Annotated in this window: 32 protein-coding genes and 1 riboswitch; of the genes, 24 read left to right on the top strand and 8 right to left on the bottom strand. The window is 61.8% G+C overall.

Going from position 1 to position 44,646, the window contains the following annotated elements; translation table 11 throughout:
- The coding region (putA, locus tag APH35_RS22075; RefSeq protein WP_060515518.1) for a trifunctional transcriptional regulator/proline dehydrogenase/L-glutamate gamma-semialdehyde dehydrogenase at positions 1 to 3,890 on the bottom strand (3,890 nt) is incomplete at its 3' end.
- Positions 3,891 to 4,247: 357 nt separating this feature from the next.
- Between putA and putP the strand changes: the two genes are divergently transcribed.
- The 9 genes from putP (at position 4,248) to APH35_RS22030 (ending at position 14,917) form a co-directional block, all read left to right on the top strand.
- Positions 4,248 to 5,726, top strand: a complete 1,479-nt coding sequence (putP, locus tag APH35_RS22070) for a sodium/proline symporter PutP (RefSeq protein WP_060494400.1) — start codon at positions 4,248 to 4,250, stop codon at positions 5,724 to 5,726.
- Between the two features lie 106 nt (positions 5,727 to 5,832).
- Positions 5,833 to 6,669, top strand: coding sequence for a 23S rRNA (adenine(2030)-N(6))-methyltransferase RlmJ (locus APH35_RS22065; protein ID WP_060515517.1), 837 nt, complete (start codon positions 5,833 to 5,835; stop codon positions 6,667 to 6,669).
- 107 nt (positions 6,670 to 6,776) lie between these two features.
- The gene (locus tag APH35_RS22060; RefSeq protein ID WP_012274504.1) at positions 6,777 to 8,534 is read left to right on the top strand and encodes a carbamoyltransferase family protein; all 1,758 of its coding nucleotides are present in this window, start codon (positions 6,777 to 6,779) and stop codon (positions 8,532 to 8,534) included.
- Entirely contained in the window at positions 8,518 to 9,648 is a 1,131-nt protein-coding gene (locus APH35_RS22055) for a glycosyltransferase (protein WP_060515516.1), read from the top strand. Before APH35_RS22060 ends, APH35_RS22055 begins: the two co-directional genes overlap by 17 nt.
- Positions 9,648 to 10,544 (top strand): antimicrobial resistance protein Mig-14, encoded by an 897-nt coding sequence (locus tag APH35_RS22050; protein ID WP_060515515.1) that lies wholly within the window; start codon positions 9,648 to 9,650, stop codon positions 10,542 to 10,544. Before APH35_RS22055 ends, APH35_RS22050 begins: the two co-directional genes overlap by 1 nt.
- Complete coding sequence (locus tag APH35_RS22045; protein ID WP_060515514.1) at positions 10,541 to 11,944, top strand: PIG-L deacetylase family protein; 1,404 nt, start codon at positions 10,541 to 10,543, stop codon at positions 11,942 to 11,944. The genes APH35_RS22050 and APH35_RS22045 overlap by 4 nt, the downstream gene beginning before the upstream one ends.
- A gap of 48 nt (positions 11,945 to 11,992) precedes the next feature.
- The gene (locus APH35_RS22040) at positions 11,993 to 12,949 is read left to right on the top strand and encodes a glycosyltransferase family protein (protein ID WP_060515513.1); all 957 of its coding nucleotides are present in this window, start codon (positions 11,993 to 11,995) and stop codon (positions 12,947 to 12,949) included.
- A gap of 65 nt (positions 12,950 to 13,014) precedes the next feature.
- Positions 13,015 to 13,788, top strand: a complete 774-nt coding sequence (locus tag APH35_RS22035; protein ID WP_012274499.1) for a glycosyltransferase family 2 protein — start codon at positions 13,015 to 13,017, stop codon at positions 13,786 to 13,788.
- A gap of 37 nt (positions 13,789 to 13,825) precedes the next feature.
- Positions 13,826 to 14,917, top strand: a complete 1,092-nt coding sequence (locus APH35_RS22030; RefSeq protein WP_060515512.1) for a glycosyltransferase — start codon at positions 13,826 to 13,828, stop codon at positions 14,915 to 14,917.
- A gap of 3 nt (positions 14,918 to 14,920) precedes the next feature.
- On the opposite strand, the gene APH35_RS22025 is transcribed toward APH35_RS22030, so the two are convergent.
- Positions 14,921 to 15,526 carry a hypothetical protein gene (locus tag APH35_RS22025; protein ID WP_060515511.1) on the bottom strand — a complete coding sequence of 202 codons (606 nt, stop codon included), beginning with the start codon at positions 15,524 to 15,526 and terminating at the stop codon, positions 14,921 to 14,923.
- Positions 15,527 to 15,626: 100 nt separating this feature from the next.
- Here APH35_RS22025 and APH35_RS22020 point away from each other — a divergent pair, with 100 nt between their 5' ends.
- The 3 genes from APH35_RS22020 to hldE all read left to right on the top strand — a co-directional run bounded on the left by APH35_RS22020 (position 15,627) and on the right by hldE (position 20,178).
- Positions 15,627 to 16,802, top strand: coding sequence for an O-antigen ligase family protein (locus APH35_RS22020; RefSeq protein WP_060515510.1), 1,176 nt, complete (start codon positions 15,627 to 15,629; stop codon positions 16,800 to 16,802).
- Positions 16,803 to 16,817: 15 nt separating this feature from the next.
- Positions 16,818 to 18,626, top strand: a complete 1,809-nt coding sequence (gene msbA, locus APH35_RS22015; RefSeq protein WP_012274495.1) for a lipid A export permease/ATP-binding protein MsbA — start codon at positions 16,818 to 16,820, stop codon at positions 18,624 to 18,626.
- A 130-nt stretch (positions 18,627 to 18,756) separates the two neighbouring features.
- Positions 18,757 to 20,178 (top strand): bifunctional D-glycero-beta-D-manno-heptose-7-phosphate kinase/D-glycero-beta-D-manno-heptose 1-phosphate adenylyltransferase HldE, encoded by a 1,422-nt coding sequence (gene hldE, locus APH35_RS22010; RefSeq protein WP_012274494.1) that lies wholly within the window; start codon positions 18,757 to 18,759, stop codon positions 20,176 to 20,178.
- Positions 20,179 to 20,208: 30 nt separating this feature from the next.
- On the opposite strand, the gene APH35_RS22005 is transcribed toward hldE, so the two are convergent.
- From APH35_RS22005 to APH35_RS21990, 4 genes are all read right to left on the bottom strand, one after another.
- On the bottom strand, positions 20,209 to 21,177 hold the full coding sequence (locus APH35_RS22005; RefSeq protein ID WP_012274493.1) for a hypothetical protein: 969 nt from the start codon (positions 21,175 to 21,177) through the stop codon (positions 20,209 to 20,211).
- A gap of 52 nt (positions 21,178 to 21,229) precedes the next feature.
- The gene (locus tag APH35_RS22000) at positions 21,230 to 22,042 is read right to left on the bottom strand and encodes an aldo/keto reductase (protein ID WP_012274492.1); all 813 of its coding nucleotides are present in this window, start codon (positions 22,040 to 22,042) and stop codon (positions 21,230 to 21,232) included.
- Positions 22,039 to 23,214, bottom strand: coding sequence for an NAD(P)/FAD-dependent oxidoreductase (locus APH35_RS21995; RefSeq protein ID WP_060515509.1), 1,176 nt, complete (start codon positions 23,212 to 23,214; stop codon positions 22,039 to 22,041). Before APH35_RS21995 ends, APH35_RS22000 begins: the two co-directional genes overlap by 4 nt.
- A 78-nt stretch (positions 23,215 to 23,292) precedes the next feature.
- A complete protein-coding gene (locus APH35_RS21990; RefSeq protein WP_012274490.1) occupies positions 23,293 to 23,625 on the bottom strand; it encodes a DMT family transporter in 333 nt (110 codons plus the stop codon).
- An 87-nt stretch (positions 23,626 to 23,712) separates the two neighbouring features.
- Here APH35_RS21990 and APH35_RS21985 point away from each other — a divergent pair, with 87 nt between their 5' ends.
- The 6 genes from APH35_RS21985 to APH35_RS21965 all read left to right on the top strand — a co-directional run bounded on the left by APH35_RS21985 (position 23,713) and on the right by APH35_RS21965 (position 35,982).
- Positions 23,713 to 24,603, top strand: a complete 891-nt coding sequence (locus APH35_RS21985) for a LysR family transcriptional regulator (RefSeq protein ID WP_041166801.1) — start codon at positions 23,713 to 23,715, stop codon at positions 24,601 to 24,603.
- An 11-nt stretch (positions 24,604 to 24,614) separates the two neighbouring features.
- Complete coding sequence (gene waaA / locus APH35_RS21980) at positions 24,615 to 25,886, top strand: lipid IV(A) 3-deoxy-D-manno-octulosonic acid transferase (protein WP_060515508.1); 1,272 nt, start codon at positions 24,615 to 24,617, stop codon at positions 25,884 to 25,886.
- A 239-nt stretch (positions 25,887 to 26,125) separates the two neighbouring features.
- Positions 26,126 to 28,273 (top strand): type I secretion system permease/ATPase, encoded by a 2,148-nt coding sequence (locus APH35_RS21975; RefSeq protein ID WP_060515519.1) that lies wholly within the window; start codon positions 26,126 to 26,128, stop codon positions 28,271 to 28,273.
- Complete coding sequence (locus APH35_RS21970) at positions 28,270 to 29,688, top strand: HlyD family type I secretion periplasmic adaptor subunit (RefSeq protein WP_060515507.1); 1,419 nt, start codon at positions 28,270 to 28,272, stop codon at positions 29,686 to 29,688. Before APH35_RS21975 ends, APH35_RS21970 begins: the two co-directional genes overlap by 4 nt.
- Before the next feature lie 211 nt (positions 29,689 to 29,899).
- Positions 29,900 to 30,568 (top strand): hypothetical protein, encoded by a 669-nt coding sequence (locus tag APH35_RS28875; RefSeq protein WP_156341236.1) that lies wholly within the window; start codon positions 29,900 to 29,902, stop codon positions 30,566 to 30,568.
- Positions 30,565 to 35,982, top strand: a complete 5,418-nt coding sequence (locus APH35_RS21965) for a S8 family serine peptidase (protein WP_060515506.1) — start codon at positions 30,565 to 30,567, stop codon at positions 35,980 to 35,982. Before APH35_RS28875 ends, APH35_RS21965 begins: the two co-directional genes overlap by 4 nt.
- A 139-nt stretch (positions 35,983 to 36,121) precedes the next feature.
- Here APH35_RS21965 and APH35_RS21960 read toward each other — a convergent pair whose 3' ends face one another.
- Complete coding sequence (locus APH35_RS21960; RefSeq protein ID WP_012274487.1) at positions 36,122 to 37,558, bottom strand: TolC family outer membrane protein; 1,437 nt, start codon at positions 37,556 to 37,558, stop codon at positions 36,122 to 36,124.
- Between the two features lie 160 nt (positions 37,559 to 37,718).
- Positions 37,719 to 37,825, top strand: a riboswitch (TPP riboswitch).
- 155 nt (positions 37,826 to 37,980) lie between these two features.
- Between APH35_RS21960 and thiC the strand changes: the two genes are divergently transcribed.
- On the top strand, positions 37,981 to 39,861 hold the full coding sequence (thiC, locus tag APH35_RS21955; RefSeq protein WP_060515505.1) for a phosphomethylpyrimidine synthase ThiC: 1,881 nt from the start codon (positions 37,981 to 37,983) through the stop codon (positions 39,859 to 39,861).
- A gap of 165 nt (positions 39,862 to 40,026) precedes the next feature.
- Positions 40,027 to 41,310: a putative hydroxymethylpyrimidine transporter CytX gene (cytX, locus tag APH35_RS21950; RefSeq protein ID WP_012274485.1), complete on the top strand. Its 1,284-nt coding sequence runs from the start codon at positions 40,027 to 40,029 to the stop codon at positions 41,308 to 41,310.
- Here the strand turns inward: cytX and APH35_RS21945 are convergent.
- Entirely contained in the window at positions 41,279 to 42,025 is a 747-nt protein-coding gene (locus tag APH35_RS21945) for an RsiV family protein (protein ID WP_012274484.1), read from the bottom strand. The genes cytX and APH35_RS21945 overlap by 32 nt on opposite strands.
- Positions 42,026 to 42,210: 185 nt before the next feature.
- Here APH35_RS21945 and APH35_RS21940 point away from each other — a divergent pair, with 185 nt between their 5' ends.
- The 4 genes from APH35_RS21940 to APH35_RS21925 form a co-directional block, all read left to right on the top strand.
- Complete coding sequence (locus APH35_RS21940; protein ID WP_012274483.1) at positions 42,211 to 42,828, top strand: NUDIX domain-containing protein; 618 nt, start codon at positions 42,211 to 42,213, stop codon at positions 42,826 to 42,828.
- Positions 42,819 to 43,271 carry a DUF1249 domain-containing protein gene (locus APH35_RS21935; protein ID WP_041166609.1) on the top strand — a complete coding sequence of 151 codons (453 nt, stop codon included), beginning with the start codon at positions 42,819 to 42,821 and terminating at the stop codon, positions 43,269 to 43,271. Before APH35_RS21940 ends, APH35_RS21935 begins: the two co-directional genes overlap by 10 nt.
- Before the next feature lie 85 nt (positions 43,272 to 43,356).
- A complete protein-coding gene (gene cpdA, locus APH35_RS21930) occupies positions 43,357 to 44,157 on the top strand; it encodes a 3',5'-cyclic-AMP phosphodiesterase (protein WP_012274481.1) in 801 nt (266 codons plus the stop codon).
- A gap of 110 nt (positions 44,158 to 44,267) precedes the next feature.
- Positions 44,268 to 44,646: YqiA/YcfP family alpha/beta fold hydrolase (locus APH35_RS21925; protein ID WP_305728971.1), on the top strand; the 379-nt coding region annotated here is incomplete at its 3' end.

The raw sequence follows: 44,646 nt of genomic DNA, 5'->3' as shown, positions 1-44,646 counted from the left end.
TCAATCACCAACCGCTCCAGCGCAATCTGGTGATCCCCGCTGGACAGCCCGTGCACACCGACGATCGCCCCGGCGCGCTTGGCCACCTGCTGGCACACGCTGCGCAGCTGGTCCGAGTCGCCATGGTGGATCACGGCGTCGAACGCCACGTCATCCTTGTTCCAGTCCGCCACCAGCTTGACCTTGGCCTGCAGCTCACGCGGCAGGCGGGCACGCAGGGCCTTGCCCGGTTCGCTGTCAGCCCACACCGCCGAGCTGCCAACGGCCAGTACCGCAGCCAGTTGCGCCAGCAGGTCGGCTTCGTTGTCCGCCAGGCACAGCACGTGCTCGCGCGGCAGGATGGTGTAGCTGTTGCGCTCGCCGGTCGGGCCTGGCAGCAGGCGGGCGATACCGCTTTGCGACTGGCTGGCGAACTGGTCGCACAGCGCAGCCAGGTCAGCCAGCTGGTTGCTCTCGGCCCAGGCCTTCAGACCATGCAGCGGCTTGATCAGCTGTTCGTGCAGGGTGCGGTCTGGCTTGCCTTCGCCGTCCTGCTGCTGGAAGTGGCGGCCAATCGCGTCGGCCGGGCGGGTCGACAGCAGGCGGTACAGGTACAGCGGGCCGCCTGCTTTCGGGCCGGTGCCGGACAGGCCTTCACCGCCGAACGGCTGCACGCCCACCACCGCACCGACAATATTGCGGTTTACGTACATGTTGCCGGCATTGGCGGTTTCCACCACCTTGGCGATGGTCTCGTCGATGCGGGTGTGCACGCCGAGGGTCAGGCCATAGCCAGAGTTGTTGATCTGCTCGATCAGCTGGTCCAGGTTGCGGCGGTTGTAGCGCACCACGTGCAGTACCGGGCCGAAGATTTCACGCTTGAGCTCGTCGAAGCTGTCCAGCTCGATCAGGGTTGGCATGACGAAGGTGCCGCGCTTGATCTCGGCAGCATCGGCAATGGCAACCTGATAGACCGAGCGGCCTTTTTCACGCATGCCCTGGATGTGCTTCTCGATGCCGGCCTTGGCTTCGGCGTCGATCACCGGGCCAATGTCCACGGCCAGGCGGTCCGGGCAGCCCAGGCGGCTTTCGGCCATGGCGCCCTTGAGCATTTCGATCACGCGGTCGGCGGAGTCTTCCTGCAGGCACAGTACGCGCAGGGCCGAGCAACGCTGGCCAGCGCTGTCGAAGGCCGAGGAAACCACGTCGATCACCACCTGCTCGGTCAGTGCCGAGGAGTCGACGATCATCGCGTTCTGGCCACCGGTTTCGGCGATCAGCGGGATCGGGCGGCCCTGGTTGTCCAGGCGACCGGCGACGTTGCGCTGCAGCAGGCGGGCGACTTCGGTGGAGCCGGTGAACATCACGCCTTTGACGCGCTCGTCACCGACCAGGCCAGCACCGACGGTTTCACCGCGGCCTGGCAGCAACTGCAGCACGCCCTCGGGGATGCCGGCTTCCAGCAGCAGGCGCACGGCCTGGGCGGCGATCAGCGGGGTTTGCTCGGCGGGCTTGGCCAGTACCGGGTTGCCGGCAGCCAGGGCTGCGGCCACCTGGCCGGTGAAGATCGCCAGCGGGAAGTTCCATGGGCTGATGCACACCACCGGGCCCAGCGGGCGGTGGGCGTCGTTGCTGAAGTCGTTGCGTGCCTGCACCGCGTAGTAGCGCAGGAAGTCCACGGCTTCACGCACCTCTGCGATGGCGTTGGCGAAGGTTTTGCCGGCTTCGCGGATGAGCAGGCCCATCAGCGGTTGGATCTCGGCCTCCATCAGGTCGGCGGTGCGCTCCAGAATGGCGGCACGTTCGGCGGGTGGGGTGGCCTGCCAGATCGGTGCGGCGTTCAGTGCACACTGGATGGCGTTGTCGACATCGGCGACGGTGGCCTCCTGCACATGGCCCACCACATCGCGAAGGTCGGCCGGGTTCAGCACCGGCACGGCAGCGCTATCGCTGGCGGCGCAGGCCAGCAGCGGGGCGGCTTTCCAGTCGTTGTGAGCGGTGGCCAGCATGGCGCAGGACAGCGACGCCAGGCGGTGTTCGTTGGCCATGTCGATGCCGGCCGAGTTGGCCCGCTCGTTGCCATACAAGTCGCGCGGCAGCGGGATGCGTGGGTGCGGCAGGCCGATGCTGCCTTCCTGGGTGCCCATGCGCTCGATGCTGGCGACCGGGTCGGCGACCAGTTCCTGGATGGAGATGGAGTGGTCGGCGATGCGGTTGACGAACGAGGTGTTGGCGCCGTTTTCCAGCAGGCGGCGTACCAGGTAGGCCAGCAGTGTTTCGTGGGTGCCGACCGGCGCATAGACGCGGCACGGGCGGTTCAGCTTGCCATCGGCAATCTTGCCGACCACTTGCTCATACAGCGGCTCACCCATGCCGTGCAGGCACTGGAACTCGTACTGCCCCGGGTAATAGTTCTGCCCGGCGATGTGGTAGATGGCCGACAGGGTGTGGGCGTTGTGGGTGGCGAACTGCGGGTAGATGGCTTCTGGTACGGCCAGCAGCTTGCGGGCGCAGGCAACGTAGGACACGTCGGTGTACACCTTGCGGGTGTACACCGGGTAGCCTTCCAGGCCTTCGACCTGGGCACGCTTGATCTCGCTGTCCCAGTAGGCGCCTTTAACCAGGCGGATCATCAGGCGGTGGCGGCTGCGCTTGGCCAGGTCGATGACGTAGTCGATCACGTACGGGCAGCGCTTCTGGTAGGCCTGGATGACGAAACCGATGCCGTTCCAGCCCGCCAGCGAAGGTTCGAAGCACAGGCGCTCGAGCAGGTCGAGCGACAGCTCCAGGCGGTCGGCCTCTTCAGCGTCGATGTTCAGGCCGATGTCGTACTGCTTGGCCAGCAGGGTCAGCGACAGCAGGCGCGGGTACAGCTCTTCCATCACGCGCTCGTACTGGGCACGGCTGTAGCGTGGGTGCAGTGCCGACAGCTTGATCGAGATACCTGGGCCTTCATAGATGCCGCGGCCATGGGAGGCCTTGCCAATCGAGTGGATGGCCTGCTCGTAGGACGCCAGGTACTTCTGCGCGTCGTGTTCGGTCAGCGCGGCTTCGCCGAGCATGTCGTAGGAATAGCGGAAACCCTTGGCCTCGAAGCGGCTGGCGTTGGCCAGGGCTTCGGCGATGGTTTCACCGGTGACGAACTGCTCGCCCATCAGGCGCATGGCCATGTCGACGCCCTTGCGGATCATCGGCTCGCCGCTCTTGCCGATGATGCGGGTGAGCGAGGAGGTGAGGCCGGATTCGTTATGGGTGCTGACCAGCTTGCCGGTCAGCAGCAGGCCCCAGGTAGCGGCGTTGACGAACAGCGACGGGCTGTTGCCCAGGTGCGGCTGCCAGTTGCCGGTGCTGATCTTGTCGCGGATCAGCGCGTCGCGGGTGCCCTTGTCAGGGATGCGCAGCAGCGCTTCGGCCAGGCACATCAGTGCCACGCCTTCCTGGGACGACAGCGAGAACTCCTGCAACAGGCCCTGGACGATGCCGGCACGGCCGCCAGCGCTCTTCTGGTTGCGCAGTTTTTCGGCGATGCCGGCTGCCAGCTTGTTGGTGGCTTCGGCCAATGGCGCGCTCAGGCGTGCCTGCTCCAGCAGCATCGGCACCACTTCCTGCTCGGGGCGGCGGTAGGCGGCAGTGATCGCCGAGCGCAGTACCGACTGCGGCAGGATGCTCTCGGCGAATTCGAGGAAGCACTGGTGGCTGTGGTCGGCCTGGACTTCACCGGCATCATCGGCCAGGTTGCTGACATGACCGTTGAGTTCGGTCAGGGTGGCACCACCCTCGAGCTTCTCCAGATAGTTGAAGATCGCTTGCTTGATCAACCAGTGCGGCGTGCGGTCAATGGACTGCGCAGCTGCTTTGAGTCGCTCACGGGTCGGGTCGTCGAGTTTGACCCCAAGGGTGGTCGTCGCCATTTCTTATCCTCGTTATTGCCACGGCTGTGGCCTAAGCTGGCGCCAAGAGTAGCTGTAGGACAATTCGGGTGCAACCAGGTGCAACCCGAATTTTTTCTGAAGAAGGTGCAACTCGTCCGGCAGGCATTTCCACACCTTGAAAAGGGGTGCTTTCGGTGCGTTTTATTCTGAAAAACCGCCTTTTTGCTCCCAAAAGGAGCAAAAAGGCTGCTGTTACGAAAAATGCTCGGCAAGGTGCAACTTGCAAATGAAAAATGGTTGCACCTGCTTTGCGTTGTTGCATAGGATTCGCCGCCTGGGTGCAACCGCCATGGCTGCGGTTGTGCATGAGATAAAAACAAACGCCAGGGCACACGCATGGGCAATCCACTAACGATCACTTTCGTGGTCTACATCGCGGCAATGGTGCTGATCGGCTTCGCCGCCTATCGCGCCACCAACAACCTTTCCGATTACATTCTGGGCGGTCGCAGCCTGGGTAGCGTGGTTACCGCGCTGTCTGCCGGCGCATCCGACATGAGCGGCTGGCTGCTGATGGGCCTGCCGGGCGCCATCTACTTCTCGGGCCTGTCCGAGGCCTGGATCGCCATCGGCCTGACCGTTGGTGCCTACCTGAACTGGCTGTTCGTGGCCGGCCGTCTGCGTGTGCAGACCGAACACAACGGTGACGCACTGACTCTGCCGGACTACTTCTCCAGCCGTTTCGAAGACCAAAGCGGCCTGCTGCGGATCATTTCGGCGATCGTCATCCTGGTGTTCTTCACCATCTACTGCGCTTCCGGCATCGTTGCCGGTGCCCGTTTGTTCGAAAGCACCTTCGGCATGTCGTACGAGACAGCCCTGTGGGCCGGCGCCGCGGCGACCATCGCCTACACCTTCGTGGGTGGCTTCCTGGCGGTAAGCTGGACCGACACCGTGCAGGCTTCGCTGATGATCTTCGCGCTGATCCTGACCCCGGTGATCGTGCTGATCTCCACGGGTGGCTTCGACACCACCTTCGCTGCCATCGAGGCGGTCAACCCGGCCAACTTCGACATGTTCAAGGGCGCTACCTTCATTGGCATCATCTCGCTGATGGGTTGGGGCCTGGGCTATTTCGGTCAGCCGCACATCCTGGCGCGTTTCATGGCCGCCGATTCGGTGAAATCGATTGCCAAAGCCCGTCGCATCTCCATGACCTGGATGATTCTGTGCCTGGCCGGTACCTGTGCCGTGGGCTTCTTCGGTATCGCCTACTTCTCGGCCAACCCTGATCTGGCGGGCCCGGTGACCGAAAACCACGAGCGCGTGTTCATCGAGCTGGCGAAGATCCTGTTCAACCCATGGATTGCCGGTGTATTGCTGTCGGCCATTCTGGCGGCGGTGATGAGCACCCTGAGCTGCCAACTGCTGGTGTGCTCCAGTGCCCTGACCGAAGACTTCTACAAGTCGTTCCTGCGCAAGAACGCTTCGCAGCTCGAGCTGGTGTGGGTCGGCCGTCTGATGGTGCTGGCCGTAGCCCTGATCGCCATTGCCATGGCTGCCAACCCGGAAAACCGCGTGCTGGGCCTGGTGGCCTACGCCTGGGCCGGCTTCGGCGCTGCATTCGGCCCGGTGGTGCTGATTTCGGTACTGTGGAAAGGCATGACCCGCAACGGCGCACTGGCCGGTATCGTGGTGGGCGCAGTGACCGTGATCGTGTGGAAGCAGATCGATACCTGGGGCCTGTACGAAATCATCCCAGGCTTCCTGCTGGCGAGCATCGCCATCGTGCTGGTGAGCAAGATGGGCAGCCCTTCGAAGGCGATGGTGCAGCGCTTCGAGACTGCCGATGCGGCGTACCACGCTGACAAGTAACAGCCGTTGAATTGGCGGCGCCTGCTCAGCGGGCGCCGCCAATCAGCAGCCAGGCCTGACTCCGCCTGCAAGGCAAGGTAAACTTGCCCTCCCCGCAGGAGTTGCCATGAACTATCGTCACGCCTTCCACGCCGGCAACCACGCCGACGTCCTCAAACACATCGTGCTGACCCGCCTCATCGCCCTGATGTCGCGCAAGGAGCAGCCGTTCGCCTACATCGATACCCACGCAGGCCTTGGCCTGTACGACCTGCAAGGCGACCAGGCAACTCGCACCGGCGAGTACCTGGAAGGCGTCGCTCGTCTGTGGAACCGCGATGACCTGCCGGCCATGGCCGACGACTACCTGCGCGTCATCAGGCGCCTGAACGCCGACGGCGAGCTGCGCTACTACCCAGGTTCGCCCGAACTGGCCCGCCGCCTGATGCGCCAGCAGGACCGTGCCCTGCTCAACGAGAAGCACCCCGAAGACGGCCCGCTGCTCAAAGAGAACATGAAGAAAGACCCGCGCGTGGTCGTGCATCTGGGCGAAGGCTGGCATGTGCCGCGTGCCTTGCTGCCTGTGCAGGAAAAGCGCGCGATCATGCTGATCGACCCGCCGTTCGAACAGGCCGATGAGCTCAAGCGTTGCACCAATGCCATGAAAGAGGCGATTGGCCGCATGCGTCAGACGGTTGTGGCCATCTGGTACCCGATCAATGACCAGCGCTCGCTGACCCGCTATTACCAGGACCTGACCAGCACCGGCGCGCCGAAATTGCTGCGGGTCGAGCTATACGTGCACCACCAGGACAGCCCGCAGGGCCTTAATGGTTCGGGCCTGGCCATCGCCAACCCGCCGTGGGGCCTGGAAGAAGAGCTCAAGGAGTTGTTGCCTTGGCTGGCCAAAGAGCTGGCGCAGACGGACGGTAGCTACCGCATGGATTGGCTGATCGCCGAATAATACAGGTTGCCGCGTTGCGCACATGTTTGCGTTATAATTCCGCCCTTTAGCCGCCACCCGCCCAAGAGGCAGCTGGCGCATTTTTACCGAATGAAGAGGCTAATCCCTTGGCATTGACGATTCTTGGCCTGTCCGGCGCCCTTAGCCATGACCCTTCCGCGGCCCTGTACATTGACGGCAAGCTGATTGCCGCCGCCGAAGAAGAGCGCTTCGTGCGTGACAAGCATGCGAAGAACCGCATGCCCTACGAGTCGGCGAAGTTCTGCCTGGAACAGGCAGGCATCAAGCCGTCCGACGTCGACGTGGTAGCCATCCCGTTCGCCCCGATCAGCCTGTTCGGCAAGGCGCGCTGGCACTATGCCAAGCGCTACTGGTACGCCCCGGATCGCGCCCTCGACGCCATCCTGATGGGCAACCGTCGCTACAAGCGCTACCGCAAGAAGATCGTCTGGTGCCTGGAGCAACTGGGCTTCGACCCGAAAAAGGTCAAGATCGAGCCGGTCGAGCACCACCTGGCCCACGCTTCCAGTGCGTACCACTGCTCGGGCTTCAAGGAAAAAACCGCGATTCTCGGCATTGACGGTAAAGGCGAGTACGCCACCACCTTCTTTGGCTACGGCGAAAACGGCAAGATCCACAAGATCAAGGAATTCTTCGACCCGGACTCGTTGGGCGGCCTGTACGGCGCGATCACCGAGTTCCTCGGCTTCGAGATGCTCGATGGCGAGTTCAAGGTCATGGGCATGGCGCCTTACGGCGACGCCAGCAAGTACGATTTCTCGCGCCTGGCCAGCTTCGAAAACGGCGAGCTGGTGATCAACACCGAGTACGCCAACGTCATCGGCCTGCGCCGCTATAAAGAGAAGGGCAAGGGTTTCTACTTCTCGCCGAAACTGATCGAATGGCTGGGCCCCAAGCGCGAAGGCGACATCGCCGACGAGCCGTACATCCACTACGCGGCCAGCATGCAGGCGCTGTTCGAGAAGCTGGCGCTGCAGATGATCGACCACTACCTGGGCGACACCCTGCGTGAAACCGGCAAGCTGGCCTTCGCCGGCGGCTGCGCGCTGAACGTCAAGCTCAACCAGAAGATCATCGCCCGCCCGGACGTGAAGGAACTGTTCGTCCAGCCGGCCTCCGGCGACGCCGGCACTGCCGTTGGCGCCGCAGCCTACGTTTCCCACGCCCGTGGCGTACCGGTCGAGAAGATGGAACACGTCTACCTCGGCCCTTCGTACTCCAACGAGGACGTGATTGCCGCCTGCGCCCGTCATCCGAACCAGCCGAAGTGGCGCAAGCTTGAGAACATGCCCCAGCAGATCGCCAAGATCATGGTGGATGGCAATCCGGTGGCCTGGTTCCAAGGCCGCATGGAGTTCGGTCCGCGTGCCCTGGGTGGCCGTTCGATCATTGGCTGCCCGAGCGTCGAAGGCGTGGCCGACCGCATCAACCACCAGATCAAGTTCCGTGAACGCTGGAGGCCTTTCTGCCCGTCGATGCTCGACACCGTTGCCCCGCAGATGATCAAGGTCGACCACCCGGCGCCATTCATGACCTTCACCTTCGAAGTGGCTGAGGAGTGGAAGACGCGCGTACCGGAAGTGGTGCACGAGGACGGCACTTCGCGTGCCCAGGTGCTCAAGCGCGAGTACAACCCGCGCTACTACGACATGATGAAGGCGCTGGAAGACCTGACCGGCAACGGCGTGTCGCTGAACACCTCGCTGAACCGCCGTGGCGAACCGATGATCTGCTCACCGACCGATGCACTGAACATGTTCTTCGGCTCGGACCTGCAGTACCTGATCATGGAAGACATCCTGGTCGTGAAGGACGGCGCCGCCGCCTATGACCAGCCGCTCTGAACCGCGCATCCTGCAGTTCTGCCATGGTTATGACGGGCCTTTCCTCGACTGCGCCCGTCAGTACGCCAGCCTGTTCCAGGGGCGTGGCTACCAGGTCACCACGGTGTTCCTCACCGGGGCAGCCGACCCGCAGGTAGCGGCCGGCTGTGCGTCGGACGAGGTGTTGTTCCTGGAGTTCAGCTCCAAGGCCGTGCGCGGTTTGAAGCTCGGGGCGATCCGCGCGTTGCGGCGGATCGCGGCCGAGCGCAACTTCGTCTTCTGCATCGCCCACCGCTTCAAACCCATCTACGTGGCCCTGCTGGGTACCGGCCTGCCGGTGATTGGCGTGCACCATGCCTTTGGTGACTATGAGCGCAAGGGCCGCCGGCTGTTCGCCAACCTGTTCAGCAAGCGCCTGAGCCTGCTGGGTGTGTCGGACGCGGTGCGTGACGACATGCGTCGGTGCCTGCCACAGTGGCCGGCCGAACGCATCCAGACCCTGTACAACCGCATCGACATCGACGCCCTGCAAATGGCCCTGGTGCCGCATGCCGAGGCGCGCCAGGCCCTGGGCCTGGATGCGCAGGCGTGGATCGTCGGCAACGTCGGGCGCTTGCACCCGGACAAGGACCAGGCCACTTTGTTGCGTGGCTTTGCCCAAGCGCTGCCGGGGCTGCCGGCGGGTGCTCGCTTGGCTATCCTCGGCAAGGGCCGCCTGGCGGACGAACTCAAGGCCTTGGCTGCCGAGCTCGGCATTGCCGGGCAGGTGGACTTCCTGGGTCAGGTGCCGGATGCGCGGCGTTACTTCCAAGCCTTCGATGTGTTCGCCCTGAGCTCCGACCATGAGCCGTTCGGCATGGTCCTGCTCGAAGCCATGGTCGCCGGCGTGCCGGTGCTGGCCACGGCCTGTGGCGGTGCCCGCGAAGTCGTCGAGGGTGTTGGCGTGCTGTTCCCGTTGGGCGATGCTGCCCAGCTGGCTCAAGGCCTGAAGCACATGGCCACGCTGGACGGCGAGCAGCGCCAGGCTTGTGCCGAGCACATGCTGCAGCGCCTGCATGAGCGTTTCTCCGACCAGGCAGTGCGCGAGGCCTTCTGGCAGCTGCCGCAGGTGCGTGCGCTGGTGGGGCAGGCCTGATGCTCAATCGTATCCAGGCCTTCCGCGAACGCGGTTGGCAAACTGTCGACGCCAAGGCCTATGCCGAGGCATGGGCGCGCTTTGGTGGCAGTGTCGCCACCCATCCGCTGGTGGTCGAGCAACTGGCTGATCTGGCGCAGATCCCGGTGCGATACCTGGGTTGGTATCAGGCCGGTGAGCTCAAGGCCGCCATTCCCACCTGGGGGCACCACCTGGCGCTGGCCAAGGACGTGCTCAAGCGTGCCGGCAAGAAAGCCCTGTTCGACCTTGGCAATGCCGAAATCATCCTGCCGGCGGCGGCCGATGCCGCGGCGCCGTTGCGCCATACCGTGCGTTACCTGTCCGAGCTGAACCAAGGGCGCTTCAGCGGCCTGAAGGCGCAGAAGGAGCAGTTGGCGATGGCCCGGGCGCCCGAAGATCTGTCGAAGAAGTTTCGCTACAACCAGCGCCGCGAACTGCGCCTGCTGGAAGAGGCGGGCGGCGTGGTACGCCCGATCAGTGACTTCGCTGCCCAGGACATCGCCAGCATGTACTGCGACCTGTTCCTGCGCCGCTGGGGCTTTCCAGCCACAGGCGCCGAGCGCATGGCCGATGTGCTGGAGCGCCTGCGCGAGCTGCTGATCGGCTCGGTGCTGCTGCTGGACGGCAAGCCGATTGCCATCCAGTTGGTGTACCGCGTCGAAGCGCCAGAATGGATCAGCGTCGAATACATCAATGGCGGCGTCGACCCTGAAACCAAGGCCTTCAGCCCCGGCAGTGTGCTGAGCTTCCTCAATACCCAGGCCGCTTGGGAAGATGCCCGCGCGCGCAACAAGCCACTGCGGTTCTCGTTCGGCCGTGCCGACCGCGAGTACAAGGACCGTTGGTGCAACCCCGTGCCGGTGTATCAGGCGTGAGCCGCAAGCAGCAGTTGCTCAAGCGCCACCGGCGCAACAAGCGCCTGGGCCTGCTGGTGGGCCTGGTCGCGCTTGTCGCCCTCGGTGTTATCAGCTGGTGGTGGCTGCCACTGCTGCTGTTGCCGCTGCTCTGGGCTGCCCATGAAGCCTGGTTTGCCGACCACCTGTTCTATGCGCCAGGTGAGGACTATGCCTACGACTTTGGCGACCAGGCGCAACCGGTACCAGCCAGCCTGCAGGACGGTCTGCTCAAGGCCGAGTGCGCGCTGCAGGGCGACGAAACCCTGGTGCTTGAGCTGCACGTAAAAAGCAGCTGGCTGGGGCGGTTTCTCGACCCTCGGGTCGAGCTGACCGCTGCCGATCAGGCCGATCGGCAAACGTTCGAGCGTGGTGTCGATGGCGTGCGGTTCCTCAACCTGACTGGCCTGGCTGCGCCGCTGCAAGCCGGCACGATGCGCCTGCGCGGTCGGCATTGCCGGCTGCTGGGCCAGGCTCGGCTGTGGAAAACCCCAGCGGTCGAGCTGCAGCGGCGTCGGGTGATGGTAATCGCGCCACATGCCGACGACGCCGAGCTGGCCGCGTATGGCCTGTACAGTCAGGCCGACGAAACCTGGGTGGTGACCCTGACCGCCGGTGAGATCGAGGCCGAGCATTATCAACAGATGGGCCTGGCAAAGGCTGAGGCCGCGCGTCTGAAGGGCCGCCTGCGTGCCTGGGACAGCATCGCCGTGCCGCGTTGGGCCGGTGTGCCGGAGTCGCGTTGCGTGCAACTGGGTTACTTCTGCCTGCAACTGCCTGCCATGCAGGCCGCGCCCGATCAGCCGGCCGTCTCTCGTGACGCCGAACTCGCCGATATTCGCCTGTTCCGCCAGTTCAACCCGTTCCCATTGCCAGGCGACCGCGATGGTGCGCCAACCTGGCACAACCTGCTGGCCGACCTGCGTGCCTTGCTGGAACTGGCAAGGCCAGAGGTGTTGGTGATGCCGCACCCGCAGCTCGACCCGCATCCCGACCACATCTGCGCTCAGGCGGCAGTGCTGGAAGCCCTGCAAGGCCTGGCCTGGCAGCCACAAACCCTGCTGTGCTATGCCAACCACCTGCATGACAACGACCGCTGGCCTATGGGCGACAGCGGCGATGGTGTGGCCCTGCCTCCGCAGTTGAGCGCTGCGCAGGCCTGGGCACCTTGCAGCCTGGTCCTGGATCGGGCTACCCAGCACGACAAGGCCATGGCCCTGGGCATGATGCACGACCTGCAGCCGCCCGCGCCGTTCAAGCGCCGCCTGCGCCGCTTGTTGCAACGCTGGCTGGCCGCGCGTCGGCCGTCGCCTTATGGGGAGAACGAGTTCTTCCGCAAGGCCGTGCGCCGACACGAACTGTTCTGGCGGCGCGAGCTGTAAGCACGCCCCATGGTTGACCGCGATGGCGCAGAGCGCCCAAGGAAAGCAATGAAAGTCCTATTTCTGGTACAGAAGGAACAGCGGGCGATTCTCGACCGCCTGTACGACGGCGTCGCGGCCAACTGCGAATGCGACCTGCGCTGGCTGACCAGCGAAGACCAACGCAACCTGCGTCGCTATTTCAAGCGTGAAGTGCAGGTCGAACGCTATGACCGCATCGTGTTCTTCCTGCGCTTCAAGCAGGAGATCCGCCAGGTGGCCTTCATCCGTACCGTGCCGAACCTGGTCATCCTCGAGCACGACGCCTACCAGAACTACATCCCGTGCAAGTACACCGGCAAGTTCAGCGCCCATTACCGGCAACTGCCATGGGCCCGGGTGATCAGCTCTGGCTACATGGTCAGCGAACGCCTGCGCCAGGAGGGTTTTGACGCGGTGTTCGTGCCCAAAGGCTACGACGAGCAGTTGCTGACGGACCAGGGGCGTGAGCGCGATATCGAACTGGCCTTCGTCGGCAGTGTCAACAGCGTGGCCTACAGCGGTCGCAAGGCGTTGCTGGACGAGTTGGGGCAGGTCGAGAACCTGCTGGTAACCCGCACCAAGTCGGGTGAGGACTACTGCAACACGCTCAACCGTATCCGTTTTTTCGTCAGTGCCGACGTCGGTATGGGCGAATACATGATCAAGAACTTCGAAGCCATGGCCTGTGGCTGTGTGTTGCTGGCGTACGACCAGGGCGAGGAAGAAAACCGCGCATTGGGCCTGCAGGACATGCACAACGTGGTGTTCTATGACAACATCCCGACCCTTCAGGAAAAGCTCCGCCGCTTGCGCGCGGACCCTGATCTGGCCCGGCAGATTGCAGAAAATGGCCGCCATTTGGCGGTTTCCCGTTTCAGTTTCGGCGCAGTTGGACGTAGCATCGTCGACCACATGCGCCCGGCGCTCAGGCCCCACCCGCCATTGTCTGCATGGCAGCGGCTGCGCCTGAAGCTGGGCATCTAAATAAGAGCTTTCACGCCCAGGAGCGGGTTGTTGAAAGCCGACAGTCGCAATGCGGAGGGAGTCCGGTGCGCTTTTCAAATGAGAGTGACGTCACGCTCGTCGTGACCAGTTGTGGGCGGTTCGATCTGCTCAAAGACACCCTTGAGAGTTTCGATCGCTACAACACCGCGCCCATTCGCGAGGTATTCATCACCGAAGATTCCGGTGACGATGCCGTGCATGCCGCTGTGCCGGAGCACTGGAAGCCGTACTGCAAGGTGTTCGTCAATCGGCCCAAGCTTGGCCAATTGCCGTCTATCGACCTGGCTTACAGCCACGTCAAGACGCCGTACATCTTTCACTGCGAAGACGACTGGCATTTCTACCGCCAAGGCTTCGTCGAAGACTCGCGGGCCATTCTGGAGGTCAGCCCCAACCTGTTGCAGGTGTGGCTGCGCAGCCATGCCCACGACCTGGCTATCCACAGCCCGTACATCCACCTGGGTGATCGCCAGGTAATCGCCGGCGTGCCGTGTTATCCGCTGCTTTCCGAAAAAGCCGAATGGCAGGCATTCTCGCTCAATCCTGGCCTGCGTCGCTTGAGCGATTACCAGCGCTGTGCGCCATTTGCCGCCTATGCTGGAGAGAAGGCGCTTTCCCGACGCTACGCTGAGTTAAATCTGACAGCGGTCACCTTGGAGGGTGATGCAGTCTTGCACACAGGATTCGGTAATCACGTGACCTTGCCCATTGAAGTGGAGCGTAAGGCCAAGCGTCGTCAACGTGATCGGATAAAGCTGGCATTGACGCTGGTGACGGGTGCCTTGATCGGCATGGGTATCACCATTTTTGTTCAATGAAGTCGCTGTCCCACCTGACATGAGCGGGAGAGGGCCCATGAACATCGTCAATATGATGTGGGCGGGTGGAACGCCGTACATGTCCATCCACAAGGTGCATCGGCAGGTGTTGTCGAACGCGGGTGCCGATGCCCGGATCAGTAACTGGCTGCTGCTGGGCAGCGGGCTCTGCTGTGGGCTCGGTTCTACCCGGGAGTGGCACATGCCGTCACGTGCGCTCAAAGGGCGGCACTTGTGGCGCTTGCTTCGCCCGTGGCTGCGCATGCGCTTGCGCAAGGCGCTGGCCGAAGCCAGGGCAGAAATCGTGCTGCTCGACGGTATTGGCGTCGCGCGGCTGGTGCTGCCGTTGCTGCAGAACATTCCCGAGGTGCGCGCCAAGGTGCTGTTCCATGGCAAGACGCGTCTGCACGCCAGCGATATTCGCCTGTTGCGCAGGCTCCCGGCCGAGCGCCTGAGTATCGCAGCGGTGTCGCAGACCTTGGCCGAGTCGCTGGAACGCGATCTGGGCAGGCCGGTGCAGACGCTACGCATGGCGCTCGACCCACTGGCGTTCGTCGAGCCGTTGCTGAGCCGGGACCAGGCCAGGCAGGCGCTGCGATTGCCTCAGGCCGGCGGGGTGATGTTGGGTGCGGTAGGGCGTTTGGTAGAGAGCAAGGGCTTTGAAATGCTGATCGAGGCATTCGCCAAAGCCTGTGCTCGGCAACCGAGCCTGCAACTGGCGATCATTGGCGAGGGGCCGCAGCACGCCGCGCTCCAGGCACGTATCGACGCGCTGGGCCTGGTTGGGCGGGTTCATCTATGTGGCCACCGCGAAGACCTGCAGCAGTTGTATCGGGCCTTCGACTGGCTATTGGTGCCTTCGCGTTCCGAAGGGCTGGGGCTGGTAGTGCAAGAGGCCGTGATGGCCGATGTGCCGGTGGTGTGCAGCGACCTGCAAGTGTTCCGCGAGCAGTTGCGCGACACCGGGGGCTACCTGCCCATTGCCGACGAGAGCGCCTGGGCCGAGGCGATCGAGCGTTGTTCGGCGTTGAGCGCTTCGGCGGTTGCCGCGCAGCAGCGCCAGGCGTTGGCGCCGGAGCAGGCCTGGCAGGCGTTCTGCAACGGCTCGCAGAGCCTGTTGCGCAGCTGACGCTCAGCGCGCCAGCAGGGCTGCCTCGAAGGCGGCGAGGGGGAACCGGTCGCCCAGGTTCTCCCGCTCGATATAGCGCACCATATGCTGCACATTGCGCCGAATCATGCGTGCCGACAGCGGCGGGCGCAGGAAACGCATATCGGCCACGTCGATCAGGCCCAGGCGCTGGTCGGGGGTGACCACCACGTTGCCCAGGTGCAGCGAGCGAAAGTACACACCGCTGAGGTGCAGCTGGCGAATCAGTTCGATCAGGCGTGGCAGGTAAACGTCCCAGCTGAAGCCTTCATCGCGCGACATCTGCAGCAGCGTGCGCCCGGGCAGCGGGCGATACAGCACGGCGGTGCGGCCAGGCAGGTCGAGCTTGTGCTGGCTGATCACCTCGAGGGTGGGGATGCCCAGTTGCGCCAGCTGCGCGGCGTTATCGACAAAGCGCTGGGAGTAAGGGCGCAAAAGCGCAGATGAAATCAGCCGCTTCCTACGAAAAACCTTAAGGAAATTTCCATTCGCGAGCAGGTAGACTTTGGCACCATGGCTGTCTGCCTCAAGCACCTGTGCGCCTTGTGTCAGCTGATCGAAGTCGACCTGGGTGAGCCGGGAGCATTGCATGAATAGAGCCTTGTCGTCTGGCGAGCAAAATGACCGGCAATAATGCCGAAAATAATGCTGTAGCACCATGGATGGTGTCTTTGATTCATCGGGGGAAAGGATGTTGTATCAAAAAAGCTGGGCACGGGCCTGGTTAGGTTTGGGTCTGGTCTGGTTCCTGGCGGCGATTGCCCTGGCACCGAGCAACAAGGTTTATCAGCAGGGGCTGGTGTTGTTCCTGTGGCTGCCGACGCTGGTCTTGGCCTGGTCGGCGCGTGACGTGCTGGTGCAGGCCTGGAAGCGCCAGCCGGCGCTGTGGGGGAGCGTGCTGCTGCTGTTGGCCTGGAGCGGGCTGAGCCTGGTGTGGTCATCTGCGGAAGATGACGGGCGCGAGATCAAACGGCTGCTCTACATCCTGGTGTTCCTGTTGGCTTTCCCGTTGCTCGCCCAGCTTGGCCTGGGCCGTATTCGCCAGCTGTTGCTGCTTGGCAGCGCGCTACTGGCCATTGCGGCACTGGTCTCGATCATCAAGTTCTATGGGTTGCAGCGCATGCCTTTGCTGATGAGGCTGGCGGGTATCGGTGAGATATCCCACCCCATCCTGGGCGCCTATGTCATTGGCTCGGCCGTGCTCTTCCTGCTCTACGAGCCACCTCGGCAACGAGGCTTGCAGCTGTTGTGGCTGGCGGCACTGGCTTGCCTGGGGGCCTTCGCCATGCTCAGCCAGAGCCGTGGGGCGCTTCTGGCGCTGGTGATCACCGTGGTGATGGCGCCGCTGTGGTTCCGTGACCGCCACAGCCGAGTGTTTTCCATCCTCGCAGTCATTGCCACGGGCCTTGCTTTCTACTTGGTGTACGATCTGATCGCCAAGCGTGGCTCGTCGTACCGGCCGGAAATCTTCCATGCTGTGGTGGACATGATTGCCGCGCATCCCTGGACTGGCCTGGGCCTGGGCTCGGCCTACGAGGTGAGTGCGGTTGGCAAGCATTTTGACCATACCCACAACATGTTCACCCACATCGCGGTCGAGATGGGGCTGCCCGGTATGCTGCTGTGGGCCATGGTATGGCTGTTCACGCTGGGTGAAATCGTGCGCGCGCGCGGCACCCTGTTCGGCAAGGTCCTGCTGGGGTTCTGGGTGTATTCGACCCTGGCCATGCAGTTCGATGCTGCCAGCCTCACTGGTACGCCGCGTGCCGAATGGTTCATCAGCTGGCTGCCGGTGGGCCTTGCCATGATGCTGCCATGGGGGCGTGCCGAAAATGACGCCTGTGGTAAAATTTCCGGTTCAACCTGAACAGCGAGCTCGATAATGGCCGAAACCCCGCGACCGGCGGAGCACACCTCCAGCCTGAAGATCTACTTCCGGCTGCTGAGCTATGTGAAACCCTATGTCGGCATTTTCCTGCTGAGCATTGTCGGTTTCGTGATCTTTGCCTCGACCCAGCCGATGCTGGCCGGCATTCTCAAGTATTTCGTCGATGGCCTGAGCAACCCCGAAGCGGTGTTGTTCCCCAACGTGCCCTACCTGCGTGACCTGCAATTGCTGCAGGCGGTGCCGCTGCTGATCATCCTGATCGCCGCCTGGCAGGGCCTGGGCTCGTTCCTCGGCAACTACTTCCTGGCCAAGGTGTCCCTGTGCCTGGTGCACGACCTGCGTGTGGAGTTGTTCAACAAGCTGCTGGTGCTGCCTAACCGCTACTTCGACAACCACAACTCCGGTCACCTGATTTCGCGCATCACCTTCAACGTGACCATGGTCACCGGCGCGGCCACCGATGCCATCAAGGTGGTGATCCGCGAAGGCCTGACCGTGGTGTTCCTGTTTGCCTACCTGCTGTGGATGAACTGGCACCTGACCCTGGTGATGGTCGCCATCCTGCCGGTGATCGCGGTCATGGTCAGCATCGCCAGCAAGAAATTCCGCAAGCAGAGCAAGAAGATCCAGGTGGCAATGGGCGACGTTACCCACGTGGCGTCGGAAACCATCCAGGGCTACCGCGTGGTCCGCAGCTTCGGCGGCGAGGCCTACGAGGAGCAGCGTTTCGGCAAAGCCAGCCAGAGCAACACCGACAAGCAACTGCGCATGACCAAGACCGGCTCGCTGTACACGCCGATGCTGCAACTGGTGATCTACAGCGCCATGGCCGCGCTGATGTTCCTGGTGCTGTTCCTGCGGGGCGAGTCCACCGCCGGTGACCTGGTAGCCTATATCACTGCTGCTGGCCTGCTGCCCAAGCCGATTCGCCAGCTGTCGGAAGTCAGCTCGACCATCCAGAAGGGCCTGGCAGGTGCCGAGAGCATCTTCGAGCAGTTGGACGAAGAGCCTGAGCTGGACACCGGTACTGTCGAGAAGGAGCGTGTGGAAGGGCGCCTGGAAGTGCGCAACCTGAGCTTCACCTACCCGGGTACCGAGCGTGAAGTGCTGAGCGACATCAGTTTTGTCGCCGAACCTGGGCAGATGATCGCCCTGGTCGGCCGTTCCGGCAGTGGCAAGTCGACCTTGGCGGCGCTTATCCCACGCTTCTATCACCACGACCAGGGGCAGATTCTGCTCGATGGCGTGGAAATCGAAAACTATCGCCTGCGCAACCTGCGTCGCCATGTTTCGCAGGTAACCCAGCACGTCACCCTGTTCAACGACACCGTGGCCAACAACATCGCCTACGGTGACTTGGCCGGTGCCCCACGCGCAGACATCGAAGCCGCCGCAGCCGATGCCTACGCCAAGGAGTTCGTCGACCGGCTGCCGAAGGGCTTCGATACCGAAGTGGGAGAGAACGGTGTACTGCTGTCCGGTGGCCAGCGCCAGCGCCTGGCAATTGCACGGGCGCTGCTGAAAAACGCGCCGCTGCTGATCCTCGACGAGGCTACTTCTGCGTTGGATACCGAGTCCGAGCGGCATATCCAGGCTGCCCTGGATCACGTGATGCAAGGCCGTACCACGCTGGTGATCGCTCACCGCCTGTCGACGATCGAGAAGGCCGACCAGATCCTGGTCATGGACCAGGGCCGCCTGGTCGAGCGTGGCACGCATGCCGAGCTGCTTGCGGCCAATGGCCATTATGCCCGCTTGCATGCCATGGGCCTGGATGAGCCGGCCAAGGCCGATATCACCTGAACCCTCCTTGATCGGGGCCGTCATGGCCCCGATTGTCACGGGAATTTTCTGGGTACGATCTGGCCATAAAGCCGTCGACTACCCTGTGCTAATATCCTGCCCCTGTTCATTATTTCCATATGGGTTGCCCATGAAGTTGTCCATGCCGCGTTTCGATCAAGCCCCGGTACTGGTGGTCGGCGATGTCATGCTCGACCGCTACTGGCATGGCGGTACTTCGCGTATTTCGCCTGAAGCGCCAGTCCCGGTGGTCAAGGTCGATCAAATCGAGGATCGCCCCGGCGGCGCGGCCAACGTTGCCTTGAACATTGCCGCGCTGGGCGCGCCGGCTTCGCTGATCGGCGTCACCGGCCAGGACGAAGCTGCCGACAGCCTGGCCAACAGCCTGCAGGCTGCCGGTGTGCGTTCGGTGTTCCAGCGCATCGCGCATCAGCCGACCATCGTCAAGCTGCGGGTCATGAGCCGTCACCAGCAACTGCTGCGTATCGATTTCGAAGAGCCGTTCGCCACCGACCCATTGTCGCTGGCCACCGAGGTCGACAGCCTGCTCGAGGGTGTCAAGGTGCTGGTTCTGTCCGACTACGGCAAGGGCGCGCTGAAGAATCACCAAAGCCTGATCCAGGCGGCGCGGGCCAAAGGCATTCCGGTGCTGGCCGACCCCAAGGGCAAGGACTTTTCCATTTACCGTGGTGCCAGCCTAATCACCCCGAACCTCAGCGAGTTCGAGACCATCGTTGGCCGTTGCACCGATGAGGCCGACCTGGTTGCCAAGGGTTTGCAACTGCTGCAGGACCTGGACCTCGGCGCCTTGCTGGTAACCCGTGGCGAGCACGGCATGACCCTGCTGCGCGTGGGCCAGCCGGCGCTGCACCTGCCGGCGCGGGCACGTGAAGTGTTCGACGTGACCGGTGCCGGTGATACCGTCATCTCCACCCTCGCCGCAGCCATTGCCGCTGGCGAGGACCTGCCCCATGCTGTGGCCCTGGCCAACCTGGCGGCAGGCATCGTGGTCGGCAAGCTGGGTACGGCGGCCATCAGCGCCCCTGAACTGCGCCGCGCCATCCAGCGTGAGGAAGGCTCCGAGCGCGGTGTGCTGGGCCTGGAGCAACTGCTGCTGGCCATCGATGACGCGCGGGCACACAAAGAGAAGATCGTCTTCACCAACGGCTGCTTCGACATCCTGCATGCCGGGCATGTCACCTACCTGGAACAGGCACGGGCCCAAGGCGATCGCCTGATCGTCGCGGTCAACGACGATGCTTCGGTCAGCCGCCTGAAAGGGCCGGGCCGGCCAATCAACAGTGTCGACCGGCGCATGGCCGTACTGGCCGGCTTGGGCGCGGTGGACTGGGTGATCAGCTTCCCGGAAGGCACCCCGGAAAACCTGCTGAGCCAGGTCAAGCCGGATGTGCTGGTCAAGGGTGGCGACTACGGCATCGACCAGGTGGTGGGTGCCGATATCGTCAAGGCCTATGGCGGCACCGTGAAGGTGCTGGGGCTGGTCGAGAACAGCTCGACCACAGCGATTGTCGAGAAAATTCGCAAGAACTGATACAGCTGGGGCTGCAGAGCAGCCCCGCTATCACTTGTTCAGGCTAGTACGAGCCCGCTCCAGCAGTGCCCGCGCCTTGTCGCCAAAGCGCTGCAGGTGCGATGCCTTCACCGGCTTGTTTTCCACCAGCCCCTGCTGCTTCACCCAGTCCTTCCAGCGTACCCGCTCATCCGCCACCACCCAGCCTTCCTGCCGGGCAAAACTCTCGGCCAGGTACAGCCCGCGTGTGCTCGCCGGCACCAGCTCATCCTTTTTAAGCGTATACAGCTCCGCCAGCGGCTGGCCGTCCTTTAACGGCATCAGATACAGGTCTGGCCGTTTGCGGTTGAGTCGCGCCACCAGCTGGCCGCCCTCCAGCCGTTCATCGACGTGGAACAGGCTGAGTTTCTTGGCCTCACGGGGTACCTGCAGGCGCATATCGTAGATCAGTTGCAGCGAGGCGGTGGGCAAGTGCACATAGGCCCGTGGGCGCTCCAGCAGCATCAGCTGGCCGCAGTGTACCGGGCGTGCTGCGCCGGACTGCGGGGCCAGCACGAAGTGCGGCGTTTCACGGTAGTGCAGGGCGGCAGCGTAAGGGACGGGCAGCCAGGTATCGTTGAAACGCCCGCCAAGCCAGCCCTCTGGGGTTTCCAGCAGGCACTCCTCGGCCACTTCCTGCACAGCCGTGTGCAGCGGCAGGTTCAACTCCTGCGCCGGTACATAACCGGAAATCAGTTTCAGCACCACGTCGCCACGGTCTTGCCGGCGCTGGCGCACCAGCACCCAGTAATCGCGGTTTTGCCAATGCAGGGTAAGGCGCACCGACACGCCCAGGTTTGCCAGTTCGACCACAAAACGCTGCACGTCGGGTAACTGGATCGCCTTGCGCCGCTGCTGGGTCTGGGCAAAGTTCAGCGGCATGCCGATGCTTTGGTAGATCAGGCCTTCAGCCGTGGCCTCGACATGCAGTGGCAGTGTCTTGAAGTTGCTCGGGTTCTTGCGGATCAGCGTTCGCGCCACGAGGCTACTCCTTGCGTCGGGTCAGTCTCCTGGCCCTTGGGCCAGGGGTAACTCAATGCTGGCCCAGGATACGGGCGACGGTGGCCACGTTATGGGCCAGGTGCAACGGGTTGATGGTGCCGACGATAGCACTGCTGACGCCGGGGTGGGCGAACAGCAGCTCAAAGCTGGCCTGCACCGGGTCAACGCCCGGGGCCAGGCAGATATGCCCGCTGGCCAGGGCCTTTTTTACCAGGATGGCCTTGCCGTGTTCGGCAGCGTAGTCCAGCACCGGGCGTTCTGCCTGCTCGTTGAGGTTGTAGGTGACCATGGCGCAGTCGCCTTGCTCCAGCGCCTTCAGGCCGCCGGCGACGGTCTTGCCGGACAGGCCGAAGCCAAGGATCTTGCCCTCCTGCTTGAGCGCTGCCAGGGTCTGGTAGACCTCCTGCTGTTCGAGGATGGCCAGGTCGTTACCGTCGGAATGTACCAGTACCAGTTCGATGCGGTCGGTTTCCAGGCGTCGCAGGCTGCGCTCCACCGAGCGGCGGGTGTGGGCGGCACTGAAATCGAAATGCGATTGGCCTTGATCGAATTCTTCGCCGACCTTGCTGACGATCACCCATTCATCGCGCTGGCCGCGCAGCAGCGGGCCGAGGCGTTCTTCACTGCGGCCATAAGCCGGGGCGGTGTCGATCAGATTGATGCCAAGCTCGCGGGCCTGGGCCAGCAGCAAGCGGGCTTCGTCATCGCCGGGGATGGTGAAGCCGGTGGGGTATTTCACACCTTGGTCGCGGCCCAGTTTTACCGTGCCCAGGCCCAGCGGTGAAACCTTGAAGCCGGTGCTGCCCAGCGGGCGATGGAAGTCGTGCAGGGTTGGCAAGGTCATGGCAGCAGTTGCTCCCAAGCCGGTACGCCCAGCGGTGGGCGTGGCAGGTCGGCCAGGTCGGCTTGTGCTTGTGGACGGATGCCGTCGCGCTCCAGGTGGCTGATGACCCGGTCGCTGAAGTCAGGTGCCAGCGCCAGCTTGGTCGGCCAGCCCACCAGCAGGCGCTGCTGGTCGGCAAGGAAGGCATTGTCCGGGCGTACCAGGCCCGATTGCGCAGGTTCGGCGCGGTCGACGCGCAGGGTGGCCCAGCGCACCAAGCTTTGGTCGACCCATGGCAGCAGGTTGGCGATTTCCTTTTGCGCTGCGGCGATTTGTGCGGCTGGCTCGCGCGCCACGCCATCGGCTTCGGCCAGGTCGCCGCCCAGGTACCAGACCCACTGGCCATCGGCTGCCGGATGGGTGGTCACCGTAACGCGCGGCTTGGGCCCGCCACCCAGGCAGTGAGCGTAAAGGGGTTTCAGGTTGGCGCCTTTGGCCATGACCATGTGCAGCGGCCGTGTTTGCATGGCCGGTTGGTTCAGGCCCAGGGCGTGCAGCAGTTCCTCGGTGCCGGCGCCGGCGCTGAGCACGACGCGTTGGGCACGGATGTCGCGACCGTCAACGCGCAGGCCGACCAGCTCGTCGTTTTCGCGCAGCGGCTCAATGCGCTCCCCAGCCAGCAGGCTGTCGCCCGCCAGTTCGGCCAGGTTGGCCAGCAGGCTGGGCACGTCGATGACCAGTTCGGCCAGGCGGTAAACCTTGCCCTTGAAGGCGCGGTCTTGCAGGGCCGGCGGCAGTTGCTCACCTTTTACTTGGTCGACTCGCCCACGTACGGCCTTGCTGGCGAAGAAGCTGGTGAGGTTGCCGGCCAGGGTGCCTGGCGACCACAGGTAGTGCGCATCGGACAGCAGGCGAGTGCCGCTCAGGTCCAGTTCGCCACTGCCGCTCAAGGCTTCGCGCCAGCGGCGCGGCATGTCGGCAATGGCTTCCGAGGCGCCGGTCAGGGCACCGTGGAGGGCGTACTTGGTGCCGCCGTGGATGATGCCCTGCGACTTGATGGTCTGCTCGCCGCCAAGGCTGGCGCGTTCCACCAGCACTGTCGAGTAGCCCTGGCGGCGCAGGCGGGCATTGAGCCAGAGGCCTGCGACCCCGGCGCCGACGATCAGCACGTCAGTGGAAATGGCAGATGGCATGGCGGTACCTCGAAGACTGGGACAGCTGGCAAGTATACAGGCTATACCTGAGAGGGCCCTATCGTCGGCAAGCCTGCCTCAGTGCCCAGCCGCTTTCGAAAACAGCTGTATCACCACCACGCCCCCCACAATCATGGCCATGCCCAGCATCGCCGGCACATCGAGCTTCTGCCCGTAGATCACCAATGCCGCCACACTGATCAGCACAATCCCCAGCCCCGACCAGATGGCATAGGCAATCCCTACAGGAATGCTGCGCACCACCAAGGTCAGCATCCAGAAGGCAACGCCATACCCCACCACCATCAGCAGCAGTGGCAACGGCGTGCTCAGGCCCTTCACCGCTTTCATCGAAGCGGTGGCGATGACTTCTGCGCAGATGGCAATGGCGAGGTAGGTGTAGGCATTCATGGCGGGATCCTCCGGTAACTGGTTGGGCATTCTAGACCTTGGCCAGATGCGGTAAAGTCATTACCTATCTGATATGGGGATAGGATGATGGCTGAGCAATGGAGTCTGGAGCAGTTGCGTATTTTTTTGCGCGTCGCCGAATTGCGCTCGTTTTCTGCCGTGGCCCGCGAACAACGCAAGGCCCAATCGGCCATCAGCAATGCCATCGCCCTGCTGGAAGCAGACTTGGGTGTCACGTTGTTCGAGCGCAGCAGCGGCCGGCAACCAAAACTGACCGAAAGTGGCAGCGCGTTGCTGGAAGACGCCCGCGAACTGCTGCGCCAGTGCGAACACCTGGATGGTCGCGCCCTGGCCCTGATGCGTGGGCAGGAGGCCTTGCTGCGGGTTGCTCAGGATGAGGCCATGCCTTATCAACCGGTGATCGACAGCCTCGACGAACTGGCCAGCCGCTTCCCGTACCTGGAGGTACAACTGGCCAGCGGCGCCCAGGGCGATGTAGCGCGCAAGCTGGTTGAGCGCCGAGCCGATCTGGGGCTGTTCTTCCACCATGAAAGCATCCCGTCTTCGCTGGAGCGTCGCGTCCTGGGCAGCGTCGAAATGGTCACGGTGTGCGCAGTCGGCCACCCGCTCGCGGGGCAAGGCCGGGCAACCCGCCAGCAACTGGCGCGCCACCGGCAATTACTCATCACCCCACAGCAAAGCGGTTACCCTGGCGGCGAGGCAATCAGCCCGCAGGTATGGCGTGCCGACAGCTTCTACGCCATGGCTGAACTGCTGATGCGCGGCCTGGGCTGGGCCTGGCTGCCGCGGCACGTGGTGCAGTACCCGACCTACCAGGCGCACATGGTCGAACTGGACAGTGAGTGGCGCCCGCCGGCGCTGGTGGCGGAGCTGGCCTGGCGCCGCGATGAGCCACTGGGGCCCGCTGCGCAGTGGCTGGCCGAGCGCTTTGCAGTACACCTGCGTGCGATCGGGTAAACTTCGCCGCCATGAACAGAACACTCTATACCTTGCTGTTTCACCTGGGCCTGCCGCTGGTTGCGCTGCGCCTGTACCTGCGCGCACGCAAGGCGCCGGCCTATGGCCAGCGTATCGGTGAGCGCTTTGCCTTCAAGCTGCCGACCATGCGCCAGGGCGGCATCTGGGTGCATGCGGTGTCGGTGGGTGAGAGCATTGCTGCCGCGCCCATGGTGCGTGCCCTGCTCAAGGCCTACCCCGAACTGCCCATCACCCTTACCTGCATGACTCCCACCGGTTCCGAGCGTATTCGCGCCATGTTCGCCGACGAACCGCGCGTGCAGCACTGCTACCTGCCCTACGACCTGCCATGGGCGGCGGGGCGTTTTCTCGACCATGTGGGGCCGAAGCTGGGTATCATCATGGAAACCGAGCTGTGGCCGAACCACATCCACCAGTGCGCTAAACGTGGGATTCCGGTAGCGCTGGCCAATGCGCGGTTATCCGAGCGCTCGGCCCGTGGTTATGGGCGCTTTGCCAAGCTGACCCGGCCGATGCTGGCCGAAATGAGCCTGATTGCCGTGCAGACCGAAACCGAGGCGCAGCGTTTCCGTGACCTGGGTGCGCGCACTGAGTGCGTGCAGGTCACCGGCTCGATCAAGTTCGACCTGAAGATTGATGAGCAACTGCTACCACGTGCAAAGGCACTGCGTGAGCAGTGGGGTGCCGAGCAGCGCCCAGTGTGGATTGCTGCCAGCACCCATGAAGGCGAGGATGCGCTGATTTTGCAGGCGCACCGGCAGTTGTTGCAGGTGCATGGCGATGCCTTGCTGATCCTGGTGCCGCGCCATCCCGAGCGATTCAATGCGGTACACGCGTTGTGCAGCGAGCAATTCGCCACCGTGCGCCGTTCTGCTGGCACGCCGGTCGATGGGCAAACCCGGGTATTGCTGGGCGACACCATGGGCGAACTGCTGTTCCTGTATGCCTTGGCCGACATTGCCTTCGTCGGTGGCAGCCTGGTAGCGACCGGCGGGCACAACCCGTTGGAGCCTGCGGCGCTTGCCTTGCCGGTGCTCATGGGGCCGCATGTGTTCAACTTCCTAGAAATCAGCGCGATGCTGCGCGAGGCGGGGGCGTTGCAGCAGGTGGATGATACCGATGGACTGGCCGGTGCTGTGCGGCGTCTGGTCGAGCTGCCGCAGGATGCCCAACGCATGGGTGAGGCGGGCAGGGCGGTGATGCAGGCCAATCAGGGGGCGCTGCAGCGCTTGCTCGATGGGCTGAGTGCCTTGATCCGTTGATTTTTCGGTAAAATCACTCGAATGCCTATTCTAGAGTGGAGATATGTAACATTGGTTATTTTCTCCTGCCAGGAAAAGTATAATTTCCTACAGGTGGTTTATCATCGCTAGGAAACTTCCTACAAGTAGATTGTTAAAGTCAGAAGCATCCCACGCATTTGTCGGAGCGTTGTAGGACGCTGGTCTTATTGCATCGCGCTAGTATCACCTCATATTAAATTTTTATATGAGGTGGCGTGGTGTCTGATTCAGCTGATGGATGCAATACCAACGCTATTGAAAGTGGGCTCGCCTGCCTGATCACGTTGGCCCGTTATCATGATGTGGTCGTCTCTCCCGAGCAGTTGCAGCACGATCAGGCAGCAGCGGGTGAGCGATTTTCGACTGGCGCACTACTCCGAGCATTTCAGCAGCTTGGCCTCAGGGCCAAACATCGCAGCATCGATCCGAAGCGGCTCCAGCATACGCCACTGCCCGCTATTGCTGTGGATGCGTGTGGTGAGTATTTCATCATCGCCCGCGCGGAGGGTGAGCAGGTTCTGATACAAGACCCAGGTTCCCGCGTGCCGCAAGTGCTGACCTTGGCAGAACTCTCCATGCGCTGGTCAGGAGAACTCATTCTGGTTCGCACCGATGCCCACTTGCAGCAAGGGCTGACGCGTTTCGACCTGACTTGGTTCATCCCAGCCGTTGTGAAGTACAGGCGGCTATTTGGCGAAGTGCTCGTCGTTTCCTTGGTCATTCAGATATTGGCGCTGCTGACCCCTTTGTTCTTCCAAGTGGTAATGGACAAAGTACTTGTGCATCGTGGTTTGACCACGCTAGATGTTATCGCCCTGGGCTTGTTAGTCGTTGTTCTGTTTGAAACATTGCTGAGTGGGTTGCGTACCTATGTGGCAGCTCATACAGCATCCAGGATTGATGTCGAACTAGGTGCAAGACTGTTCAGGCACTTGGTCAATCTTCCCACCGCCTACTTTCAGGCCAGGCGAGTTGGTGACTCGGTTGCCCGAGTGCGAGAACTGGAGAACATAAGGAGTTTCTTGACCAACAACAGTGTCACGCTGTTGCTGGACGTGCTATTCACGGTGGTCTTCATCGCGGTCATGCTGCTTTATAGCGGCTGGTTGACGTTGGTCGTTGTCGGCTCGTTACCTTTGTATTTTCTCGTGTCCTTGATTGTTACCCCGCTGCTGCGGGCGCGGATTGATCAGAGTTTCCAACGCGGCGCCGAGAATCAAGCCTTTCTTGTGGAGGCGGTGAATGGCATCGATACGCTGAAGTCGATGGCCGTGGAACCGCAGATTACCCGGCGCTGGAACAATCAGTTGGCTGCTTATATCTCGGCCAGCTTCAAGACCCAGAACCTTTCCAACCTCGCGAATGAGAGCGTCGGCCTGATCGGCAAATTGGTCACGGTCGGTACGCTGTGGTTGGGCGCGCGCCTGGTGATCGACGGTGAGCTTACGGTGGGCGAACTGATCGCCTTCAACATGCTCGCGGGGCGCGTGTCGCAACCCATTATCCGTCTGGCCCAACTTTGGACCAGCTTCCAGCAGACAGGCGTATCGATTCAACGCCTGGGTGACATTCTCAACACCCGCACCGAGGTCAACCAAGTCAAGGGTACGGTGTTGCCAACACTGGTCGGGCAGATCGAGTTTGATCGTGTGTGTTTTCGCTATCACTCGGACGGGAGCGAAGTCGTGCGCGATGTCAGCCTGAAGATCGCCGCCGGAGAAGTGATCGGTGTTGTAGGTCGCTCGGGGTCAGGCAAGAGCACGCTGACACGCCTGATCCAGAGGCTCTACTCACCCGAGCGGGGGCGGATACTGCTCGACGGTGCTGACTTGGCGGTAGCCGATGTGGCTTCACTACGTCGGCAGATCGGTGTGGTGCTGCAGGAGAACGTGCTTTTTCGGCGCAGCGTGCGCGAGAACATAGCCCTCGGCAACCCGGCGGCACCGCTCGAAGAGGTCATCGCCGCAGCGACGCTGGCGGGGGCCCATGAGTTCATCCTCGAATTGCCGGATGGCTATGAAACGTTGGTCGGTGAGCACGGTGCCAGCCTGTCAGGCGGGCAACGACAGCGTATTGCCATCGCTCGGGCGCTATTCGGCAACCCGCGCATTCTGATTTTCGACGAAGCCACCAGTGCGTTGGACTATGAGTCCGAACGGATCATCCAGCAGAACATGGCGCGGATTTGTGCACAGCGCACAGTGATCATCATTGCCCACCGGCTTTCAGCTGTACGCCATACCGACCGCATCGTGGTTCTGGAGCGTGGGCAGATCATCGAGCAAGGGGCTCATGACGAGTTATTGGGCAACCCACAAGGCACCTACGCCTACCTGTATCGGCTGCAGCTTGGGGCTGCGGTATGAGCACAGCCTTCAAGGACCTCTTCGAGCGCCATCGGGAAGCGTGGCGAGGGGCCTGGCGACAGCGCCGACGCATGGATGGCCCCATCCGCGAACCTGATGAACTTGCCTTTTTGCCTGCGGCTCTGTCCCTGCAGGAAACGCCAGTACACCCCTTGCCGCGCTACCTGCAGTGGAGCCTGCTGACGTTCATCGGGCTGGCGCTTGCCTGGGCTTGCATTGGTGAGATCGACGTAGTTGCCAGTGCCGAGGGCAAGATCGTACCCAGCGGCAGGAGCAAGCTGATACAGGCCAACGAAGTCGCGGTGGTGCAGGGGATCCATGTCATCGATGGCCAGGCAGTGCGCAAAGGCGACGTGCTGGTTGAGCTGGAGGGGCAGTTAACCGAGGCCGATGTCAAGCGCCTGGGCAGCGAGCTGCTGGCGGCGCAGATCGACCAGGCACGCGCCAGCACCCTGTTGAGCGCACTCGACAAAGGCAAGGCGCCCGCCTCCCTGGCACCGCTGATACCGCTGGCCACGGCTGCGCAGCAGGCCGGAGCGCAGCGCTGGCTGGAGGGTCAGTACCTCGAGCTTCAGACCACGTTGGAACAGGCCGATGCTGAAATCGATCAGCGCGCTGCTGAGATCCGTTCTGCCCAAGGTCGAGCTGATTCGCTGCACCAATTGCTGGTGATCACCCGCCAACTGACGGCGGATTACAAGCAACTGTTCAGCGAAGCGGCCGTGGCCAAGCACACCTACCTTGAAAAAGAGCAGGCTCGCTTGGAGCAGGAGCGCGAACTGGTACTGCAGCGCTCGCGCATCGAAGAACTGGACGCTGCCCGGCTTGCTGCTCAGCACCGTCGTAGCGGTGCCATTGCTCAACTGCGCAGAGCCATGCTTGACCTTGACGGTGATGCGCAGCGGCGCATTGCAACCCTTGAGCAGGAATTGAACAAGGCCGAGCAGCGCAATCGCCTCAAGGTACTGACATCGCCTGTTGACGGAACCGTTCAACAATTGGCCATCCATACGCAAGGTGGTGTGGTTACACCCGCGCAAACGCTGATGGTGGTTGTACCCACGGGGCAGCCCGTGGAAGTGGAAGTAAAGATCGAGAACAAAGATATCGGGTTTGTATATCCGGGGCAGTCTGTGGAGGTGAAAGTCGAAACCTTTACTTTCACCAAATACGGGGTTGTGCCGGGTGTGGTCCAAAGCGTTTCACATGACGCCATTGAAGACGAGCGGCGAGGATTAATTTATAGCGCAAGGATTAAGTTAAGTAAGGGAGCGTTGCGCGTAGGTGGTAAAACTTTGCCGTTGACAGCGGGGATGTCAGTGCGTGCGGAGGTTATTGTAGATAGGCGCAGAGTTATAAGTTACTTCTTGAGCCCCTTGCGGCGGCACATGCAAGAAAGCTTGAAGGAGCGCTAGGTGGCTATAGAAATATTCTGTTGGCTTTGTTTGTGGGCTTGGGCTTTTTTAAGGGTTTGCTTTGTCCTTTGCAACGCTATGTTAATGAAAGTCATGGAGAGCGCTAGATGAGCTGTGAAAAAGCAGGGCGTGTTTTTTTAAGGCAGCGTGGGGTGCGCTAAGACTTTGCAGTGCTGCAATACTGATTGTACTGGGTTTCTGGTTTGCCGCCATGATCGTGATCTCCGCGCCTTGGAAGGCTCGGGAGAGTGTAACTGCCGGCCCTATGGTGTGCGGGACACTATCGAACGTTGTTTATGAGTTTCCTAGAAGTTATGTGATTTATTGGCCAGAATATGAAGGGAAAAGCTCTTGGGAGGTCGGCTTCACTCAAAACAAGAAAGGGTGTGATGCAAACCTGAGGTCGCTTTATATGGCAATGAGCTGGCCGGAAATGCAGCCTGTCTCACACAGTCAAGCGACGTCATTTAGTTTTGACGGTATATCAGTAGCCATTGAGCCATGGCAGCATGGTGAAGCTGGGCTGAGGAGGCAGCTTCACCACTATCTTCGCAAGACGTCCGTAGAAAAAGTTAAGGCTGTAAAATTTAACGAGGCCCTTGGTTTGAATTTTCTAGTGGGGGTCGATAGCGCATTTCCTAGTAATCGTAAAGGTTTTTTCTGGTCTGAGTCTAATGAGCGCATGCAGTATGTCGGTCATTGCAACTGGGTGGAGTATAAGTCCAGTTATACGCGTTGCTATTTAGAGTTCTTGATGCCAGGAGAGCAAAGTATCGTAGAGGTGGAGTTTCTATGGGGGAGGCTAGCTGAGTGGCATAACATTGTTTCAGGGGTAAGTGAGTTTCTTGTTGGTGGTGTTAAATATGGAGTCAGTAAATGATTAGAATCGAAGTTTCCGATGTTGATGAGGCGCATACCGCTTTGCGTGAGAAGGGGCCAGATGCAATGTATGATGTGCTGGCGAAAAAGGGTGATAAATATGCGGTGCTTGCAAATGGCGTCGCGCGAGGTGATTCTTTAGCCGGTGTTGCAGCAATAAATTATATGAAGTCAGTCGCGGCGGGGGTAGGCCGCTCCATGCAAGAAACTGATGTGGACCACGTCAGGGCTCGTATGGCAGATGGCTATCTGGAAGTGTTGCTGAAAAAAGTCAATAAGGGTCCGCTGATTGAGCAGGTGAGCCAGCAAGAAGTTGCGAAGTTTCATAAAGAAGCATTCGAGAGTCTTGGGTATCCAGAAAAAGCATGGACGCTGAAGCCTGTGTTTGACGTGATGGCTGCCGAACACCGAGAAGCTTATTGGCAGCATGTACTTTCCTCTGCGGGAAATCTGACAGATGAGTTTGTGCTGTCTTTTCATACCCATCGGATGATGGCGATGGCATCCGTAATCGCTCCCACCGAGGGTCGTTCGCTTGCCAAGGAGTGGGTGTCCCGAATCGAATCACCCATGGGCGCTTCAGAGATTTTCAGTGCTGCCGCAACATCACTGTTCAATTCTATTGAAGGTAGTTTCAAAGCGCTGTTCAGCTCAGAGGCCATAATCGACCAAAACCTACAGATCGAAATCACCCCTACAACCGAATCTCGCCGCGACCTCCAAGGCCAGGACGACATCCGCAACGACGTCTCCAATGGCTACGTCGACCGTCGTTTGACCCACAGTATCGCCTTCACCGACAGAACCCTCGACAACACCGACTTCACCTCCGCTCAGTTGGGCAGCCTGGCCACCGGGGGTGTGCGCCCTGGTGAGCTTCAGCTCGACCTTAACGTGCGACCCAACCAATACCTGGCTCAGTTTTACCGTGATGAAAGTGAGCAGCCGGACTTCAGCCTGCGCAACGCCGTGGTGCTCAATGGGCTGGCAGCAATGACCACGGTGAATACATTTGTCGATCCGCTTTTGCTTGACCTGAGCGGCCAAGGCGCCGGCCTGACGGGCATCGAGGATGGCGTACTGTTCGATATTGATAACAGTGGGTCACTGCGCCGCACCGGCTGGGCTGACAGGCAGACCGGCATGCTGGTGCATGACGATGGCTCGGGGCAGGTCAGCAACATCAGCCAGCTGTTCTCCGAATACTACGGTGGCAAAGCAGGCAGCGATGGCCGCTCCGGCGAAACACCGTTCAAGGACGGCTTCGCCGCCCTGGCAAGCGTGGATGCAAACGCCGATGGCGCCATCAACGTTGAAGATGCTGTGTGGGCGCAATTGAAAGTGTGGGTCGATGGCAACCACGACGGGCGTGCCGAAGCCAGCGAGTTGAAGGCATTGCAGGAGCATGGCATTAGCCAAGTCAAGCTCGGTCAGGTCGAGCCGGTGGGAGAGGCACGTCAGGGTAACCAGGTCATTTCCCGAGGCACCTTCACCGTCAATGGTGAGGACCGTGAAGTACTGGCGGTGAAGTTCCTCGCCGATACCGTCGGCAATCGGATCGAAGCTCAGGAGGGTGGTACGCTACTGACTTCATCAAGCGGGCCCATTTCCCGACGGGCTTACATCAGCCAGAACCCTCAAGGCAGCGCGTTGGACGCCGCAGCGCTCGGTGTTCAGACACTGTACGGCGCCGAAGGCGATGATGTCCTGTCCGCTGCCCCAGGTGGCAGCTGGCTGGTTGGTGGCGGTGGCAGCAATACATACAACGGCGGGGCGGGCGATGACGTCTTCGTGATCAGTGCCAGTGACGACTGGGTGAACATGCACGGCAATGGTGGGCGTGACACTGCGCTGATCGTGGGGGAGCATGGTGTTGGGCTGAATATGGCCAAGGCCGGGCTGACCATCGCGCAAGGAGGGCGGGGTAAGGATATCATCGCCAGCGGCGGTCAACGCGGAGTTTTCATCAAGGGTGGTTCGGGCGATAGCTTGCTGATCGGTGGCGGCGGCAACGATGTACTGGTCGGTGGCAGTGGCCGCAACGACATCATTGGCGGTACCGGCAAATCCGTTATCTATGCAGGCCCCAACGGTGATCGCATTCAGGCCTCGGCCGGCGGCAGCATTATTTATGCTGGCGGTGGCGGGGATCGGATTACGGGTGGGGCGGCCGATGACGTGATCGAAGCCGGTCGGGGTGATGCCACGATCGATGGAGGCGCGGGAACCAACTTGGTCAGCTTGCATGGTGCACACGACGAGTACCTGATCACACGTACCGAATCGGGTCACCAGATCACCGACACCGTAGCGGGGCGAGATGGCCGCCTGACCTTGAGCAACATCCAGAAGATCAGCTTCGCCGACATTGCCGCTATCGATCTTCTCAGCGCGGGCGCTATGCCAATTGGCGACAGGCTCTCGTCTGAGCAACTGGCTACATTCACCACCACTGATACCGCGCTGATAGTCCCTGCAACGGCGCTGCTGGCCAATGACCAGCCATTCAACAGCAGCGGGCCGTTGCGCATCGCGTCGGTCAGTGCTGGCAAGGGTGCAACAGTGCGGCTGAACGAGCAGGGTGATGTAGAGGTCACGCCGTTGCCTGGCTATGACGGTGATGTCAGTTTCCGCTATGGCCTGGTCGATGCGGCCGGCAACGCCTCCATGAGCGTGACTGAGGTGGGCAGCGGTGCATCGGCACCCTTGCGCGCGACGGTAACGTTGCGTCACGAACTATCGCCTGGTGACCCGCTCTCTGGGCGACAGTGGTATCTCGACGAGATCGATGTCGCGCCAGTGTGGCGTGATTTCACGGGCAAGGGGGTGCGGATCGGGCAGTTCGAGCCGGGTGGAGAATTTGCCGTTGCGCCGGAAATTTTCGATATAGAGCACCCTGATCTCAAACCCAATATTGATCCCATCTGGCTGCAAACCCAACGCACCAATGGCACGCTGCCTGCTCTGGCGTCCAATCACGCTACTCAAGTAGCGGGTGTCATGGTCGGAGCGCGCAATGATCAAGGGGGGATCGGTGTCGCTTACGATGCGACGATTGGTGGGCATTACCTAGCCAACAAGGGCGACGACTTGACCAACTTGAGCCAGATGGTCAATTACGACATTGCCAACAACAGTTGGGGGTTCAAAACTGACTTCGCACTCGGGAATGTATCGGAAGGAAAGGTCGATACCGCTCTAGCGCTGGCTTTCAGTACTACACTTGCGGCCACCAATGGTCGTGGTGGACTTGGCACCATCGTCGTCGCCTCTGGCGGCAATCAGCGCAACAAAGGTGGTAGTGCGCAAGGCTCGCTGACCAACAACAACCGCCATGCCATTGAAGTTGCGGCCATCAATGCAAAGGCAGACCTCTCGCTGTTGCAAGCTGCTACTGCACCCTTTTCCAACCCAGGCTCCAGCTTGCTGGTCGCCGCGCCAGGGAGCCATGTGTTGTCCACTGGCGTCAGCCTTGAAGCGGAGCGGGGTGCATCGGTGGGCAGTGCCTACAGCACGACCCAGGGCACCAGCTTCGCCGCGCCGATTGTATCAGGCGTAGTGGCGTTGATGCTGCAGGCCAATCCGGGCCTCGGTTACCGAGATGTTCAGCAGATCCTCGCACTGTCTGCTCGCAAGGTGGATGACGCATCTACCCAGTGGGCTTACAACGCAGGGCGCAACTGGAATGGCGCAGGCATGCACACCAGTCACGACTACGGTTTCGGCATGATCGACGCCCGTGCGGCGGTGCGCCTTGCCGAGTCCTGGGGGAGCCAGGCGACCAAGGCCAATGAACGATTACTGACCATCACCAGTGAGCCACTGGCTCAACAGGTTGCGGCAGGGCAAATTGTGACATTGTCCCTGACGCTGCCGGCTGATGTGCTGGTGGAGCATGTGGAGGTCGATGTCCACTCGATGGTGGGCCGCCTTGGTGACATGGCGCTCATGCTGGTTTCGCCTGGTGGCACGCGGAGCGTGTTGCTCGATCGCGCGGGCAAGGCACCGGGCTCTGGCGATGACGATCTGGGCGATTCGCGCTCGGGGGCGTTCAAGTACGGGTTCGTGTCGACCCATCATCGTGCAGAGCGCTCGGCAGGAGTGTGGCAACTCGAGGTGCGCAATGCTGACGCTGGCTTACCGTTGACGCTCGATCGTTGGGCGTTGCGCCTTGTTGGTAGTCCCGACACGCTCGATGATGTTTATTACTTCACTGACGAATACCCTAACCTGGCGGCAGAAAACGTTGGACGGGCGCAGCTTGACGATGCAAGCAGCGGCACCGCAGGCGGGCGCAACACGTTGAATGCGGCGGCTGTAAGTCGAGGTATTTCGGTGGATCTGAACAGCGGCAGCGCCACTATTGCCGGGGCGGCGCTCACCATAACACCAGGTTCGGTGCATAACCTCATCAGTGGTGACGGCGACGATACGTTGATTGCCGGGTCTGCCGGAGCGCTTCTCGATGGCGGGCGCGGTTACAACCTGCTCAAAGGCGGGGCAGGTACTGACCGCTATGTTATCCACAGGCGTGCAGCCGGCAACGATGTTCTCGAACACTTCGATGCTTCTCGTGAAGTAATTGACCTGGTCGGCTTCGGCGGGCGTAGGTTTACTGACCTGCAGATACAGCAGGACGGCAATGCAATTGTGCTAGACCTTGGCAATGGGCAGGCACTGAAGCTCGTGGGCAAGACTGTCGCTGAACTCCAGTCAGCGAACTTCCGCTTCCTTGACACCTTCACGGCCGCGCCGGGCTACTTCGAGGGCAGCCCTGAAGGGCAGATGCTCCCGCCTGTCAGCGCGAATGTTCTGCTTAACGGTGGTGCAGGTGGCGTGTCGCTGACAAGCGACGAGTCGGGACAGCTGGTGGCTTCTTTGACAGGCACGATCTATGCCCCACCAACGGTGGCGCCCAGCGTGTTCATGGTGGCCAAACAAGACGGTGTGAGCGATTACAAGAACACCTTGCGCGGGTTCCGGCACGGAATTGACAAGATAGACGTTAGCCAGCTAGGCATCAGTCGCTTCGAGGATCTTCAGGTCAATAAAGCCCAGCGTTTCATGCTCAATGACTTTGCGCAGATTCATGGTGTGGCTGTTGATACCCAGGCATCGCCAGGGCAGGAGGGTATCGTTAACCTGTTGTACCTGGATACGCTCGAAGTTGCGCAAGTGACAGCGCAGGACTTTATCTTTGCACAGCCGGCAATCGTCACATCTGAAGAGGCTGCCGTGCCTGAGGCATTAGCCCTTTCTGCAACGGTTCCTCTGGTTGCAGTCGAGCGCTCGCTACCGAGTCTGGGTGCTCTCGTTGATGCAATGGCTGCATTCGCCCCTGAGCCAGCAGGCCCTGCGTTGTTCGGGGATACATCGGCGCAACGCATCGACTCGACGATTGCCGTAGCGGCCTAGTCGTTGCCCTGTAGCGGTTGGAGCGATGTTTGATGGCCTTATCGCTGGCAAGCCAGCCCCCACAGTTTGCATCACTGGCTTCAGGCCTGGTGTGGTATCTGTAGGAGCGGGCTTGTCCGCAAAAAATCCAACATCTATCTCAAGGGCGGCGCTCGAAGTTCTTCGCCGCGGCAGCCGCCAGGTCCGGTGGCAGGAAGTCCTTGTCCGGGTTGTAGTCCGCTTTCAGGTAACGCTTGAGGTCCTGCAGGTCTTGCGGGCTCAGGGTGCCGGCTGCCTGCTTCAGGCTCAGGTTGTCGAGAATGTAGTCATAGCGGCTGTTGTTGTAGTCGCGCACCGAGGTGTACAGCTGGCGCTGGGCATCGAGCACGTCGACGATGTTGCGTGTACCGACCTGGTAACCGATTTCGGTGGCTTCCAGCGCACTCTGGTTGGAGATGATCGACTGCTTGCGCGCCTGTACCTGCTCTACATCGGTGTTCACCGCGCGGTGCAGGTTGCGGGTGTTTTCCACCACCTGGCGGCGCAGGCTTTCGCGTTGCTGCTCGCTCTGGCTCAGGCGCTGGTAGGCCTCGCGCACCTGCGAGCTGGTCAGGCCGCCGCTGTAGATCGGGATGTTCAGTTGCAGGCCGATGCTGGTCTGCTCGACATCGCCGCCGTAGCGCGTGACGGGGGCTGGTGCGGGGTTGGTGAAACCGAAGTTGTCGTTGTCACCTTTCTGGTACTTGGCCACTGCGTCAAGGGTCGGCGCATGGCCGGCCTTGCGCTGGCGCAGGGTTTCTTCGGCGGCGGAAACCGCGTAGTTGGTCGCCAACAGGTTGAGGTTCTGGCGACCAGCGGTTTCTACCCAGGCCTTGGCGTCGTTAGGTGTAGGCACCTGCACCGGTAGGGTGTGCACCACCCCCTGGATCGAGGTGTATTCGCGGTTGGTCAGGGTCACCAGGGCCTCGAAGGCGTCTTGCACCTGGCGTTCGGCGATGATCCGGTTGGCCCGGGCGGTGTCGTAGCTGGCTTGGGACTGCAGCACGTCGGTCTTGTCGGAAAGGCCGACGTCGAAGCGTTCGTTGGACTGGTCCAGCTGGCGTTTGAAGGCCGCTTCCTCGGCCTTGGTCGCGGCCAGGTTGTCCTGTGCGCGAAGTACGGCGAAGTAGTTCTGCGCGGTTTGCAGGATCAGGTTCTGCTCGGTCGCCGACAGCTCCAGCGCTGCCTGTTCGTTGACCGCTTCGGCCGCTTGCAGCTGGAACCAGCGGTCAGCGCGGAAGATCGGCTGAGCCAGGGTGGCGCTCCAGGTGTTGCCGCTGCGGTTGCTGGTGGTCGATGGTTCGTCCAGCTTGGTGCGCGTGTTCAGCATTTCGGCGCCGGCCGACAGGTTTGGCAGCAACCCGGCACGGGCTTGGGGCACCACCTCTTTGCGGGCGCCGTAATCGGCGCGTGCCGCCGCCAGGTCGGCGTTGTTGTCGACCGCTTCCTGATAGACGCTGACCAGGTCGGTCTTTACTGATTGGGGCACGTCCGCTGCCCAGACCACTCCGTTGGACGCACAAGACACGGCTATCGCCAGTGAGAGTTTGCGCAGCATAGAGGCAATCCTTGTACGAAATTTAATTACTGAACTGTTGAGTATCGCGCGACGGGCCAGTGTAGTGCCATGCGCACCCGGCAACAATCGCTTGGTGTGCCTTTCATCATCCGCGCATTTACCCGCTTGGCTTTGCCGACCACTCCAGTCTAGACTGCGCAGGTTCTTGTCGGGGTGCCTTGAAGCAAAGGCTGAGATCGCAGAGGTGCGGATCCCGTTGAACCTGATCAGGTTAGCGCCTGCGTAGGGAACAAGATTGCTCGCCTTCCCGGGGAGCCTCTTGTGCCAGGTCCGGGATTGTCACAGCTGCATGCAGCTTCAGGCACCCCTATACCCGGCACTGCACTCCAAAGAGGGTGCGTCCGCGCGTTTCAGGTTCACCCCGACATTCCACTGCTAGGAAGCCGTCTGGAGAGCCTGTGATGACCAAACAAGAAAAAGCGATCAACCTCAGCGAATCGGCACAAGTCGATCAGCAGTCCGTGCAACCGTTCCCGCGTTCGCGCAAGGTCTATGTCGAAGGCTCGCGCCCGGACATCCGTGTACCCATGCGTGAAATCAGCCTGGATGACACCCCTACCGATTTTGGTGGCGAGACCAATGCCCCGGTGCTGGTGTACGACACCTCCGGCCCATACACCGACCCCAACGTGATCATCGACGTGCGCAAAGGCCTGGCCGACGTGCGTTCAGCGTGGATCGACGCCCGTGGTGACACCGAGCGCCTGGACGGCCTGAGCTCCGACTTCGGCCAGCAGCGCCTGAACGACGCCGAGCTGGCCAAGCTGCGTTTCGCCCATGTGCGCAACCCGCGTCGTGCCAAGGCGGGTGCCAACGTCTCGCAGATGCACTATGCCCGCCAGGGCATCATCACCGCCGAGATGGAATACGTGGCCATCCGCGAAAACATGAAGCTGCAGGAGGCCCGCGCAGCTGGCCTGCTCAAAGAGCAGCATGCTGGCCACAGCTTCGGTGCCAACATCCCGAAGGAAATCACCCCCGAATTCGTCCGCCAGGAAATCGCCCGTGGCCGCGCGATCATTCCGGCCAACATCAACCACCCGGAAGTTGAGCCGATGATCATCGGCCGCAATTTCCTGGTGAAGATCAACGGCAACATCGGCAACAGCGCCTTGGGGTCCTCGATCGAGGAAGAAGTGGCCAAGCTGACCTGGGGCATCCGCTGGGGCTCGGACACGGTCATGGACCTGTCCACCGGCAAGCACATTCACGAAACCCGCGAGTGGATCATCCGCAACTCGCCGGTGCCGATCGGCACCGTGCCGATCTATCAGGCCCTGGAAAAGGTCAACGGCGTGGCCGAGGACCTGACCTGGGAGCTGTTCCGCGACACACTGATCGAGCAGGCCGAGCAGGGGGTGGACTACTTCACTATTCACGCCGGTGTGCTGCTGCGTTATGTGCCGCTGACCGCCAAGCGTGTCACCGGTATCGTCAGCCGTGGGGGCTCGATCATGGCCAAGTGGTGCCTGGCGCATCACAAGGAAAACTTCCTGTACACCCACTTCGACGAAATCTGCGAAATCATGAAGGCCTACGACGTCAGCTTCTCGCTGGGCGACGGCCTGCGCCCTGGCTCGATTGCCGACGCCAACGACGCCGCGCAGTTCGGTGAGCTGGAAACCCTCGGCGAACTGACCAAGATTGCCTGGAAGCACGACGTGCAATGCATGATCGAAGGCCCTGGCCACGTGCCGATGCAATTGATCAAAGAGAACATGGACAAGCAGCTGGAGTGCTGCGACGAAGCGCCGTTCTACACCCTCGGCCCACTGACCACCGACATTGCTCCGGGCTACGACCACATCACTTCGGGTATTGGTGCGGCGATGATCGGCTGGTTCGGTTGCGCCATGCTGTGCTACGTCACGCCCAAGGAACATTTGGGCCTGCCGAACAAAGACGACGTCAAGACCGGCATCATCACCTACAAGATCGCCGCGCATGCCGCCGACCTTGCCAAGGGCCACCCAGGTGCGCAGATTCGCGACAACGCCCTGTCGAAGGCGCGTTTCGAGTTCCGTTGGGAAGACCAGTTCAACCTTGGCCTTGACCCGGACACGGCCCGTGCCTTCCACGACGAGACGCTGCCGAAGGAGTCGGCCAAGGTCGCGCACTTCTGCTCGATGTGCGGGCCGAAGTTCTGCTCGATGAAGATCACCCAGGAAGTGCGTGAGTACGCCGCCAAGATCGAGGCCGTGGATGTGACGGTCGAAGAAGGCATGCGTGAGCAGGCCGAGCGGTTCCGCCAGGAAGGCAGCCAGCTGTACCACAAAGTGTAAGAACGCTGGGGCCGCTTAGCGGCCCTTTCGCGACACAAGGCCGCTCCCACAGGGACCGCACAAGGCTCAAGGCCTGCGCGGCCACTGTGGGAGCGGCCTTGCGTCGCGATTTGAGGACGAAGTCCTTGCCAAGAACACCAACAACATTGCCGGCGAGCGCCAACCATGACATCACCCAGCCAATTCTCCCCCGACCACCCGGTCCCCACCCACCAGCGTATCTTCGGTGCCCGCGACCTGTTCTCGCTGTGGTTCTCCCTAGGCATTGGCCTGATGGTGCTGCAAGTCGGTGCCATGCTGGCGCCAGGCCTGGGCCTTGCCGGCGCGGTGCTGGCCATCGCCCTGGGCACCGGTGTCGGTGTGCTGTTGCTGGGCGCCGCCGGGGTGATCGGCAGCGACACCGGCCTGTCCGCCATGGGCACGTTGAAACTCAGCCTGGGCAGCCATGGCGCGCGTTTGCCGGCGTTGCTCAACCTGCTGCAACTGGTGGGCTGGGGCGCGTTCGAAATCATCGTCATGCGCGATGCTGCCAGCCTGTTGGGCGCGCGAGCCTTCGGTGAGGAGAGTGCCTGGAACAGCCCGATGCTGTGGACCCTGTGTTTCGGTGCGCTAGCCACCTTGCTGGCCGTCAGCGGGCCACTGGCCTTCGTGCGCAAGGTGCTGCGCGCCTGGGGGATCTGGTTGCTGCTGGGCGCTTGCGTCTGGCTCACCTGGAACCTGTTCGCCAAGGCCGACCTGGCTGATCTGTGGAGCCGCGCGGGTGACGGTTCGATGTCCCTGGCGGTGGGCTTTGATATCGTCATCGCCATGCCGCTGTCCTGGTTGCCACTGATTGCCGACTACTCGCGTTTCGCCCGCAACGGCAAGCATGTGTTCGGTGGCACGGTCGTGGGCTATTTCATCGGCAACACCTGGCTGATGAGCCTGGGCGTGGCCTACACCCTGGCTTTCGCCGCCAGTGGCGAAGTCAATGCGCTGCTGCTGGCGCTGGCGGGGGCCGGCATGGGTATCCCGTTGCTGCTGATTCTGCTGGATGAGTCGGAAAAAGCCTTCGCCGACATCCACTCGGCGGCAGTTTCAACCGGTGTGCTGCTGCCGCTGAAGGTCGAGCACCTGGCACTTGCGATCGGCGTGCTGTGCACCTTGATCGCCCTGCTGGCCCCCTTGGCCCAGTATGAGAACTTCCTGTTGCTGATCGGTTCGGTATTCGCGCCGCTGTTCGGTGTGGTGCTGATGGACCATTACGTGATCCGTCGTCGTCGCCTGCCTGCGCAAATCGATGGCTTGCACTGGCAAGCGCTGGTGGCCTGGTTTGCGGGTGTGGCGGCCTATCACCTGATTGCCGCTAATGCACCGGAACTGGGCGCTACCCTGCCAGCATTGCTGCTGGCAGGTGTGCTGCATGGGCTGCTAAGCCTCAGCCGCGGCCGGGAAACAGCTCAGGCTTGAGCACGCCATTGAGGCGTGGGTAGGGGATCTTCAATTCCACGTGGCCCATGGAGTAGGGCGCGATGGCATAGACCTCGTACTTGACCACTACCGCGCCGTACGTCAGGGCGATGTGCGGCGACTTCTTGAACGGCCAGGTTTTGACGAACTCGGCGTCCTTGTCCATGCCCACGCTCATCAACCAGGCGCGGTGTGACTCCTCGACGGTTTTCCAGAAGGTGTCCTCCTGGCCCGGCACCAACATGTCCTGCAGGGTCAGTACCTTGTCCAGCTTGCGCGAGTAGTTGATGAAGCCACGCCCCGGCATGCCGTGGGCGCCACCGCTGTCCAGGTAGCTGGACAACTCGATGATCACCAGCCCGTCATGCTGCTCGCGTACCTTGGCCTGCAAGTAGCTGCTGTTACGTTTGTCGGCATTGGCCAGGTATTGCTGTTCGTAGGCCTGCAGGGTGCTTGGCGCGGTGCCATGCTGATTGTCTTCGGTCAATTGCAGCAGGCGTTTTTCAACGATGCCATCGAGCTTGGGCAGGGCCGGGAAGTGGACCATGTCGATATTCACCAGCGGGCAGTCACGCTCGCTGCAGCCGGGTTTGACATGCTCCCAGGCGTCGCGCTTGACCTCGAGCGGAGCCCGGTAGTTGGGCGTGAACAGGCTCTGGCAGGCGCCTAGAGCGAGTGCCAGCACGGCCACGGAAGTCAGTTTGACAAGTGTCATGATGATCCTTGCAGAACAGGGAAAAGTCGGCCTTTGACCGTCTGCGCGGCCTTCAGTTCGCCACTAAGCTAACAGAGTGAAGACCTGCTGTCCCGAGTGCGCCAGCGGTTGCCAGAAAGGGATGAAACCGGCAGGCGTGCAGAGTAGGATGGCGCGAAGCAGTATTCGAGGTAATGAGGATTTCCATGTCAGACGCGTTGAACTCAGTGCCCAAGGGCTTCGAAATCATCGAGCGGGCCAATTGCTTCCAGGGCTTTTACAAGCTCGACAAGCTACGCCTGCGCCATGAGTTGTTTGCCGGGGGCATGGGCCGCGAGATCAGCCGTGAACTGTTCGTGCGCCATGATGCCGTGTGCGTGCTGCCGTACGACCCGTTGCGCGATGAAGTGGTGCTGATCGAACAGTTCCGTGTGGGTGCACTGGACAAGGTCGATAACCCCTGGCTGATCGAAATGGTTGCCGGGCTGATCGACAAGGACGAGCAACCCGAGGAAGTCGCTCACCGCGAAGCTGAGGAAGAAGCTGGCCTGACATTCAGCGCCCTGTGGCCTATGACGCGTTACTTCCCGTCGCCTGGCGGTAGTGACGAATATGTTCACCTGTTCCTTGGCCGTTGCAGCAGCCAGGGCGCGGGCGGCCTGCATGGCCTGGAAGAAGAGGGTGAAGACATCCGTGTGCGTGTGTGGTCGTTCGAGGATGCCTTGCAGGCGGTGCGCGACGGGCGCATCTGCAACGCAGCGACCATCATTGGCCTGCAATGGCTGGCGCTGAACCGTGACGAAGTACGAGGTATGTGGAAGTGAACCTGCTGCGTGAGCGCTATCGAGTCGACCTGGTCGGGCTGCAGGCAGCCTGCGAGGCCAACTACGCCCGGCTGATGCGTCTGTTGCCTGACATGCGCACCACTCAAAGCTCGCGCCGTATCGGTATGACCCAGGGCGACCAGATGCTCGGTGTGCTGGTGCTCGACGTGGTGCTGGCCTGCCCATACACCACCACGTTGCACGTGCGCCAGGAACACAGCCTGCCGTGGTTGCCCGTGCCGCACCTGGAGGTGCAGGTGTACCACGATGCACGCATGGCCGAAGTGGTCAGCGCCGAACACACCCGGCGCCTGCGCAGTATTTACCCCTACCCGAACGCGGCCATGCATCAGCCGGACGAAAAGGCCCAGCTCAACCTGTTCCTCGGTGAATGGCTCAGCCACTGCCTGGCCTGTGGCCATGAACTGGCAAGTGTTCGCTGAATTGTGACGTGGGTCGGTTGCGGGTGTTTGCTCGTGACCTTCGCGCAGCCATAATTCGTGCTGAAATCGTTCGAGGAGATGGCCGTTGTCGCCGCCAGACCAATCCCGCCCCGTGCATGTGGTGCAACTGACTGATGCCCACCTGTTCGCCGACCCGGCCGGCAGCATGCTGGGCCTGAAAACCCGTGACAGCCTGCGCCATGTGGTGGCCCAGGTGCGGCGCGAGCAGCCGCTTGTCGATTTGTTGCTGTGTACGGGCGACCTGTCCCAGGACGCCAGCGTTGCATCCTATGAAGCGTTTCGTGAACTGACCGCAACGTTTGCCGCGCCCACCCGCTGGTTGCCGGGCAACCATGACGAGGCCCAGGTGATGGCGCACGTGGCGCCAGAGCTGGTACAAGCGGTCACCGATATGGGTACGTGGCGCGTCATCATGCTCAACACCGCCGTGCACGGCGCTACCCACGGGTTTCTCGAAGATGGCCAGTTGGCCGTGTTGAAAGAAGCCTTGAAAGATGCGGGCGAGCGGCATTGCCTGGTGTGTTTCCACCATCAGCCGGTGGACATTGGCTGCGCCTGGATCGCGCCGATCGGCTTGCGCAATGCCCAGGCGCTGTTCGACATTGTCGAGGGTTATCCACAGGTGCGGGCCTTGCTGTGGGGGCATGTGCATCAGGAGTGGGATGAAGTACGCGGGGGGCGGCGTTTGCTGGCTACTCCGTCGACCTGTATCCAGTTCGCCGCACGCAGCGAAGACTTCAAAGTGAGCGAAGAACAGCCGGGCTACCGCTGGTTGCGTCTGCATGCCGACGGGCGGCTGGAAACCGGGGTGGAGCGGGCGCTGGACTTCGCTGTGAAACTCGACTTCGATAGCCCAGGGTATTGAAGAAATTGTTGCGAAACCCGTGACACTGCGTCAAAACCCGGCGAACGCGCTACACTGCGCGTCCCTGCGCCCGCACCATCAGGCGCGAAGCCACAGATTCCGGGGGCAGCATGTCGGGTTCCATCCTCTATATCCATGGCTTCAACAGCTCGCCGCTTTCGACCAAGGCGCGCCAGCTCGAAGCCGTGATGCAGCAACTGGGCTTGTCGGCCCAGCTACGTGTGCCCGCCTTGCACCACCACCCACGCCAGGCCATCGCCCAGCTCGAAGCGGCCATCGCCGAACTTGGTGCGCCACTGTTGGTGGGCAGTTCGCTCGGCGGCTACTATGCCACCCATCTGGCCGAGCGCCATGGCCTCAAGGCGTTGCTGGTCAACCCGGCGGTAACCCCGCACAAGCATTTCGACGGTTACCTGGGCACCCAGCGCAATCACTACAGCGGTGAAACCTGGGAGCTGACCCACGACCACGTGCAGGCACTGGCCGAGC

It is taken from the genome of Pseudomonas sp. NBRC 111132 (assembly GCF_001320565.1).
Classification (GTDB): Bacteria; Pseudomonadota; Gammaproteobacteria; order Pseudomonadales; family Pseudomonadaceae; genus Aquipseudomonas; species Aquipseudomonas putida_P.
This window is presented reverse-complemented; position numbering and strand designations above follow the sequence as displayed.

What these genes read in the sequence shown, in the direction of transcription:
- putP (WP_060494400.1), top strand. Translation starts at nt 4,248, where the DNA reads ATGGGCAATCCACTAACGATCACTTTCGTGGTCTACATCGCGGCAATG.
- APH35_RS22065 (WP_060515517.1), top strand. Translation starts at nt 5,833, where the DNA reads ATGAACTATCGTCACGCCTTCCACGCCGGCAACCACGCCGACGTCCTC.
- APH35_RS22055 (WP_060515516.1), top strand. Translation starts at nt 8,518, where the DNA reads ATGACCAGCCGCTCTGAACCGCGCATCCTGCAGTTCTGCCATGGTTAT.
- APH35_RS22050 (WP_060515515.1), top strand. Translation starts at nt 9,648, where the DNA reads ATGCTCAATCGTATCCAGGCCTTCCGCGAACGCGGTTGGCAAACTGTC.
- APH35_RS22040 (WP_060515513.1), top strand. Translation starts at nt 11,993, where the DNA reads ATGAAAGTCCTATTTCTGGTACAGAAGGAACAGCGGGCGATTCTCGAC.
- APH35_RS22030 (WP_060515512.1), top strand. Translation starts at nt 13,826, where the DNA reads ATGAACATCGTCAATATGATGTGGGCGGGTGGAACGCCGTACATGTCC.
- APH35_RS22025 (WP_060515511.1), bottom strand. Translation starts at nt 15,526, where the DNA reads ATGCAATGCTCCCGGCTCACCCAGGTCGACTTCGATCAGCTGACACAA.
- APH35_RS22020 (WP_060515510.1), top strand. Translation starts at nt 15,627, where the DNA reads ATGTTGTATCAAAAAAGCTGGGCACGGGCCTGGTTAGGTTTGGGTCTG.
- msbA (WP_012274495.1), top strand. Translation starts at nt 16,818, where the DNA reads ATGGCCGAAACCCCGCGACCGGCGGAGCACACCTCCAGCCTGAAGATC.
- hldE (WP_012274494.1), top strand. Translation starts at nt 18,757, where the DNA reads ATGAAGTTGTCCATGCCGCGTTTCGATCAAGCCCCGGTACTGGTGGTC.
- APH35_RS22000 (WP_012274492.1), bottom strand. Translation starts at nt 22,042, where the DNA reads ATGACCTTGCCAACCCTGCACGACTTCCATCGCCCGCTGGGCAGCACC.
- APH35_RS21995 (WP_060515509.1), bottom strand. Translation starts at nt 23,214, where the DNA reads ATGCCATCTGCCATTTCCACTGACGTGCTGATCGTCGGCGCCGGGGTC.
- APH35_RS21990 (WP_012274490.1), bottom strand. Translation starts at nt 23,625, where the DNA reads ATGAATGCCTACACCTACCTCGCCATTGCCATCTGCGCAGAAGTCATC.
- APH35_RS21985 (WP_041166801.1), top strand. Translation starts at nt 23,713, where the DNA reads ATGGCTGAGCAATGGAGTCTGGAGCAGTTGCGTATTTTTTTGCGCGTC.
- waaA (WP_060515508.1), top strand. Translation starts at nt 24,615, where the DNA reads ATGAACAGAACACTCTATACCTTGCTGTTTCACCTGGGCCTGCCGCTG.
- APH35_RS21970 (WP_060515507.1), top strand. Translation starts at nt 28,270, where the DNA reads ATGAGCACAGCCTTCAAGGACCTCTTCGAGCGCCATCGGGAAGCGTGG.
- APH35_RS28875 (WP_156341236.1), top strand. Translation starts at nt 29,900, where the DNA reads ATGATCGTGATCTCCGCGCCTTGGAAGGCTCGGGAGAGTGTAACTGCC.
- APH35_RS21965 (WP_060515506.1), top strand. Translation starts at nt 30,565, where the DNA reads ATGATTAGAATCGAAGTTTCCGATGTTGATGAGGCGCATACCGCTTTG.
- APH35_RS21960 (WP_012274487.1), bottom strand. Translation starts at nt 37,558, where the DNA reads ATGCTGCGCAAACTCTCACTGGCGATAGCCGTGTCTTGTGCGTCCAAC.
- thiC (WP_060515505.1), top strand. Translation starts at nt 37,981, where the DNA reads ATGACCAAACAAGAAAAAGCGATCAACCTCAGCGAATCGGCACAAGTC.
- cytX (WP_012274485.1), top strand. Translation starts at nt 40,027, where the DNA reads ATGACATCACCCAGCCAATTCTCCCCCGACCACCCGGTCCCCACCCAC.
- APH35_RS21945 (WP_012274484.1), bottom strand. Translation starts at nt 42,025, where the DNA reads ATGACACTTGTCAAACTGACTTCCGTGGCCGTGCTGGCACTCGCTCTA.
- APH35_RS21940 (WP_012274483.1), top strand. Translation starts at nt 42,211, where the DNA reads ATGTCAGACGCGTTGAACTCAGTGCCCAAGGGCTTCGAAATCATCGAG.